Source organism: Rudaea sp. 3F27F6 (genome assembly GCF_005503555.1).
GTDB lineage: Bacteria > Pseudomonadota > Gammaproteobacteria > Xanthomonadales > Rhodanobacteraceae > Rudaea.
On sequence record NZ_SCNG01000001.1, the window covers coordinates 286780 to 343296 of the forward strand.

The following is a 56517-nucleotide window of genomic DNA, read 5'->3' on the forward strand; positions in this document are numbered from 1 at the left end:
ATCGTCTCGCGCGCACGCGGCGTACTGACCGAGATCGAACAGATCAAGGCGATCGCGCGACGCACGATCGATCCCGAGTCGGGCACGCTGCGCCTCGGCATCTTTCCCACCCTCGGCCCTTACCTGCTGCCGCACGTCGTGCCGCAGGCGCGTACGCGCTTCCCGCGCCTGGAAATGCTGCTCGTCGAAGAGAAGACCGAAACCCTGCTCAAGCAACTGCGCGAAGGCCGTCTCGACGCGGTGATCCTCGCCCTGCCGGTTCACGACGACCAGTTGCATGCCGAGTTCCTGTTCGAGGAACCGTTCCTGCTCGCCGTGCCCGAAAATCACGAACTGGCCAAGCGCAAATCGCTGCGTCTCGACGATCTCTCCGACCAGAGCCTGCTTCTGCTCGAAGACGGCCACTGCCTGCGCGATCAGGCGCTCGAAGTCTGCGAACTGTCCGGCGCCAGCGAGAAAGCCGGCTTCCGCGCGACCAGCCTGGAGACGCTGCGCCAGATGGTCGCCGCCAATGTCGGCGTCACCCTGCTGCCGACGCTCGCGGTGAAGCCGCCGGTCGCACGCTCGGAAAATATCCATCTCGTCCAATTCCGCGGCGACGCGCCGAGCCGGCGTATCGCCATGTTCTGGCGCAAGAGTTCGGCGCTTGCACCGTTTCTGAAAAAATTCGCCGAGGTGTTCCGCGAGCTGCCGCGCGCGCTGCTCGATCCGCACATGTTGCCGACGGCGACCCAGGCCGCGGCCGCACCGACGAGCCGTGCACGCACGCGCTCTGCCGCGAATCATTAGTTGCGAACGCGCGCCCCCGCCGCTCAGTTCCTCACGCACTCGCCTTTCACCGCGTCGTCGACGCTGGAATAGTCGAGCGCGCTCGCCTTCGGCAACTGCGCGAGATTGGCGCGAACCAGCGCGTCGCGCGCGAGGTCTTTGAGGCGCGCGATGCGCAGCACGACGTTCCGCGTATCCAGCCACGCGCAAAATTCCTGCAGCGATTCGATCGCCGTGCTGTCGAGATCGGGCGATTCTTCGAGGCTCAGCACGACGAGCTTGATGTCGGCGCGGCGCGCGACGATCAGGCGCGCCTGCGCGAACAGCGGGCCGGCGTTGGCGAAGAACAGTGGCTCTTCCGGGCGCAACACGAGCATGCCGGGCACGATCGCCGCCTTGGGAAAACGCTCGAGGCTGACGTAGTCGTGCTCGCCGACGCGGCCCAGTTCGGCAAGGCGCGGGCTGGCGAGCGTGCGCAGCAGCATGATCACGCTGAAGGCGATCGCGGCGAGCAGGCCGTCGAGCACGCCGAACACCATCACCGCGAGCACGGCGGCGACCGCGACGAGGCGGTCGCGCTGCCAGAGAAAATAATTGTGGAATACGCCGATGCGCAGCGAATGGCTGACCGCGTGGATGACGATCGCCGCGAGCACCGGCTCGGGGATGCGCTCGATGAACTGCAGGAACAACAGCACGAGGATCAACACGACCGCCGCCGCGGTCAGTCCGGCAAGCCGCGACTGCGCGCCCGCAGCCTCGTTGGCCGACGTCGCCGAATAGCCCGCACCGACCGGCGCGCCGTGGAACAGGCCGGACACCGCGTTGGCGATGCCGAGCGCGACGAGATCGCGGTTCGGCTGCACGTCCTCGTCGTGTTTGAGCGCGTAGGTGCGGATCGAGCTGTACGACTCGGCGTAGAGGATGAACATCAGCGCGAGCGAGAACTCGACCAGCGACAGCCACTGCGCATCGGCCGGCATCGCGAAGCTCGGCCATTCGAGCGCGAGGTGGATCGGCCCGGTCAACACCACGCCGAGCGACGCAAGCCACGCCGAAGCGGCAATGCTCGCGACGATCACGAACAGCGCGCCGGGCAGCTTCTTCGCGCGCTCCAGTGCGAACAGGGCGAGCAGCGCGATCAGTCCGCAGGCGAGACTCGGTGTTTTCCATTCGCCGATTCGCCGCAGCATTTCGAGCAGCAGCGGGAAGAAGCTCGACGCCTGCGCCTTCAGATCGACCAGATGCGGCCATTGCTTGACCGCGATCACCAGGGCGAGACCGAAGGCGTAGCCGCGCAGCACGGGCCGCGCGATCAGGTTCGACATCGCGCCGAGACGCAGCGAGCCGGCGAGCAGAAACGCCACGCCCGTGCCGACGACGAGCAGCGACGCCAGCGCAACGCGCGCCGCGGCGTCGGCGCCGACCAGCGCGAGCGACGAAGCCGCAAGCACCGCGGCCGAAGACGAAGTCGCGCTGACGATCGCGTAGCGGCTGCGCCCGATCAGGCCGTAGCAGACGAGTCCCACGATCAAGGCGATCACGCCGGCCTGCGGCGGCAAGTTGGCGACGCCCGAATACGCCACCGCTTCGGGCAGCAGCAGACCGGCGATCGACAGGCCGGCGATCAAGTCGGCCGAGCGGAAGTTTTCCGTGATCGTCATCGCGCCGCCCCTTCCTTCGTCCGCGCGCAACCGCGCCGCTGCGCAGCTTACGCCGAAAAGCGTGAGAAGTTTCTGCGCCGGTTCCGATAGTGGCGATCTATCGAATCCATCGTCACAATCAATTTCATCGGGCCATGATTGTGCGCTAGGCTCCGGGCATCCACGGCGTGAGCCGTGGCTATCTGCATCCTCCAGCCAAACCATAGCAAGAGGTGTGTCATGAGCAATCTGAAAGGGTCGAAGACCGAAGACAGCCTGAAAGCCGCATTCGCCGGCGAATCCCAAGCCAACCGCCGCTATCTCTACTTCGCCGCCAAGGCCGACGTCGAAGGCTACAACGACGTGGCCGCGGTGTTCCGCTCCACTGCCGAAGGCGAAACCGGGCACGCGCACGGGCATCTGGAATATCTCGAAACGGTCGGCGATCCCGCGACCGGCCTGCCGTTCGGCGGCACCAAGGACAATCTCAAGTCGGCGATCGCCGGCGAGACGCACGAATACACCGACATGTATCCGGGCATGGCCAAGACCGCGCGCGACGAAGGCTTCGGCGAAATCGCCGACTGGTTCGAGACGCTGGCCAAGGCCGAGCGCTCGCATGCGAACCGGTTCACCAAGGCGCTCGGCGAGTTGGGCTGAATTTCTCCTTCTCCCCACCGGGAGAAGGTGCCCGCAGGACGGATGAGGGAAATACCTCTCGACTCGTGCGTCGGTCGGACGTGGCAGCGCCTCCCTCATCCGCTGCTGCCGCGTCACCTTCTCCCGCTGGGAGAAGGCAAGCATGCGCTTACCCGGAGTTCCGATGAGCAGTGCCCCCACTTCTGCGCGCGAAGGCAGTCTCGAAGCGCCCACGCGCCATGCGCTCGACTGGAAGAATCCCGAGTTCTACGAGCAGGCCGCGATCGACAAGGAACTCGAACGCGTCTTCGATATTTGCCACGGCTGCCGCCGCTGCGTGAGCCTGTGCCAAGCCTTTCCCACTCTGTTCGATCTGGTCGACGCGTCGACGACGATGGAAGTCGACGGCGTCGCCAAGTCCGACTACGCCAAGGTCGTCGAGCAGTGCTATCTCTGCGACCTCTGCTACCAGACCAAATGCCCGTACGTGCCGCCGCACGCGTGGAACGTCGACTTCCCGCATCTGATGCTGCGTGCCAAGGCCGCGGCGCATCGGCGCGGCGAAACCGAACTCGCGGCGAAGATCCTGTCTTCGACCGACACGGTCGGCAAGCTGTCGACGATCCCGATCGTCGTGCAAGCGGTCAACGCGCTCAATCGCGCGCCGGCCGCGCGCAAGCTGCTGGAAAAATCGCTCGGCGTCGATCGCAATGCGCGCGTACCCGAATACACCGCAAACACGGCGCGCAAGCGCCTGCGTCATCTCGACGGCGCCGGCGCCGCGCAGCCTGGGGGCCGCACGCGCGGCAAGGTCGCGATCTTCGCCACCTGCTACTGCAATTACTCGGCGCCGCAACCGGTCGAGGATCTCGCCGCCGTGCTGCGCCACAACGGCGTTGCGGTCAAGCTGATCGAGCGCGAAGTCTGCTGCGGCATGCCCAAGCTCGAACTCGGCGATCTCGCCGCGGTGGAAAAGTACAAAAAGGCAAACATCCCGGTGCTCGCCGCGGCGATCCGCGATGGCTGGGACATCAGCGCGACGATTCCGTCATGCGTTCTGATGTTCAAGCAGGAACTGCCGCTGATGTTTCCCGACGACGAAGACGTGCTGCTCGTGAAGCGGCACATTTTCGATCCGTTCGAGTATCTCTGGCAGCGCCATCAGGCCGGCCTGCTCGACACGGCGTTCAAGCAGGGACTCGGCAAGGTCGCCTACCACGCACCGTGCCATCAGCGCGTGCAGAACATCGGGCCGAAGACGCGCGAAGTGCTGAGCCTCGTGCCCGACACCGAGATTCAATCGATCGAGCGCTGTTCGGGCCACGACGGCACTTATGGTGTGAAAGCAAAGACCTACGCGTTTGCGCGCAAGATCGCGAAGCCGGTCGAAACGCGTGTCGCGCAGATCGCGCCGGCGCATTTCGCCAGCGACTGCCCGATGGCAGGCAGCCATATCGCACATGGACTCGGCGACAAGCCCGCGGCCGAAAGCCCGATCGGCCTGCTGCGTTTGGCTTATGGAATTTGAATTGGAAAAATCTTGAATTTATTTGACACGATCAACACGAAAGGACACGGAAAAGAGCGAATCGAAAAATTCCGTTGATGCCTTCAATCCGTGTATTTCCGTGTTGATCCGTGCCCAATTTCCCTGCACCGACAAATCATGCAAAAGCTCACTCACACCGATCTCTATAGCCTCGAAGCCTACGCGCGCGAACGCCCGGCGTTCCGCGCGCGCGTGCTCGAACACAAGAAGGCGCGCATCGTCCATGTCGGCGACCACGTGACCCTGGTCTTTGAGGATCGCCTGACCGTGCAGTACCAGATTCAGGAGATGCTGCGCGTCGAGCGCATCTTCGAAGCGGCCGGCATCGCCGAGGAACTCGAGGCCTACAACCCGCTGATTCCCGACGGCGCCAATCTCAAGGCGACGATGCTGATCGAATATCCCGACGCGGACCTGCGCGCGCGCAAGCTGCTCGAGCTTCACGATATCGAGAACCGCGTCACATTGCAGGTCGGCGATCTTGCGCCGATCGCGGCGATCGCCGACGAGGATCTGGAGCGCAGCACCGACACCAAGACCGCCGCCGTGCACTTTCTGCGCTTCGAACTCGACGCGGCCCAGCTTGCCGCATTCAGCCATGCCGAGGTCGCCATTGCGATCGACCACCCGGCTTATCGCGTGCGCAGCGCGCTCGCGACCGCCACGCGCGAGGCGCTCGCGCGCGATTTCGCCTGATCCGCTCTCGCCGGAATCATCGGCCGCCGCTACACTTCGCGGCCTGCGGGCGCGGTCGTTGCGAAATCCTGCGCACGCGACGTGCGATCGTTTTGGACTTCCTTCGCACGCGGCATGCGACAGTCGCGTTCCCACGATTCACCAACACGGCGGATTCATGATTCTTCCGAAATACCACGTCGCCCCGTCGCTGATTCCCGGTGCCGGCAAGGGTCTGTTCCTCGACGAACCCGTCGCGCGCGGCCGTCTGGTCACCGCGCCCGACGATATCCGCAAAGTATACAAATGGGACGAAGTCGAAGCCCTGCCGAACGCTCAGGAGTTGCTCGCCGCGACGGTACGCTGGTTCGAGGACCGCTACACGGTGACGCCGGAATGGCCCGACGAGTGCTACATCAATCACTCGTTCGCGCCGAACGGGCTCTGGCACCTCGGCTTCGTGTTCGCCCTGCGCGATCTCGTTCCGGGCGAGGAGATCACGGTCGACTATCGCCACCTGCTCGCGCCGGGACAGAAAGAAGACTTCGTCGACGCAACGACCGGCGGCGAGATCATCGGCCACAGCTGGGCGGAAAGCCTCGCCCTGTCGAGCGCGCAACTGCACGAGATCGTCGTCATGCCGCGCTTCGCGCAAAGTTCGGCCGATTGCGGCTGATATCGGAACGGCGATGAAAATCACCCATCTCCTTGGAACCGACTATCGGCGCATGCGCTGGAAAAACGGCGGCGGCTGGACGACGGAACTGTACGTCCATCCGCTGCGCGGCGGCGGCGAAGGCTTCGAGTGGCGCGTCAGCATCGCCGAGATCGAAAGCGACGGCGCGTTTTCGCTGTTCCCGCAGTGCGACCGCTGGATCGCCCTGCTCGACGGCGCCGGCATGTTTCTCGACTTCGACGGCGCGCCCGCCGCGCCGCTCGATCAGCGCCTCGACTTCGTGCAGTTTTCCGGCGATGAGCCCACGCACGGCAGTCTGATCGACGGCCCGGTGCGCGACTTCAATCTGATCGCGCGGCGCGATCTGTGGCAGTGCGAAGTGCGCCATCGGCCGCTGGTCGGCTCGATGCTGTTCGCCGCGAGCACGGCCGATCTCTGGTTCGTCCATCTCGCCGCGGGATCGGCGCGTGTCGAACGCCGCGACGATCTACCCGTCATCGCCGCAGGCGAATCCCTGCTGATCGCAACCGACGGCGAAAGCGGCAGTGTGGTGATCGACGGCGGCGGCGAACTCGTCGTCGCCAAGCTCAGCGCCGCGCAAGGCATCTCGGTCTAAACACACACGCGGCGTTGCCGCGGCCTTACTTCGCCGCCGGGGCCGGCTGCGCGTGTTCTCTCTGCGCGAGATATTTGCCGAATTGATAGCCCGAACCGGCTATGGCGCAAATGGTCAAAAATCCGACCATGCCGATAAAGATTTTCCGGAACATAGAACCCCCGAATAAGCAGCGCTGCCCCACGCAGCCGTGAGGCTACTGTTCCACGGCGATGAGCGTGGGCCGAAGTGCCGAAGGTAACGGCAGATTGGCTCACCGCACACGGTATAACTGCCTCAGATCACCGCCGCGCCGCCGATCAGCAGCAGCACGACGGTCGCCACGCCGACCACGCTGAACACCATCTGCTTGACGCTGCGTCCACGCCCCCAGAGCAGCAGGCCGCTGATGCCGAGAGCGATCATCGAGAAAGCGAAGGTGTCGCCGAGCAAGGTCCAGGCGATGCCGCCGCCGACGCTCTTGTGCAGGCGCAAGAGGGTCGCGAGCGGACTCTGCTCGGTCTGGCGCACGATCATCGACGCATTGCCTTCGCTGTATTCGGCCTGCGTGGTCACGCGCGCGTTGCCGCCCGAGAACATCCAGCGCGCGGGCGGCTTGACCGTCTGGCCGTTGAATTCGATCGGCGCACTCGGCATCACGCGCAGGTTGTCGATGTCGAGTTTCTGCGTGTCGCGCAGCCAGGTGCGCATCGCCTCGGGCGTCGTGCGCACGCCGCCGGGCACCGGCAGCTCGATCTTCGACAGGTCGGTCGAGCCGCCCTGCGGAATCTTCAGCACGGCGCGGTGATTCATGACGAAACCGCTGATGCCGTAGAGGATGGCCGCGATCGCGCCCCAGGCGCCGATCCACAGGTGCAGCTGACGCACGATGCGGTGCGTGCGCGCACTGCGCTGGCGCGCGTTGATGCCGGCCGTTGCTGCCGCGGAATTCATTGCTTCACCTCGTTCCGGTTGATTCGTTCAATGTCGCCGAGATCATCGCCGCGGCGTGTGCGCGCATGCGCGTGCCGATCGCGCGCAGCGGCGCGTCCTGCGCGCATTCGAGTTCGTCGCCGAGTTTTTCGAGGAAACTCGGCGTGCCCGCTTCGAGCGCGCGTTCCAGCCATTGCACCGCTTCGTCGATCCTGCCCTGCTGGGCGAGCACGCCTGCGTAGCTGGCCTGGCCGCGGAAATCGCCGCCGTGCGCGGCGCGGCGGTACCAGTCCAGCGCCGCGGTCGGGTCGCGTTCGACTTCCCAGCCTTCCTCGTAATAGCGTCCGAGCAGGTTCATCGATTTCGCGTGCCCCGCCTCGGCCGCGCGCCGATACCAGGCGACCGCGCCGGCGCGGTCGGGCTTCACCCCGCGTCCCGTCGCGAGCATGTTGGCGTAGTTGTACATGCCCCAGTCGAGACCGCCGAGCGCCGCCTTGCGGTACCACACCGCGGCCAACTCCGCGTTCTGCGGCGTGCCGCGTCCGAGCTCATGGCAGCGCCCGAGCATGTTCATTGCTTCGACGTGGCCGCTGTTCGCGGCGAGCGCATACCAGTGGCAGCCCTCGGCGTCGTCGCGCGCGACGCCGCGGCCCTCGCAGCACATGCGCGCATAGATCGCCTGCGCCGCGATGTCGCCCCAGTGCGCCGCGGCGCGAATCTTCGCCACCGCGTCGGCGACCTCGCCGCGCTCGATCGGCGCGGCGTCTTCGTTGGCTTGTGTGTCAAACATCGGACCATTCCCGCAGCAGGTTGTGATACACGCCGGTCAGCCGCACGAGTTCCTCGGCGGCCGGCAGCTTCCGCGTCAATTGCTGGATCGCGACGTCGAGTTCGAACAAGGTGCGGCGCTGCGCCGCCGAACGCACGAAGCTCTGCACCCAGAAGAACGAAGCGACGCGCGCGCCGCGCGTGACCGGTTCGACGCGATGCAGGCTCGATCCGGGATAGATCACCAGATCGCCGGCCGGCAGCTTTACCCGGTGCTCGCCGTAGGTGTCTTCGATGACGAGTTCGCCGCCGTCGTAGTCATCGGGATCGGAGAGGAACAACGTCACCGAAAGATCGGTGCGCACCGGTTCCGCCGGCACGCTGCTCCGGTCGTAGCGGACGGCGTTGTCGACATGGAAGCCGAACGCCTGCCCGTCCGCGTAGCGATTGAACAGCGGCGGATAGATGCGCCGCGGTAAGGCCCCGGCGAAAAAGGTCGGATGCCGGCCGACCGCGTCGAGCACGAGCGCAGCCAGTTCCTGCGCGAGCGGATCGGACTCGGGTAGCTGGCCGTTGTTCTTCGCGCGCGCGGACTGATGCCCGGCCGTGATGCGGCCGTCGCTCCACGCGGCGCCGTCGAGACGGCGCCGGCAGTGCTCGATCTGCGCCGCGTCGAGAACGTTTTCGATGTGCAGCAACAAAGCCCGGTCTCCGTACTTCTTCCGCCTGCCCGATCAGAACTTGTAGGTCGCCGACAGCACCGCGCTGCGCCCCGGCGCCATCACGGCGAAGTGCGCCGGATAGGCCTTGGTGTAGTAGGTCTTGTCGGTCAGGTTCTGCAGGTTGAGGCGCAGGCCGAGCTTTTCGTTGACGGTCCAGTTGGCCATCGCATCGAAGCGCACGTAGGAAGGCACGCCGTACTCCGTGATCAAGCCGTCTTTGGCGTTGACGCGGTAGCTGCCGGCAACCTCATCGACATAGAACGCGCCGCCGCCGATGCTGAACTGCGGCAGCATTTGCCAGGTGGTCCACAGGCTGAAGCTGTTCTCCGGCGTGTTCGCCAGCGGGGTGCCGTTGAGCGGGTTCGGTTTGCCGTTGGTGTAGCCGCCGTCGACCAGCTTCGACTTCATGTAGGCATAACCGCCGAACACGTACCACGTGTCGGTGATGTTGCCCGACACCGACACTTCGGCGCCGCGCACGCGCGTCTTGCCGATGTTGGCGTACCAGCCGTTCGCGTCGAGCTGGCGCGCGTTGCGCTTCTCGGTATCGAACACGTCGGCGCTGACCGCGAGCCGCTTGTCGAACAGGTCCCATTTCACGCCGAGTTCGAGATTGCGGCTCTTCTCCGGCTGCAGATCGAGCACGCTGATCGGATTGCCGTCGCTGCCTTCGGCGAGGAAGCTGCCGGGCGGCGTCACCGACGTCGCGTAGGAGAAGTACACGCTGCCCTGCTCGACCGGCTTGTAGACCAGGCCGGCCTGACCGGTCCAGTCGTTGTTGTCGCTCTTGTGCTGCTCGGTCACGCGCGGCCCGGTATAGCCGGTCGGGCAGGCCTGATTGACCTGGCCCGGGCAATAGGTCAGTGGCACCTTGGTCGTGAAGCTGTCGTAGCGCACGCCGAGATTGGCGAGCCATTGGTCGTTGAAGTGGATCGTGTCGAACGCGTAGAACGCCTGGGTCGTGCCGGTCGTCCGCGTCGGCGCGTTGCGGCGCGTGATCGCGCCCGGCACGAAGACGTTGGCCGAGTTCAAGGTTCCCGGCAGCCACGGATCATAGGGATTCGGATTGGCCAGGCTCGTGCAGTTGTAGTACGACGCCGCGCCCGGACCGAGCTTGCCGCAAGCGGTCGCCGCGTTGAGGTTCGGCACGTTGTAGCCGTCCACCGTCGTCTTCTCGTCGGCGAGTTCGATGCCGACGTTGAAGTCGTTCTTCAGCGAGCCGAGGGCGAAATGCCCGGAGAGATCGGTCTGGTTGATCGCGGTCTTGGTGTTGCCCGCACGTGTGTTCGCACGGCGCCAGACCATGCCGTTGGCGACGTTGCCCTGGCTGTCGTCCGGCTGACTCAGGATGTAGTCCTGGCGCGAACGGCCGTAGCGCGTGGTGTTGCGCAGCACGAGCGCGTCGGAGAATTCGTGGCGCAACTGCAAGGTGCCGATGTTGGTGCTGGTCTTGCGGAAATCGCGATCGACCAGGCCGTAGAAATTGTTGCGATCGCCGCCGTCGTCGGGCCGCACCACGCGCACGCCGGCCGGGGTGTAGTTGAAACCGTAGTGATACGGAATGCCCGGATCGGGCATCTCGGTCGTGTTCAGATGATAGAGACTGATCGTCGCCGTCGTCGGCGATCCGAGTCCGAACGCGAGCGACGGCGCGAAGCCGAAGCGGCGGCTGAATACCTGGTCTCGGCCGGCGACGTCGGCGTCGTGCCCCATCAGGTTGACGCGCAGCGCGGCGCTGTCGCTGAGCATGACGTTGCTGTCGATCGTCGCGCGCTTGTAGCCGGCGCTGCCGACTTCGCCCGTGGCGCGGGTGAAGTCGCCGATCGTCGCGTTCTTGCTGACCAGGTTGATGCTGCCGCCGCCGTTCGAGCGGCCGCTGTACACCGAGTCCGGACCTTTGACCACTTCGATCTGCTGGATGTCGAAGGTCTCGCGCGTCTGTGCGCCGACGTCGCGCACGCCGTCGACGAAGATCGAATTCTGCGAATCGTAGCCGCGCAGATAAGGCCGGTCGCCCTGCGGATTGCCGCCTTCGCCGGCGCCGAAAGTGATGCCGGGCACCACGCGCAACGCGTCGATCAGATCCACCGCGCCCATGTCGTTGAGCAGGGTTTCCGGCACCACCGTCACCGACCGCGGCGTGTCGAGCAGCGGCGCGGTGAATTTCGGCGAGGACGCCTGCGGCAGTGCATTGCCCTGCACGGTCACACCTTCGAGCTGCTCGGGCTTGCGCGTGGCCGCGCTCGCATCGCCCGCGCCCGGCGCGTCGTCCGCTTCCGCGACCGTCGGCGCCGCCATCGACACGAAAGCCGTGCCGAGCGCGGTGGCGATCAGCCTTTTAGGCCGCTTCGCAGTGGCGGTGACGTAGGAACGGCGGGCGTGCTTCACAGACATCTTCATGGATCCTTCTAGTGCGCAAGTCGAAAGGCCGGGGAATACCCGGCCCAAATCAAAAACAATCTAAATGAGAATGATTTGCATTATGTCACAAGCGACAGACAAGTAAAAGGATGTAAGACGCCTTCGGCGCCTTATCTACTCAGCAGAATGGAGGCAAAAACCGCAGACGGCAGCCGCATGCAGCGGCGGCGCGCTCAGTCGTAGCGATCGTCGCGCACATACACCTGCGCGCTCTCGACCTTCACCGGGAATTTCGCGACCGGCTCATAGGCCGGCGGGCATAGCGCCGCGCCGGTACGCATATCGAAGCGTGCCCCGTGGCGCGGGCACTCGACCTCGAAACCGTGGATATCGCCGCCGGCCAGCTCGCCGCCGTCGTGCGTGCAGATGTCTTCGATCGCGTAAAGCTCGCCGTCGACATTGAACACCGCGATCGCGGTGTCGCCGTCCCAGGCGATCTTGAACTCGCCCGGCAGAAGTTCGGACTGCGCGCAGACGCGAATCCAATCACTCATCGCGGCTGCGCCCGCCGCCGGCGCGAAGGCTCGACTCGTCCACTGCTCACAGCGTCTTCACCAGCAATTCGAACTTCAAGTCGTCGCGCTTCGGTATGCCGAAGCGTTCGTCGCCGTATGGAAACGGCTTGTACTTGCCGGTGCGCCGGTAGCCGCGACGTTCGTACCAGGCGATCAGCTCGTCACGCACCGAGATCACGGTCATCTCCATGCGCGTGCAGCCGAAATCGTCCTTGGCCACGCGTTCGGCCTCGGCCATGACGAGCTTGCCGACGCCGCCGCCCTGCAAGGTCGGATCGACCGCGAACATGCCGAAATAGCAGGCATCGCCCTGCTTCTCGATATGGCAGCAGGCGAGCAGCAACACACCGCGGGCGGCGAGGATCACGAGGCTGCCGGATTTTTCGATGACCTCGCCGATGCCGACCGGATCGACGCGTTGGCCGTCGAGCAGGTCCGCTTCGGTAGTCCAGCCCGCGCGGCTCGCGTCGCCGCGATAGGCCGAGGTCACGAGTTTTTCGATCGCAGGAATATCGGCCAGGGTAGCGAGACGAAACTCGACGGCGGCTTCGTTCGGCAGGTCGGTCACAGCAGTCATTCGGGTTTTCCTTCGGTCGTGGTGTTCGGCGTGCCGGCGAGCGCCGCACGCACGGCGGCGAACGGCAACAGCGCGCATTTGCGCCGCGCCGGATAGTTTGCCAGCGCGGCGAGCGCATTCAAGCCGCCGAGCGCGTCGACGGAACCGCTTTCGCCGCGGATCAAGCGCGAGAAATGCGCCTCCAGGCGCGCAATGCCGTCCGCATCGAAGCGTAGCGCGTGTCCGCTCAGCAGCGATGCGGTCGCCTTGGCGATCGCACAGGCTTCGCCGCGGAACGCGATCGCCTCGATGCGTCCGTCGACGACCTGCAGTTCGACATGCAGCGCATCGCCGCAAAGCGGATTCGCCCCATCGGCTGTGTGCGTCGGCGCGGCCAGCGCGCCGAAATGGCGCGGCGCACGGCTGTGTTCGAGGACGAGGCGCTGATAAAGCTCGCTGGCGGACATGCCCTCATTGTACGTCGCCGCGCGGTGTGGTCAGCGTACCGCACGGCGCGCGAACAGCGCTGCGGCAAGCACGAGTACGGCGAACAGGCCGAACAACCACGCCGCTGCATTCTGCGCGCCCGGCACGCCGCCCGGCGAAGTCAAACCCGCGCCGTTGGCGATCAGGCCCGAGAGCGCCGCGCCGAGCGACATCGCATATAACTGCACCGTCGAAATCGCGGTCGAGGCATGCGAGCTGTCCGCGGCCGGCGCCACGATGAGGACGCGCGCGAGCAGATGCGGCCACGCCATGCCGACGCCGATGCCGACCGCGAGCAATGCCGCCAGAAGAACGACAAACCCCGCCCCGGCCTGGAAGCCCTGTACGTGCGGCAGTATCCACGCCAGGGCGAACAATCCCGCCGCCATCAGCAGCGGCCCGTTGCGGATCGCCTGCGCGGCGAACTTTGCGCGGCCGGCACTCGTCATCGAACCGAAACTCCAGCCCGCCGCCATCACTGCGGTCAGGTAGCCTGCGGCCAAAGGCTCGTGCCCGTGAATCACCTGAAGAAAGTACGGCAGGAAGATTTCCACGGTGAAGCTCATCGCGAGCAGGCCGATCGTCGCGTACAGCGCGATCAGCCGTGCATCGACAAAAGCACTGCGCGGAAGCAGGCGCACGACGGCGTCGCGGTCGATGCGCAGGATCCATGCGGCGAGCAGCAAGCCGGCAACGACGCCGGCGATCTGCAGACCGCGCTGCGCGGCGAGGCTCGCAAACGAAATCGCGAGCACCGACAAGGCGAGCAACGCGAGTTTGGCGAACGGCACGCGCGCCGACGCGCTGCCGCGTCCGCTCGCCGGCAGCCATACGGCGACGATAACGGCAAGAACCGCCGCCACCGGCAACAGCATCCAGAACGCGAGGCGCCAGTGGCCGCCCTGAGCGAAGATGCCGCCGATCGCCGGGCCGGCCAATGTCGCGATGCCCCACATCGCCGAAACCAGGCCCATCGCGCGCGTCCACAGGCGCTCGGCGAGCACGCGCGGAATCAGCACGTAGGCGAGCGAGACCAGCACGCCTCCGCCGAGACCCTGCACGCTGCGTCCGAGCAGCAGCCACGGCATCGCCGTGGCGAGCGCACACAGCGTCGCACCGACGGAAAACGTAGCAAGGCCGGCGAGATATGCACGTTTGCCGCCCCAGGCGTCCGCCAATGCCGCCGCGAGCGCCGCACCGACGATCGAGGCGACGACGAACAACGTGGTGTTCCACGAGTAGTAGTCGAGGCCGCCGATATCGGCGACGACCGACGGCATCACCGTCGTCACCATGTAGACATTGATCGCATGCAACGCCGTGCCGCCGGCGAGTGCGAGCACACGCATGCCGTTGCCGGTGCCGAGCAGATCGGCCCAGCTTGCGCTGCCTGCGGCAGGCGCAAGCTGGGCCGCTTCGGCAGCGGCGGTTTCGGGTTCGACTGCCGTGCAGTCGCTGTTCGTATTCATCATGTTGCGGGCAACCGCTTGAGCCTGGATAATAAACAAGTAATTTCTTGTATATTATCGACCGCAGATGAATAGTACAAGACAGAACTTTGATAATTCTCCGGGTGCGGCGGGCGAGCGCGTCCTCGTCCTGCTCAAGACTCACGGCCCGATGGGCACGGCTGCGCTTGCCGGCAGGCTCGGCATCTCGAGCGAAGCCGTGCGCCAGCTTGTGGCCAAGCTGCAGCAGGCCGAATTGCTCGAAGGCCGACTCGAACCGTCGACGCAGGCCGGACGGCCGCGCCAGCTCTGGACGCTGACCGCGCACGGCCATGCGCGCTTTCCCGACGCGCACGGGCAGTTGACCGCCGAGTTGCTCGACGGCGTGCGCGCGCTGTTTGGCGAAGAAGGCCTCGACCGCCTTATCGCCCGGCGCGAAGCGAACAGCCGCACGGCCTATGCGCGAGCATGCGCCGACGCGCGCACGCTCGGCGAGCGCGCGGTCGCGCTCGCTGCGGCGCGCGACGCGGAAGGCTACATGGCGCGCGTCGAGCGCGACGGCCGCGACTGGCTGCTGATCGAGGACCACTGCCCGATCTGCGTCGCCGCGCAGAACTGCCAGGGCTTCTGCCGCTCGGAATTGAAGCTGTTCCGCGAAACGCTCGGCGCCGAAGCCGAAGTGCAGCGCGAGCAGCATCTGCTTGCCGGCGCACGCCGCTGCGTGTATCGCATTGGCAAGCGCGCCGACCCCGCGGCGAAAGCGAAGCGCGCGCGCACGACCGCCGATCGTCAACGCTGAAGCCGCGTTCGCCGAAATGCCCGCCGCGTGCCACTGTTTTGCCATTCATCCGCGCGAGAGTCGGTCTCCCCCACGTCATCCCCACACGAGGTTTTCGGCATGAATCGTTTTCGCGCACGTCGCCTGCTGCTCGCCGCGGCGCTTATCTCATTGCCGCTGATGACCGCAGCCGCAACTCCCACCGCGAAAGCCACCGCGCCCGATCTGCAAGGCCGGCTCGAAGCGCTTGCCGAACGGGCGCGTCCCGGCGTGCTCGGCGTTGCCGTACTCGATCTGCAGAGCGGCCGCTCCTGGCGCGTCAACGCCGACCGCGGCTTTCCGATGATGAGCACGTTCAAGGCGGCGCTTGGCGCAACGGTGCTCGACCGCGTCGACCATGGCGCTCTCTCGCTCGATCGCAAAGTCACGCTGACCCGCGCCGACATGCGCAACGGCCCCGAAGCGATCCGCAAGGAATTCGATGCCGGGCGCACGCAATTCGACGTGCGTCGGCTGCTCGACGCGGCGGTCAGCGAAAGCGACAACGCCGCCGCCGACGCGCTGATCCGCCTCCTCGGCAGCCCGGCCGCGGTGACCGCGTTCCTGCGCGCGCACGGCGTCGACGGCATGCGCGTCGATCGCGACGAAGCCGGCCTCGCCCACGACATCGACGGCCTCGGCGCGAATGCCGGTGCGCCGCCCGGCGAATCGGCGGAAGCGAAACTCGCGCGCAAGCGACGCGGCTTCGCCGCCTACCTCGCCGATCCACGCGACACGAGCACGCCCGACGCCGCCGTGGTTTTCCTGCGCAAACTCTGGCGCGGCGAACTGCTCGCGCGCGAATCGACCGCGCTGATGCTCGAAATGATGACGCACTCGCCGACCGTGCCGAACCGCCTCAAGGGCGGCGTACCCGCGGGCGCGCGCCTCGCGCACAAGAGCGGCACCTCGGACACGTTCGAGGGCATCACCGCGGCGCACAACGACATCGGCATACTGAGCTGGCCCGACGGACGGACGGTCATCGTCGCCGGGTTCCTGACCGCATCGCCGGCAAGCGCGGACGAACGCGACGCGATTTTCGCCACGCTCACGCGCGAGGTCACGCAGACCCTGCATCCTTGATAGAGCGCACGGCGCGGCTACACTACCGCGCCTCAGGGGAACGATCGATCGATGGGACTGCTCAGCAGAATATTCCGCACAGGCGGCAACTCCGCCGACACCGATGCGGCGCCACGCCGCCGTCAGCCGATCGCCGGCGAATTGCCTTGGCGTGCCGACGCTTCCGTTCCCATCGTCGACTGGCCGGCCGCTCACCGGCAGATGCCGAGCGGCGCCGACGCCGACGACTATTGGTGGAGCGTCGCGCTCGGCTGGCTCGACGCGCTGCGCATCCGTCTCGGGCCTCAATACGCCATCGAGCAGTCGGATTCTTTCGCGATGCTGTCGAGCCTCCAAGGCAGGACGCTGCAGCTAGCGATGGCCTGCTGCGAGCGCTATCGCAGGCGCATCTTGCGCGACCTCGACGGCATCGCCACTGCCTGGGGACGCGGTCCGCACGTCGTGCTGATTTTCGATGCGCTCGACGAATACTACGACTACGTCGGCAACTACTACCCGCAGCAGGGCGAGTTCGCCATGTCCTCGGGTATGTTCATTCACCACGGCTACGGCCACTTCGTCTTCCAAGCTTCGGAGATGGCCGCGATGGAGCCGGTCATCGCCCACGAACTCACGCATTGCCTGCTCGCCATGCTGCCGATTCCGGCCTGGCTCAACGAAGGCACCGCGGTGAATATGGAGCAAGCGCTCGCGCCGAGAAGCGTGGACCCTCGCCGCGGCATTTTCAGCCACCGGGAAACCGCGCAAAAGCGCACCGCGTTCTGGAACGCGGAAACGATCCAGCAGTTCTGGTCGGGCAAATCGTTCAAGCGCCCCGACGAGGGCTGCTCGCTGTCCTACGAACTCGCGACCGAAATGACTCTGTTGATTGCCAAGGACCCGCAGCGATATCGCGCCTTCATGAATTCCGCGCATTGGAAAGACGCAGGCCAGGACGCGGCGACGCAGACGCTCGGCTACGCGCTCGAAGACGTCGCCGCGGCCGTGCTCGGCGACGGCCCGTGGCGGCCCGAGCCCGCGAAATGGATTGAAGGCACGGAACTCGGCCAGTTCTAAACAAAGCCCTCGCACGCCGCAAATCCAGCGCTCGAACGCGGTACAAATCGGCCGAATCGCCGCTACGGCCAAGCGCGAAAACCCGACCCTGGCGCGGCGCGAGTTACATGCGCACAATCGGGCGCATGACGACGACACACTACGACGCGATCGTGATCGGCAGCGGCATCAGCGGCGGCTGGGCGGCGAAGGAATTGTGCGAGCGCGGCCTGAAGACGCTCGTGCTCGAACGCGGCCGCGACGTGCAGCACATCAAGGACTACCCGACCATGTCGCTGCGCCGCTGGGACTTCGACCTGCGCGGCGAAAACCCGCGCGCGTGGAACGAGGTGAATCCACTGATCTCGCGCGCCGCCGGCTACGATGCGACGACCAAGCATTTCTTCGTCAAGGACGAAGACCATCCCTACGTGCAGGAAAAACCGTTTCTCTGGGTGCGCGGCTATCAGGTCGGCGGCAAGTCGCTGATCTGGGGCCGCGCCTGTGCGCGCTGGGCACCGATGGACTTCACCATGCCGCAGCGCCTCGGCTACGGCATCGCCTGGCCGATCGGCTACGACGACGTCGCACCGTGGTACGGCCACGTCGAAAACTTCATCGGCGTCTGCGGCAGCCAGGAAGGCATCGAGACCATGCCCGACGGCGATTACCTGCCGGCCTACGAACTCAACATGGTCGAGCAGCATCTGCGCCGCGTGCTTAAAGACAAATTCGGCCGCCACTACGTCTCCGGCCGCTGGGCCCACGTCACCGAAGCGCGCGACATCCATCTCAAGCAGGGCCGCGGCACCTGCCGCAACCGCAACCTGTGCATGCGCGGCTGTCCGTTCGGCGGCTATTTCAGCTCGAACGCCAGCACGCTGCCCTGGGCGGCGAAGACCGGCAACTTGACCGTGCGCCCGCACTCGGTCGTGCATTCGGTGCTCTACGACGAAACAACGAAGCAGGCGAGCGGCGTCAAGGTGATCGACGCGAACACGCACGAGGAACTCGTCTTCAATGCGAAGGTGATCTTCGTCAACGCGTCGGCGCTTAACTCAACCCTGATCCTGCTCAACTCCAAATCGCAGCGCTTCCCGAACGGCCTCGGCAACGACAACGGCCTGCTCGGCAAGTACGTCGGCTTCCACAACTACCGCGCCGGCATGGGCGCGGAAATCGAGGGCTTCAAGGATGCTTACTACGAAGTCTACAAGCCGGCCGAAAGCATCATCCCGAATTTCCGCAACGTGCATAAACAGGATGCCGATTTCGTCGGCGGCTACGTCATCTTCACCGGCGCGAGCCGGCGCCTGATCGACGACAACGACACGCACGGCGAGACGATCGGCGCGAAGTACAAAGAGGCGATCAGCAAGCCCGGCAAATGGACGGCCTACATGTACATGCAGGGCGAAACCGTGCCGAAGGCATCGAACCACGTGCGCCTGTCACCGGACAAAAAAGATCGCTGGGGCATTCCGCAGCTCGTCGTTTCGGTCGGCTACGACGACAACGACGACCGCATGGTCAACGACTTCCTCAACGAAGGACGCAAGATGTTCGAGGCCGCGGGCTTCAAGAACATCAAGACCAACGACAGCCACCAACCGCCGGGCCTCGACATCCACGAGATGGGCGGCGTGCGCATGGGCGCGGACGCGAAGACTTCGCTGCTCAATGCGCACAACCAGATGCACCTGTGCAAGAACGTCTTCGTCACCGACGGCGCCTGCATGACGAGCACCGGCAGTCAGAGCCCGTCGATCCTGTACATGGCGCTGACCGCGCGCGCGGCGAACTACGCGGCCGATCAACTCAAGCAGCACGGGGAGATCGTCTGATGGATCGGCGCGAACTCCTGCGCAGCATCGCCGCACTGACCGGTTGCGCTTTCATCGGCGCGGAGCGCGCATTCGCCGCCGCTGCCGATTCCGGCGCCTACACGCCGGCACAGATCGCGTTGCTCGACGAGATCGCCGAGACGATCCTGCCGCGCACCGACACGCCCGGTGCGAAAGACGCACAGGTCGGCGCCTATATCGCACGCTATTCGACCGCCTGCTACACGCCGGCGAATCTCAACGTTCTGCGCGCCGGTCTCGGCGATATCGATACACGCTCGCGCAAAGAGTACGGCGTCGATTTCGTCCGCTGCAGCGGCGAGCAGAAGCGCAAACTTCTGATCGATATCGACGCCGAGGCGAAACGCCGTGCGCAAATGCTCGGCGAAAACAGCGAGCAACCTCCGCACTGGTTCACCCTGTGCAAGCAACTTACCCTGCTCAGCTTCTTCACTTCCGAAGCGGGCACCACGCGTGTGTCGCGCTATAGCCCCGTGCCCGGTCCGTACAAAGGCGTCGTCGCGTACAAGGGCGAAACATTCTGGGCGTGGTAAACACGTTATCGTCGGCTTGTCATTCCTGCGAGGTTGTCCAATGAAATACGCCATCCTGTTTTGCGCAGCCGCGATGAGCTTCGCGGCGCACGCCGCGGAGAGCGCCGATGCGGCCCAACCGAACACGCTCAGCGCCGCGCAGCAGCGCGAGGGCTGGAAGCTGCTGTTCGACGGCAAGTCCACCACGGGCTGGCATCGCTACAATCGGAAGACGCTGAGCCCGGCTTGGTCGGCCGCCGACGGCAGTCTGCATCTCGATGCCGGCCGCAAGGATCAAGGATTCCAGTCCGAAGGCGGCGGCGACATCGTCTACGACGGCGTCTATGCGAATTTTCATCTCAAGATCGACTGGAAGATTGCGCCGGCCGGCAACAGCGGCGTGATGTTCTACGTGCAGGAAGGGCCGCAGCACGAGTTCCCGTGGCAGACCGGCATCGAATCGCAGGTACTCGACAACGTCGCCGCCTCGGACGCGCACAGCACCAAGCATATGGCCGGCGATCTCTACGACCTGATCGCCTGCAAAGTCGAAACCGTGCGCCCGGCCGGCGAATGGAACCACCTCGAAATCATCAGCGACCACGGCCGTTTCGTCGAAAAGCTCAACGGCACCGTCGTGATCGAAACGACGCTATGGGACGAGGCATGGAAGAAACTCATTGCCGGCAGCAAGTTCCGCGACATGGCCGGCTTCGGCATGTTCCGCTCAGGCAAGATCGCGCTGCAGGATCACGGCAGCGACGTGTGGTTCCGCAACATCATGATCCGCGAACTCAAATAAGCTCGGCGCGGAGAACTCCGCGCGTTTTCTCGACTTCTTGCTGAAAGCCGAGAACCGCGATCAGGAACGCCGGCACATAGACAAGCCGAAGCTATTTCGGCTTCTTCCGGGTTAGATCTGCGCTTTTGCCGCCTTCAGTGCAGGCGTGCCGAATACCCGGCGCCGTCACGCCAGCAGCTTGCGCACCTTGGCGATCGCCGCGACGAACGCGTCGATCTCTTCACGCGTGTTGTAGAACGACAGCGAAGCGCGCGCGGTTGCGGGCACGCCGTAGAACTGCATCAGCGGATGCGCGCAATGATGGCCGGAACGCACGGCGACGCCTTCGTGGTCGAGCAAGGTCGCGAGGTCGTGCGCGTGCACACCGTCGATCAGGAACGACAGCACCGCGGCCTTCTCCTTCGCTTCGCCGAACAGGCGCAGACCGGGCACACTCTTGAGCGCATCGGTCGCATAGGCGAGCAGCGCGCGCTCGCGTGCGCCGATTTCGTCGAGTCCGACCTGCGCGACGTAATCGAGCGCGGCGCCGAGGCCGACGAAACCGGCGATGTTCGGCGTGCCCGCCTCGAATTTGTGCGGCGCGTCGGCGAACGTCGTGCCGTCGAAGCTGACCGTGCGGATCATCTCGCCGCCGCCGAAGAACGGCGGCATCTCGGCGAGCAGTTCCTTGCGCGCCCAGAGCACGCCGGTGCCGGTCGGCGCGAACAGCTTGTGCCCGGTCAGCACGTAGAAATCGCAACCGAGCGTCTGCACGTCGATCGGCAGATGTGGCGCCGCCTGCGAGCCGTCGACGAGCAGCGGGATACCACGCGCGCGGCACGCCTTGGCGAGTTCGCGCACCGGATTGATCGTGCCGAGCACGTTGGATACGTGGGTGACGCCGGCCAGTTTCACCTTCGGCGTAAGCCGCGCGATGAACTCTTCGACGATCAGCTCGCCGCTCTGCGTGATCGGTGCCGCGACTACTTTCGCGCCGGTGCGCGCGGCGACGAGCTGCCAGGGCACGATGTTGGCGTGATGCTCCATCGTCGTGACGAGGATTTCGTCGCCGGGCTGTAGCCGCGGCAGCGCATAGCTGTAGGCGACGGTGTTGATCGCCTGGGTCGTGCCGCTGGTGAAGATCACTTCATCGCGCGTCGGCGCATTGATGAAGCGCGTCAGTTTGTCGCGCGCGCCCTCGTAGGCGGACGTCGCCGCTTCGCCGAGCGCATGCACGGCGCGCGCGACGTTCGCGTTGGTCTCGCGATAGAAGCGCTCGACCGCGTCGATCACGACCTGCGGCTTCTGCGAGGTGTTCGCGTTGTCGAGATAGATCAGCGGCTTGCCGTGAACCTGACGTGACAGGATCGGAAAGTCTTTGCGGTAGGGATTGGCTAGAAGATCGGTCATGGCTGTTTCTTGATTCCCTTCTCCCGCCGGGAGAAGGTGGCGCGAAGCACCGGATGAAAGAAAACCGTTGCAGTTCCGAAAGGCCGTCAGGGAGTGCAAGGTGTTTCCTCACGCGCCTGCCGACACCTTCTCCGTTCGAGGAAGGATTTTTTCGTCGCACTTCACTCCGCCGGCAACACCGCCTGCACGCGCTGCGCAAGCAGCTCGCGCAAGTCGGCGTCACCGATGCCAGCGAGCGCTTCGGCGCAGAACGCCGTCACCATCATGCGCCTCGCCACCGCAAGCGGGATTCCGCGCGAACGCAGATAGAACAGCGCGCGCTCGTCGATCTGGCCCACGGTCGCGCCGTGCGCGGCCTTCACTTCGTCGGCGTAGATTTCGAGCGCCGGCTGCGTGTCGATCTCGGCCGACGAAGACAACAACAGATTCTTGTTCGACAGTTTCGCGTCGCTGCCGTCGGCGCCTTGAGCGACCGTGATCGCGCCACGGAAGATGCCGCGCGCACGCGCATCCGCGACGCCACGCCAGACGACATCGCAGGCCGTATCGCGCGCCAGATGGCGCACGTCGAGCTGGGTATCGGCATGGTCGCGTCCGCGCAGCGCGAAAACGCCGCGCGATTCAAGCCTCGCCTCGCTGCCGGCGAGATCGACCTGGAAGTCGAGGCGCTGCAGGCGTCCGCCGAGCAGCACATGCGTCGTATGCAGGCGCGCCTTCGCGCCGACGCGCGCTTCGACGAGACGGTACATGGCGACCGATTCCGGCAGCTCGCACAGGCTGACCAGGTCGAGCTGCGTAGCGTCGGCGAGGTCGTAGCGCCGGCGCAGAGAACCGAGCACGCTTTCGCCTTGCGCACCGATAAACTGCTCGATCACGCGCGCGCGTCCGCTGACCACGGTCACTTCGACGTTCGCCTGCCAACGACTCGACTGCGCCGAAGGCACGTTTGCATAGACCACATGCATGGGTCGCTCGATATCGCCGTCGATGCGGATCGAATAGGCGTTGCCCGCGGATTCGCCGACGGTCACCGACGCGCCGACGCCGCTGATGTCGGAATGCGCTTCCGAGAAAACGCCGTTGACCACAACGACGCGGCGGCCGCGCGTGGCGGCCCAGTCGAACTGCTCCAGCAGTGTGTCGGGTAGAGCGGCCCGTGCGTCGGCCACGGCGTAGTCTTGCTGCGCCAGCGCGCGCAGCGCGGTCTTGCTGTAGCGCCACGACTCCTCGCGCTCGCGCGCGTCGCCGCGACCGAATTCTTCGAGCAGGGGTGCGCTCACTTCAGACGCCTCCGGCCACGGCCTCGGCGGGCGCCTGACGCCCGGCGACCCAGGCATAGCCATGCTCTTCGAGCTTGTGTGCAAGACCCGCATCACCCGACTCGACGATGCGTCCGTCGGCGAGCACATGCACGACGTCGGGCACGATGTAGTCGAGCAGGCGCTGGTAATGGGTGACGACGAGGAAGGCGCGCTCGGGCGAACGCATTGCATTGACACCGTCGGCGACCATTTTGAGCGCGTCGATGTCGAGGCCCGAATCGGTCTCGTCGAGAATCGCGAGCTTGGGTTCGAGCAGCGCCATCTGGAAAATCTCGTTGCGCTTCTTCTCGCCGCCGGAGAAGCCTTCGTTGACAGCGCGATGCAGCAGTTCGTCCTTCAGATGCAGCACAGCGAGTTTCTCGCGCACGCGCTTGAGGAACTGCATCGAGTCGAGTTCGGCTTCGCCGCGATGCTTGCGCTGCGCGTTCAACGCGGCACGCAGAAAATAAGTGTTGTTCACGCCCGGAATCTCGACCGGATACTGGAACGCGAGGAACACGCCTTCGGCCGCGCGCTCCTCGGGTTCGAGTTCGAGCAGGTTCTTGTCGCCATAGACGACCGAACCCTGCGTGACTTCGTAGCCCTCGCGTCCGGCGAGCACATTGCCGAGCGTGGATTTGCCCGCGCCATTCGGCCCCATGATCGCATGCACCTCGCCCGCTTTCACTTCGAGCGAGAGACCCTTGAGGATTTCCTTACCCGCGACGCGGACGTGGAGGTTTTCGATTTTCAGCATGTTCTCATTCTCTTTGCCTGTCATTCCCGCGCGCTTCCGGCGGGAATCCAGCGACTCTTCTTTTCATCCCATGCCTTGAAAGCAAAGACACTGGATTCCCGCCAGAAGCATGCGGGAATGACGAGCGCGCGTTACCCGCCCGCTAACTTTTTGATAGCCTCATCTTCCACACGACACCCCAACCACTCCGGCGTCATCTTCGCGCCGAGCGATTTGTAGAACTCGATCGACGGCGTGTTCCAGTCGAGCACCGACCACTGGAAGCGCGCCAGATCTTCGGCCACGCAGCGCTGCGCGAGGCTGATGATCAGTGCCTTGCCGATGCCGTGGCCACGGAAAGCCGGACGCTCGTAAAGATCTTCCAGATAGAGACCGTGCCGGCCGCGGAAGGTCGAATAGTTGTAGAACCACAGCGAAAATCCGGCGACCTCGCCTTTCCACTCCGCGACCTCGGCAAACACGCGCGGATTCGCGCCGAACAACGCGTCGGCGATATCCGTCTCGGTCGCATCGACTTCGTGGCGCAGCTTTTCGTAGTCGGCGAGTTCGCCGATCAGCGCGTAGATCGCTGCAGCGTCTTCGCGCCGTGCGGGGCGTATCTCCAGCGATTTGTTCGGACCGTCCATTCTCGTATGCCTATTCCTGAGTTATTCCAGTCATTGCGCACTGTCGACATCGCGCGACCTGATCACATAGACGAAGGGCGGATTGCCGCCGCGCAGCAATTCATTGCCCTCGCGATGCAGCTTCAGCGTTTCGGCAAGCCGCTCGGCTGCGGGCCGCGAACGCCAGTAACGAGCGGGCTTGGGTTTCGTCTCTCCCGGCGCAACGACGCGGATGGTGCGCTCGATGCGCATGCTCAGCCCACCGCGCCTTCGAGCGACACTTCGAGCAGTTTCTTTGCCTCGACGGCGAACTCCATCGGCAATTCCTTGAACACCTGCTTGCAGAAGCCGTCGACGATCATCGACACGGCGTCTTCCTCGCCGATGCCGCGCGAGCGGCAGTAGAACATCTGGTCGTCGGAAATCTTCGAGGTCGTCGCCTCGTGCTCGACGATCGCGCCGGGATTCTTCACTTCGATGTAGGGGAAGGTGTGCGCACCGCACTTCTTGCCGATCAGCAGGCTGTCGCACTGCGTGTAGTTGCGCGCGCCCTCGGCGCCTTTCTCGACCTTGACCAGACCGCGATAGGTGTTCTGCCCACGCCCGGCGCTGATGCCCTTGGAGACGATCTTCGACTTGGTGTTGCGGCCGATATGGATCATCTTCGTGCCGGTGTCGGCCTGCTGGCGATGATGAGTCAGCGCGACCGAATTGAACTCGCCGACCGAATCGTCGCCGCGCAGTACGCAACTCGGATATTTCCAGGTGATCGCCGAACCGGTTTCGACCTGTGTCCAGGAAATCTTCGAGCGCGCGCCGCGGCAGTCGCCGCGCTTGGTGACGAAGTTGTAGATGCCGCCGACACCGTTCTCGTCGCCGGGATACCAGTTCTGCACGGTCGAGTACTTGATGTTCGCATCGTCGAGCGCGACGAGTTCGACGACCGCGGCATGCAACTGGTTCTCGTCACGCATCGGCGCGGTGCAGCCTTCGAGATAGGACACGCTCGCGCGCTCCTCGGCGATCAGTAGGGTGCGCTCGAACTGGCCGGTATCGCGCGCGTTGATGCGGAAATAGGTGCTCAGTTCCATCGGGCAGCGCACGCCCTTCGGCACGAACACGAACGAGCCGTCGGAGAACACAGCCGAGTTCAGCGCCGCGAAATAGTTGTCGCCCGGCGGCACGACGCTGCCGAGGTACTTCTGCACCAGTTCGGGATGTTCGCGCACCGCCTCGCTGATCGAGCAGAAGATCACGCCGGCCTCTGCGAGTTCCTTGCGGAACGTCGTGCCGACCGATACCGAATCGAACACCGCGTCGACCGCGACGCCGGCGAGGCGCGCGCGCTCGTGCAGCGGCACGCCGAGCTTGTCGTAGGTTTCGAGCAGCTTGGGATCGACCTCGTCGAGCGACTTCGGCCGGTTCTTCGGCTGCGAGTAGTAGCTGATCGCCTGGAAGTCGATCGGCTCGATGTCGAGCTTGGCCCAATGCGGCGGCGTCATCGTCAGCCAATGACGATACGCCTTGAGCCGCCATTCGGTCAGCCATTCGGGTTCGTCCTTGCGCGCCGAAATCGCGCGCACGACGCCCTCGTTCAAGCCGGGCGGCAGGCTCTCGCTTTCGATGTCGGTGACGAAGCCCGCGCTGTAGCGCCGATTGAGCGCCTCGGTAACGACGTCGGTCGAGACCGATTCGTCGGGCACGTCGATTTCAATGGGTTGGGTGGCCATTTCAGGCTGCCTGCGTAGTCATTCGAGAACGGTTGTCAGGGTGTACATGTTGCTTCTCACGCGGTCGCCAGCTTCAGCGGAACCGCAATCCGCCGCGATGGCGGGCGGCGCATGTCGGCGAGGCTCATCTGCCGCAGCGTCGTTTCGATCACCTCGCTGACGCGCCGCCAATTGCCGCGCACGCCGCAGTGGGACTCGTGGCCGCAGGCGCCCTGATGGGCGCTGCACTCGGTCATGCCGAACGGCCCTTCCATCGCGACGAGGATATCGGCGAGGCTGATCCGCTCGGGCGCGCGCGCGAGGCGATAGCCGCCGTTGACGCCGCGGAACGACTCGACGAGTTCGGCCTGGGCGAGCTGCTTGAGCAGCTTCGATACGGTCGGCAATTCCAGATGCGCGCGCTCGGCCAGCGCCTGCGCGCTGAACACCTCGTCCGGCGCTTCGGCGAGCACGGTCATGACGACGGTGGCGTAATCAGTCAGCTTGCTGACACGGAGCATGGCGGAATGGGGCGGTCTCGGCCGCGCGGGCAAATACAGTACGGAAATGGTACTGTTTTAGCGAATCCGCGTCAAACCGGCGCTTGCCGGCGAAACAGGTTCGCGGTTGTTTCGACTGGGCCAGCTCGACGTTCGGCGCACGAGCGGTCGCGCGCGCGCGGGGAAATCAGGTGGCGATGCGTGGCTTGCCTTTGCAGGCGAACGCTTTGCCCAACGGCGGCATCCATCCACGCTTCCAGTGCTTCACGCAGATGGATTTCCGCACTCTCTCCGCTCAAGATTCGCTGCGTGCGGACAACGCGGAACGGCCCACGCGCGCCACGGCGATCAGCAGCAATACCATGATCGCCGGCGCGATATTGCCGATCGCCGGGGCCGCCACGGTCAAGGCGCTGCCGCCGGCCAGCTCGACTCCTTTGCGGATCGCGTTGACGTGCCCCGCGTCGAATCCGCTTTCGGGGAAGACGTCGAAAATCACGTCCGGGTGAATGCCGACCACTTCGTAGCTGTTGCCTCGTGCATCGCGCGTGATGTGATTGGCAATGCCCATATGCCAGCCGTTCGGCAAGCCGCGAACGAAACTGCCGGCAAGCGCGCCCTGCGTCGTCTGGCCGATCTGGGTGGCCTGCGGCAGCACACGCATGTAGAGAATGAGGTATTCCGCGGCGCTGACAGTCACATCGCTCGTCAATACGTAGACGGGTTGCGCGTAGCGCACCGTGCCGGCCGGCTCGATGTAGAACGGCTGCGGTGCGGCCGTCGGGTCCTTCGGCATTTCGCGCGTGTATACGAGACGGCGGCGGTCGGCGAAGCGTGCGGCGGCCGCGGCGATGATGTCGGTCGATCCGCCCGTGTTCATGCTGATGTCGAGCACGAGAGCACGCGTGCCCTGCATCTCGCCGAGCGCACGGTCGAGCGTCTGCGCAACCGCGGTGCGGTCGTCGACGCCGCCGCCGGAATCCAGTTTGTCGACGCGGTTGATCGCGAGGTAGCCGACATTGCCCGCAAGGGTTCCCCACATGAACGCGTCGCCATAGACGCGGCCGCGGCCTTGAGGCGACAGCAGCGCGTAGATCGCGTCGTTCTGCGTTTGATTCCAGACCTCGAACCAAGTGGAAAAATCGACGATCTCGCTCTGCTGCGCAAACGCTTCGCGCAACAGCCGATGTGTCCGCACCGTGGAGGTCGACAAATCCATCTCGATTTTCAGATTGTCTTTGGCGATGGATGTGTGCACATCCTGCAGGCCTTCGAGCAGTTCGGAAAAAACGCCGGCGAGTTCCACGTCGTTGCGTGCCGCCGCCGCGACCGGACGCAGATTGTTCCCACGCTCGGCCCAATCGACGTGGCGCGCCGCGCTGAACGAGTAATAGTCGTGCAGCGACGCCACCGCCGCGTCGAACGTGTCGAGCGGCGTGCTGCGATCGATCGCGTCGCCGCAGGCGGCCGGCAGCGCGGCGATCGTGCGTGCATGGAACTGCACGTCGCCCGGCACGTCGGTGAACACCGTGTCGGTTTTCTCGGGCGACTGCGCGTAGTACGCGAGCGGCGACTCATCGGGGTCGAGCGACGTCAGCGCCTGATCGAGCCAGCAGAGCTTGCCGCCGTCCGCGTAGGTGTAGAACCGCGGCCCGTCTGCACGCACGTCGACGAAGTAGCCGCCGCCCGGCAGGCTCCAAAGACCGCGCAGTCCCTGCTGGTATTGATCGTTCTGCCGCGAGGGCTGCAGGGCCTCCACGGGAAACGCGGGAAACAATTGCGGTGAACCGGGTTGTGCGGCCTGCGCCGGCATGCAAAGGGAGAGGAACGACGTGAGCAGAGCCGCAACCAAATAGCGCATAAACGCGAGGATTTCCCGGAAGGAGACGATGTCGTCCTCATAGTAGTCTTGGGCTCCGCAATGCCTTCCGAACTTTCCGGTCCACCACGCAGCTTTATGCGAAATTCACTGCATCCGACGCAACGACTCGACCACTTCGACATCGCCATACTCGAGACTCTGCAGAACGATGCAGCCGTTTCCTTCGCGCAGCTCGGCGAGCGCGTGAATCTGTCGCCCTCCGCCGTGCAGCGCCGCGTTCAGGCCCTGAAGGCCGACGGCGTCATCACCGGCACGCGCGCGATCCTCGATCCGCGCAAGATCGGACAGGCGCTGACGATCATTCTCGAAATCACGCTCGAAAGCGATCGCACCGACCTGCTCGCGCAGATCCGCCGGCGTCTGATCGCGGCGGCGGAAGTGCAGCACTGCTACTACGTTACCGGCGAATACGATCTCGTCGTCGTGCTGACTCTTGCGGACATTCAGGCCCTGAAACATTTCGTCGCACGCATGCTCGCCGTGGACGACAACGTGCGGCGCTACAAGACTTCCGTGGTGATGGAATCGATCAAGTCGACGACGGCCTATCCGCTCGACGTTGCCGTCTGACCAGCCGAGAGCGTCGCGCTAGGGCGCGCTCGCCGAAGGCGTCGAGCGCGCCGCGAAAACGGCGCCGGCGACAGCAATAACGATGGCGACCACGATCAGGACCGCGGCGACGGCGAAGGTGATGCGCATGCCCGTCGCAATGGCTTCGGGCGGCGCGGTCGTGATGTCATTCGTCATCGACGCGAACGCGAACACCGCCCCCATCGCCGACGCGCCGGTGATCAGTCCGAGATTGCGCGACAGACTGAGCAGACCGGACGTGACGCCGCGCTGGCTCGTGGGGACGTCCTTCATGACGGCCGTGTTGTTGGCAGCCTGGAACAACTGATATCCCGGCGTGAGTATGACGATGCCAGCGATATAGCCCGCAAGCCCGAATAGGCCCGGAAGCACGCACAGAGCCAGCGAACCGAGTGCCATTTCCGCGAGCCCGGCGATGACGGTCGGATTTGCACCGAGGCGATCGACGGCGCGGCCGGCCAGTATGCCGCTCAGTGCCGAGACTATCGGACCGATCGACATCACCATGCCGACCGCCGCACCGCTGAGGCCGAGCGAGCGCGAAAGATAGAACGGCCCGACGACGAAGGTCGTCATTATCACGCTGGAAACCAGCGCATTCATGCCGAGGCTGGCGCTCAACGCGGCATCGCGAAACGCGGCCAGCCGGATCAGCGGCGACGCCACTTTTCTTTCCGCGAATACGAAGGCGCCGGCGCCGATTATCGCCGCCGCCAATAGGATCAGGTTGAGCCGATCGAAGCGACCGTGCCCCGTCGTCATCGCCAGAGCGTAGGCGGCAAGCGTACCGGCGAGCAGCAACGTGCCAGGGATATCGAAGCGGGGGCGATCCGCGCTCCGTACCACGCGATCGAGCGGGAGGAAACGATAGACGAGAAAAACCGCAGCCAGACCGAGGGGTACGTTGATCAGGAAGATCGCGCGCCAGCCGAACCCGGCGATCAACACCCCACCGAGCGACGGGCCGAGCGCGGTGCCGAGCGCCGACATGGTTCCGAGCAGTCCCATCGCCCTGCCGATTTTCTCTTTGGCGACCGTTTCGCCGATCAGGGCCATGGTCAGCGCCATCATCACGGCGGCGCCGAGACCCTGCTCAAATCTGGCGACGATGAGCAACCACAGCGAGGACGCAGCCGCGCACAGCGCCGAGGCACTCGTGAACAAGACCAGTCCGGCCAGCAGCAACAGTCTGCGTCCGGCGATATCGCCGAGCCGCCCGACGCTGACGATCAGCGTCGTGACCGCGAGCAGATAGGCAAGCACAACCCATTGCACCTGCTGGAACGAAGCGCCGAACGCCTCGGCCAAGGTCGGCAAGGCGACGTTGGCGATACTGGTACCGAGCGAGGACAACAACATGGACAAGGCGAGGCCCGCGAGCGCGCCCGCGGACGCGGGCCTCGTTGCGGCGCGCTCGCCGTTTTCTGTATTCACACGATGGGACATGGTCGATTTCGATCCGGCTGATTGGGGTTCGAGCGTTGCGCTTGGTCGGCAGCAACGCCCGGCCGTGGAAAAGTAGCGGCCGACCGGCAGTGGCGGAAGACGCAGCATTTGCACTTATTACATGCACCCGACGCCATGTCTGGTCCGGGTGCTCGTGCTATGGTCGAGGCATGTCGCGGCCCGACCTCAATCTGCTCGTCACCCTCGACGTGCTGCTCGCCGAGGGCAACGTCGCGCGCGCCGCGCGCCGGCTGCACCTGAGCCCGTCGGCGATGAGCCGCGCACTCGCACGCCTGCGCGAAACCACCGGCGATCCCCTGCTCGTGCGCGCCGGACGCGGGCTCGTGCCGACGCCGCGCGCCGTCGAACTCGCCCAGCGCGTCGGCCAACTGGTGCAGGACGCCGAAGCCATGCTGCGCCCCGTCGCGGCACTCGACCTGACAAAGCTCGTGCGCACGTTCACCCTGCGCAATCGTGAAGGTTTCGTCGAGAATTTCGGCGCCGCCCTGATTGCGCGCGTCAGCGAACAGGCCCCGGGCGTGCAGCTTCGCTTCGCACCGAAGCCGGACAAGGAAAGTACCTCGCTGCGCGACGGCAGCGTCGATCTGGAAACCGGCGTCGTCGGCGGAACCGCCGGCCCCGAAGTGCGTACCCAAGGCTTGTTTCGCGACCGCTTTGTCGGCGTGGCGCGGATCGGCCATCCGATCGGCGAAGCCGCGATCACACCCGCGCGCTATGCCTCGGCACGACACATTCTCGTCGCGCGCCGCAACCACGCCGCGAGCCCGATCGACGACGCGCTTGAAGCGCTCGGGTTGAAGCGCGAAATCGCAACCATCGTCGCGAGCTTCTCCGAGGCTCTGGCGCTCGCACGCGCATCCGACTTGATCGCCTGCGTTCCCGAGCGCTCCACGGCCAACCTTCGCGACGGAATGTTTTCCTTCCCGCTGCCGGTCGCGCTCCCGGAAATCGTCGTCTCGCTGCTTTGGCACCCACGCATGGATGCCGACCCCGCGCATCGCTGGCTGCGGGCGTGCGTTCGCGAAGTCTGTGCCGAGCGGTTGCCCGCCTAGCACGCCGCACACAACGAAGAGTTGATGCCACCTCGAATCAGCCGGCGATATGCGCTGCGGCACGTCTCGTTACGCGCAACTCAGCCCAGAAGAACGAGCACGATGAATCGTCCCCCGACAACGTGAAGAGTCCGCTTCTTGCCCTGGCTTCGGCGCGCACGACGCGCGCTCCTTCTCCGGGTCCCCATTACATTGCGGCGGCAGCGGACGATCAGGCCCGCAGGGGGCGCGCGAGGATCGCGCGCATTCCGCTATTGCACATGGATGTGCAATTAGCGGAACCCGGCCGCTGACGCGGACCCTTCGGGCAGGAGCCCGAAGGGCGCAATGTTCTGGGGCGGCGTTTCTTTGGTTACTTTCTTGTCGCTGTAGACAAGAAAGTAACCCGCTCGCCCAAAGGGCGAGTGGAAGCGTTGCTCTTAAAGAAAACAAAAAAAGCAAAGTCGCTGGATCCCCGCTAAGAGCACGCGGGGATGACGAGCAAAAAAGCGGGAATGACGAGCGAAGGCATAAGCCCAATGACCACGCCTCCGATCGCGAAAATCACAGAAACAACAAGAAGAAAAACCCAGAACGCCCGCCCCATCAGCGATCCAGAAAAACTCATTGACGAAACACCCCTCGGGGAATATCTTGTGCCCATCAACGGCGCCCGACACAACATCTGGTTGGTTCGGGCTTAAACGGGAACCCGGTGCGAATCCGGGACTGCCCCGCAGCGGTGACCGGGAACGAACGCTACCAAGGCACTGGATCGCGAGATCTGGGAAGCGGTATCGAAGTAGGCGAGGTGCGGCTCAGGATTGTAGCCAGCCTCACGCCCGGGAGTCCGAATACCGGCCCGCGATCGTCGCGCGCAAGCGCGGCGTCTGGCTTGCAGACCTTCGCGGGAAGGGTGGCCGGGCAGTGCCGCGTCGAGGATTTTTCCTGCGATCGCGCCTTCCCTGACCTATTCCTACCCACCAGTTCTGCATTCGCTCGCGGGAGCGAAGGCCGGCGATCGCGGTTGTCCCCTGCATCCGCGCCGCCTGCCTCGCTTCCTTTCGTCATGCCAAGAAGGAGAGGCACGCATGTCCCATACCGAAACCCTCGCACCCGCCGCGCAGCAAGCGCCGGCGACCACACCCACCTCGACCGCAGCGCCCAGCCAGACCGGCTTCGCGCTGACCCCGCCGCACAACGCGCCCGCCGCGATGCGCGTGGCCAAGCGTTCCGGCGCGAGCGAGCCGGTCGACCTCAACAAGATCGTGCGCGCGGTGACGCGCAGCTGCGACGGCCTGCGCGACGTCGATCCGATGCGCGTCGCGGTGAAAACGATCACCGGGCTCTACGACGGCGCCTCGACGCGCGAACTCGACGAGCTGTCGATCCGCACGGCCGCGTCGCTGATCGCCGAGGAACCCGAATACTCCCTGCTCGCCGCACGCCTGCTCGCCGGCTATATCGACAAGGAAGTGCAGACGCTCGGCGTCTATTCGTTCTCGCAGTCGATCCGCCTCGGTTTCGATACCGGCCTGATCAACGAACGCGTGCTCGACTTCGTCGAAACGCATGCGCGCAAGCTCAACGACGCGATCGACGCGACTCACAATACGCGCTTCGAATACTTCGGCCTGCGCACCCTCTACGACCGCTACCTGCTCAAGCACCCGTCGAAGCGCCAGGTGATCGAGACGCCGCAGCATTTCTGGATGCGCATCGCCTGCGCGCTGACCCAGACCACCGGCGACGCAATCGAGCTGTACCGCCTGTTCGCCACGCTCGACTACGTGCCGAGCTCGCCGACCCTGTTCAACGCCGGCACGCGCCACGAGCAGTTGTCGAGCTGCTTCCTGCTCGACTCGCCGGCCGATTCGCTCGATGCCATCTACGAGAAGTACAAGGACATCGCCCAGCTGTCGAAATTCTCCGGCGGCATCGGCGTGGCCTGGCATCGCGTGCGCGCGGAAGGCTCGCTGATCCGCTCGACCAACGGCCTCAGCAACGGCATCGTGCCATGGCTGAAGACGCTCGACTCCTCGGTCGCCGCGGTCAACCAGGGCGGCAAGCGCAAGGGCGCGGCCTGCATCTATCTCGAACCCTGGCACGCCGACGTCGAGTCCTTCCTCGAACTGCGCGACAACACCGGCGACGAAGCGCGCCGCACGCATCATCTCAATCTCGCCAACTGGGTGCCAGACCTGTTCATGCGCCGCGTCGACGAAGACGCCACGTGGTCGCTGTTCGATCCGGCCGACGTGCCCGAATTCCCCGACCTCTGGGGCGCGGCGTTCGAGCAGGCCTACGTGCAGGCCGAGGCGCAGGGCCTGGCGAAGAAGACGCTCAAGGCGCGCGACCTCTACGCGAAGATGATGCGCACGCTCGCGCAGACCGGCAACGGCTGGATGACGTTCAAGGACGCCTGCAACCGCGCCTGCAACCAGACCGCGAGCAACGACAACCGCGTGCACCTGTCGAATCTCTGCACCGAGATCATCGAAGTCACCAACGGCGGCGAAACCGCTGTGTGCAATCTCGGTTCGATCAACCTCGCGCGCTGCGTCGTCGACGGCGGTGCCGGCAACAAGAGCTTTGATTTCGACAAGCTCGCGCACACCGTGCAGGTTGCCGTACGCCAGCTCGATCGCGTGATCGATCTGAACTTCTACCCGATCGCCACCGCGCGCGCATCGAACCTGCGCTGGCGCCCTGTCGGCCTCGGCCTGATGGGGCTGCAGGACGTCTGCTTCCAACTGCGCCTGCCGTTCGATTCGGCCAGCGCGCGCACGCTGTCGGCGCGCATCTCCGAAGAAATCTACTACCACGCCCTGCACACGTCGCTCGAACTCGCACGCGAGCACGGCGCGCATGCCGCGTTCGCCGATACGCGCGCGGCGCGCGGCGAGCTGCAGTTCGACGCCTGGGGCGTGACGCCGTCCGACCCGGCGCGCTGGAACGCGCTGCGCGACGAAATCAAAGCGCACGGCTTGCGCAACTCGCTACTGATCGCGATCGCGCCGACCGCGACAATCGCCTCGATCGCGGGCTGCTACGAGTGCATCGAACCGCAGCTGTCGAATCTGTTCAAGCGCGAAACCTTGTCCGGAGATTTCCTCCAGGTCAACCGCTATCTCGTCGAAGAACTCAAGCGCCTCGGCCTGTGGACCGCGGAGATCCGCGATGCGATCAAGCTCGCCGAAGGTTCGGTGCAGTCGGTCGCCGCGCTGCCCGAAGAACTCAAGGTCATCTACCGCACGGTGTGGGAACTGCCGATGCGCGCGCTGATCGACATGGCCGCCGAGCGCGGCGCGTACATCGACCAGAGCCAGTCGCTCAACCTGTTCATCGAGAACCCGAACATCGGCCAGCTTTCGAGCATGTACATGTACGCCTGGAAGAAGGGCCTGAAGACGACCTACTACCTGCGTTCGCGCCCGGCGACGAAGATCGCCAAGGCGACGGTCGCGGCGTCCGAGGCGGCACCGAAGACTTACACCGACGTCGAAGCCGTGGTCTGCTCGCTCGAAAATCCCGAGATGTGCGAGGCCTGTCAGTAATTTTTCTTCCCTTCTCCCGCCGGGAGAAGGTGCCCCGAAGGGGCGGATGAGGGAACAGCGCCGCTATCGCGCAATACATTGCGGACATGCGGGGCCTCTCCCTCATCCGCCTGCCGGCACCTTCTCCCGATGGGAGAAGGATTTCTTCGCTTCAACTCGATCGCCAATGCTGGCGATCAGGAAATCACCATGACTTCGTCAACCAACGCAACCAATCATCTGCTCGACCCCGGCTTCGCCCTCACCCTGCGGCCGATGCGCTACCCGCAGTTCTACGAAATGTACCGCGCGGCGATCAAAAACACCTGGACCGTCGAGGAGATCGATTTCCAGATCGACCTGACCCATCTCAACCAGCGCATGACCGCGGCCGAGCGCCACCTGATCGAGCGCCTCGTCGCGTTCTTCGCGACCGGCGATTCGATCGTCGCCAACAACCTCGTGCTCAATCTGTACAAGCACATCAACGCGCCCGAAGCGCGCATGTACTTGTCGCGCCAGCTCTACGAAGAAGCGCTGCACGTGCAGTTCTACCTGACCCTGCTCGACAACTACATCCCGCAGGCGGAACGCCGCGCGCAGGCGTTCGCCGCGATCGAGAACATTGCGTCGATCCGGCACAAGGCCGAGTTCTGCCAGCGCTGGATCGACTCGATCCAGCGCCTCGACCGCGTCGACAGCGACGCCGACAAGCGCCAGTTCCTGCTCAACCTCACCTGCTTCGCCGCGTGCATCGAAGGCCTGTTCTTCTTCGCCGCGTTCGCCTACGTCTACTTCCTGCGCTCGCGCGGCCTGCTGCCGGGCCTCGCCGCGGGCACCAACTGGGTGTTCCGCGACGAGTCGGCGCATATGGCCTTCGCCTTCGAGGTGATCCGCACCGTGCGCCGCGAACAGCCCGAACTGTTCGACGCGCAATGGGCCGACGACGTGCGCACGATGCTCGCCGATGCGGTCGCGTGCGAAACGCTGTTCGCCGACGACGTGCTCTCGGGCGGCGTGGTCGGCCTGTCCGCGGCCGAGATGCGCCAGTACCTCGAATACGTTGCCGACCAGCGCCTGTCGATGCTCGGCCTCGCCCCGCTCTACGGCGTGAAGAATCCGTTCCCGTTCATGGAACTGCAGGACGTGCAGGAACTGACCAACTTCTTCGAGCGCCGCGTGTCCGCATATCAGGTCGGCGTGCAGGGCGAAGTCAGCTTCGACCACGCGTTCTGAAGCAAGGGCGACCGGCGCGCGCGATAGGCGCGCGCCGGTCGCCGCAGCAACTTCATCGCACCGCTCGGCGAGGCGTATCGGCGATCACCGCCGATTTATCCATCCTCCTCGAGCCGTTATCGCCTGACCTGGCATCCGGAACGATTCCGCTTGCGTTGCCGATTGAACCGCCTCGGTGGAATCACGTCCGACGCGGCCCGCACAACCGGTCGCCTCTCTACCCGCACCGAATCACGCCCGATCGATTCGGGCACGACCGAACGCCTGCTCGGTTCTCTGAAGCTCCGTTTCCTCCTCGCCCGAACGTGAGCAAATCCCGGAACACGCGGCGCCGGCAGGCGCAAAACCGCGCCGCGCCTTGATTTCTGGGCCTCTGCTCCTCTCGCGAACGCGAGTACAAAAATCGAGCTTTTGCTCATAACTTATCCGCAACCGGAATCGCACTCGCGATTCCATCCGAAACCACTCATCAGCCCTCTCTGCGCGCCGCGCGGGCAGGCAACTTGCGGACCACGATATGAGCTTTTACTCGCTTTATGTTTTTCAGCGCCGCGCCGGCAACCCGCGCAGCCGGCTGCTCGTCGCGCTCGCGGCAACCGCCCTGCTCGCCGGCTGCGCCGCGGGCCGCGACGACATCCGTCCGTCCGTATCGCCGCTCGATGCGGAACGGCTCGATGCGGAACGGCTCGATGCGGGAACGGCAGTCGCTGCCGCAGCGACCGACGCAGGAGTTCCCGCACCGCACGAGTGGTGGAAGGATTACGCTGACGCCCAGCTCGACCGCCTCGTCGCGATCGCGCTGGAGCAAAGCCCCGACCTGCAGATCGCCGCAGCACGCATACGCCGCGCACAAGGCGACGTCGATATCGTGCATGCGGCCGATCTGCCGGCACTCGACGCTTCGGCAAGCATCGCCAGTGAACGCTTCTCGAACAACTACGGCTGGGGTCCTTACGGCGGCAGTTGGAACACCAACAACCAGATCCTCGCGGAAGCCAACTACCGTTTCGACTTCTGGGGCAAACGCCGCGCGCAGACTCTCGCCGCCGCAGCGCGCATGCTCGCCGGCCGTGCCGAGGCGCGCGACGCGGCGCTGCTCCTGCAGACCAGCCTCGTCGACGCTTACCTCAGACTCGATGCGGCCTATCGCTTGCGCGAACTCGCCGGCCGCGGGCTCGACAGCCGCGAACAGTGGCAGCGCCTGCTCGAAGCCAAGCGCGGCGCCGGCCTCAGCAACGATCTCGACGCCGCGCAACTGCGCATCGCCGTCAACGAGACGCGCGAGGCGATCGCGCAACTCGACGGCGAAATCGACCGCCTGCGCCGCGTCCTCGCCGCGCTCGCCGGCAAAGACCCCGCGTGGGCGCAATCGCTTGCGCCGCCGCAGCCCGCGCTCGCGCCGAATCCCGCGCCGGCCAGCCGCCTACCCGCACGGCTGCTCGGCGAACGGCCCGACGTCGCGGCGGCGCGGGCGCGCGTCGAAGCCGCCGCACGCGGCATCGACGCGGCGAAGGCCGCGTTCTATCCCGACGTCGACTTGTCCGTGTTCGCCGGTCTGCAGCGGCTCGGCCTGCGCGACTTCGCCAGCGCCGGCAGTTTCGCCGCCGGCATCGTGCCGGCGATCTCGCTGCCGATCTTCGACGGCGGCCGCCGGCGCGGCGAACTGACTACACGCACGGCCGAATACGAAGCCGCCGCCGGCGAATACAACGCCGTGCTGCTGCACGCCCTGCAGGACGTCGCCGACGCCGTCAGCGGACTCGCCGTCGCCGATCGCCAGCGCACGCTCGCGCAGGAACGCGCGGCCGAGGAGCGCCGTCGTCTCGCTCTGCAGGAAATGCGTGCCCGCGCCCAGCTCGCCAGCCGCATCGACCTGCTCGGCGCGCGCATCGCGACGCTGCTTGCCGAGCGCGATGCGACTACCGCCGAACTCCGCGTCGCCACGAGCCAAGTCGCGCTGATCCGCGCCCTCGGCGGCGCCCATTCATCCCATCCCCTTTGAGGAACCGATCATGAGTGAAAACAAAAGCCCGCCGCTTGCAGGCCCTTCTCCCGTGCGCCGATCCCGCCGCCTGCTGGCCGTCGCCGTCGCCTCGGCTATCGTCGGCGGCGCCTACGCCGTCTACGCCTGGACCACGGGCGACCTCGCGCGCAGCACCGACGACGCCTATGTCGGCGGACATAGCGTCGTGCTCACGCCGCAGGTCGCCGGCGTGGTCACCGCCGTGCGCGCCGACGATACCGACCGCGTCGCCGCTGGCGACGTTCTCGTCGAACTCGACGCCGGCGACGCGCGCATCGAATTCGATGCGGCCCAGGCGCATTTCGCCGACGCGGTGCGCCAGGTGCGCGGTCTGTCCGCGGCGGTCGATCATGCCGACGCCGAGGTGCAGGTCGCACGCACGGCGCTCGACCGCGCCCGCGCCGATCTGCGTGAACGCCTCGCCATCGCCGACAGCGGTGCGCTGACCGGCGAGGATGTACGCCATGCGCGCGACGGCGTAAAGCAGGGCGAAGCCCTACTCGCCGCGGCCGAACGCGCCAGGGCGCTCGCCGCGACGCGCACGCAGGGTGCGGCCGCCTTGACCGACCATCCCGAGGTGCGCGCGGCGATCCAGCGCCTGCGCGCGGCCGCGCTCGCGCTGGAACGCACGCGCATCGTCGCGCCGGCGGCCGGCATGGTGCATCAGCGCCGCGTACAGGTCGGGCGCCGCGTCGCGCCGGGCGAGGCGCTGCTGACCGTGGTGCCGCTCGATCGCCTCTGGGTCGACGCGAACTTCAAGGAAGTGCAGCTCGACCGCATCTGCGCGGGCCAGCCGGCGACCTTGACCGCGGATGTCTACGGCGCGTCGGTGCGCTATCGCGGCAAGGTCGAAGGCATCGAGGCCGGATCGGGCGCCGCGTTCGCGCTGCTGCCGGCGCAGAACGCGACCGGCAACTGGATCAAGGTCGTGCAGCGCGTGCCCGTGCGCATCGCGATCGAACGCGAGGACCTCGCCGCGCATCCGCTGCGCGTCGGCGTTTCGATGCGCGCCGACATCGACGTGCGCGACTGCCCGAAGGCCGCCGCGTCCTCCGCCGCATGGCGCGACGAAACCGACGTCTATGTCGCGCAGGTCAAGGCCGCCGAGGCGCGCGTGGCCGGTATCGTCGCCGCGCTCGACGGCGGCGCATCGGCGGCCGGAGGCGCACCGTGAGTCGCGCACCGGCGCGGCCGATCGAGACGATGCACGGCGGCCGCCTTGGGTTCGCCGCCGTCGCGATCGGACTCGCCTCGTTCATGGCGGTAGTCGACATCACGATCGCGAACGTGTCGATTCCGACGATCGCGGGCAACGTCGGCGTAAGCTCCGAAGAAGGCGAATGGATCATCACCCTGTTCGCGATCGCCAACGCGATCTTCATCCCGCTGACCGGCTGGCTCGCGCAGCGCTTCGGCCAAGTGCAGTTGTTCGTCGGCTCGGTCGCGCTGTTCACGCTCGCCTCGGTACTCTGCGGGCTGGCGTGGTCGTTCGAGTCCCTGCTCCTGTTCCGCGTTCTCCAGGGCGCCGTCGCCGGCCCGATCGTGCCGTTGTCGCAAGCCTTGCTCGTCGCGATCTTTCCACCGCAGAAACGCGCGCTCGCGGTTTCCGTCTGGGCGATGGTCAACATGGCCGGCCCGGTCGCCGGGCCGCTGCTCGGCGGCTGGATCACCGACCAGGCGAGCTGGCCGTGGATATTTCTCGTCAACGCGCCGGTCGGCGCCGTCGTGGTCTTCGCCGTGACGGCCCTGCTGCGCGGCCAGGACACGCCGACGCAGCGGCGGCCGGTGGACGTGGTCGGCCTCGCCCTGCTCGCGCTCTCGATGAGCGCGCTGCAGATCGCGCTCGACCGCGGGCGCATCCTCGACTGGTTCTCCTCGCCGGTGATCGTCGGCTGCACGATCGTGGCCGTGCTCGGCCTCGTCTGTCTGGTCGTCTGGGAACTCGACGAGGCGCATCCGGCGATCGACCTGAGACTGTTCGCGCATCGCAACTTCGCCGCCGGCACCGCCGCGGTGTCGATCGGCTTCGGCGTCTACTTCGGCGCGATCGTGCTGCTGCCGCTGTGGCTGCAGACGAACATGGGCTACACCGCGACCTGGGCCGGTCTCGTGACCGCGCCGATCGGACTCTTCGGCATCGTGCTCGCACCGCTCATGGGCCGCTGGGTGCAACGGCATGACGCACGCCGGCTCGCGAGCGTGGCCTTCGTGGTCTGGGCGCTGGTCGGGTTCTGGCGTTCGACGATGACGACCGACGTGGACGCGGGCACGATCGCGCTCGGCTGCCTCGTCCAGGGTCTCGGCATCGCCTTCTTTCTGAGCCCGCTGGTCAATCTCTCGCTGGCCGGCCTGCCTGCGGAGAAGCTCGCCGCGGCGAGCGGCTTGCAGACTGCGGTGCGCATGATGTCCGGCGCGCTGTTCAGCTCGATCGCGCAGACCCTTTGGGACCGGCGCGCGCGCCTCCACCAAAGCCACCTCGTCGACCGCCTAAGCGCGCTCGACGACACGACCGCGCAAACGCTCGCCGCGCTGCACGGCGCCGGGCTTTCACTGCAGCAGGCCTGGGCGGCGCTCGAACGCCAATTGGGCCTGCAGGCGAACCTGCTTTCGCTCAACGATTTCTTCCGCCTCTCGGCCGTGTTGTTCGCGCTCGCGCTCGGCCTGGTCTGGCTCGCGCGCACGCCGCAGGCGGCGAAGCGCTGAAACACCGACGAACTACAAGGACTCTCAAATGACGACGACCCATTCCGCTCAACGCCCTTCGGGCCAGCGCCGCAAGGCCAGCGTACTCGCCACCTGCGCAATCACGCCGCATATGCGCCGGATCACCCTGTGCGGCCCCGATGTCGACAGCTTTCTCGACGAAGACCGCGTCGATGCGCCGGCGGCGTGGATCAAGATCTTCGTGCCGGCCGCGGCCGGCGGCAGCATCGGCCGCGCCTACACGATCCGCCGCATCGACCGCACGGCGCGCAGCTTCGACGTCGACTTCGTCGTGCACGGCGACGGCCCCGCAGGGCGCTGGGCGGCGCACGCCGCGCCCGGTGCGCAGATCGAATTCGCCGGGCCGCGCGGCGGCGGCTTCGCCCTGTTGCCCTCGACGCGCTGGCTGCTCCTCGTCGGCGACGCCTCGGCGCTGCCGGCGATCCATTCGCTGCTCACCCGTGTGCCCGCCGCGCTGCGCGTCTTCGCGGTGATTGCAATCGACGATGTGCATGAACAACAGGTCCTGCATTCGGCAGCCGAGCTGTCGGCAACCTGGCTCGTGCGCGCGCAGCACGACCGGATACTGTCTGCGCTCGACACGATCGCAGCCGCGCAAGCGACCGAATCCGGCCAGGCATGGATCGCGGGCGAGGCGGCGATGGTGCGCGACGTGCGAAACTACTGTCTCGAGCACATCGGCATGGAGCGGGCGAAAGTGAGCGGCAAGGGCTATTGGAAACACGGCGAAAGCGACTACCGCTCGCCCGACGACTGAATGCCCGCGCGCGTTTGCCTACGCACCGCAGCGACGAACCATCATGACCAAGCCCAAGCCCGTCAGCCCGCGCAGACTACCGCGCCAAGCACGCTCGCAAGACACGCTCAAAGTCCTCCTCGAGGCGGCCGCGAGCGTGCTCGAGAAGGACGGCCTGGAAGGCTACAACACCAACGCCGTCGCCGCGCGTGCCGGTGTCAGCATCGGCTCGCTCTATCAGTATTTTCCGCACAAGGACGCATTGACCGCGGCGCTGATCGAGCGCGAGCGCACGTTGCTCGTCGACGAGATCGAGCACGCGCGCGCCACGCCCGACCGCAAGGCGGCACTGACCGGGATCATCGCCGCCTGCGTGGCGCACCAGATGCGCCGACCCGCGCTCGCGCGCCTGCTCGATCTCGAAGAAGCGCGCCTGCCGATCCACCAGGACAACCGGCGCGTGCACGACCGCGTGCGCCGTGCGATCGCGGCCTGCGTGCGCGGCCATGCGGCGACCGCCGCGCTCGGCACGGCCGCGGTCACCGACGACATCTTCGCCATCGTGCGCGGCATCGTCGACGCGGCCGGCGAGCGCGGCGAGGTGCGCGCCGCCGCGCTACGCTCGCGCGTCGAGCGGGCGATCTTCGGCTATCTCGATTTCGTCGCCGATCCCGCGGCGCGCAAGACGAATGGCCGGCGCGAACCCTGAGGCGCGCACGCTGGCCGTGCATCATGATCGTCAGCGCGGCGGCGCGGACGCACCCATCACGTAGTTCTCCGGCGCCTGCGTGCCGAGCAGATGCTCGACGAAATGGTCCCAGACGCGGCGCATGTAGTAGTCATCGTTGCGGAAGAATTCGTGAGTGCGGTTCGGCAGATAGACGAGATCGAAGCGCTTGTTCGCTTTGATCAGCGCATCGGCGAGCTGCAGAGTCACCGACGGCAGCGCGTTCTCGTCCATGTCGCCGTAAGCGAGCAGCAGATGCCCGCGCAGATTTTTCGCCAGCGTGGCGTTGTCCATCCTGGCGAAATTCTGCGGCACGCTCTGCGGCGTCGGCCGCACGCGCCGGCCGTCGCCGTAATCGGGCACGCCGAGCAGGTCGGCGAGTCCGTCGTAGAAGCCCTGGTAGTTGTGCGGGCCGGCCGATGACGCGGCGACCTTGTAGAACTCCGGATGCGACAGGATCGCGCGCGCCGAGGTGTAGCCGCCGAACGAATGTCCGTAGACGCCGACGCGGTCGAGATCGATGCCGCCGTAGCGCTCGGCCAGTTGGTGGATCACGGCGATGTGGTCTTCGATCTGCGGATCGGCGAAGTTGCCGTAGCCGACGTCGGCGAATCCCTTCGAGCGCCCGCGCGTGCCGCGCGCATCAATCGTGACGACGACGAAGCCGAGCTGGGCCAGACTCGCACGCGACACCGGATTGGATGTCTTCACCGCCTCGGCGTAGCTGCGCGGTGCGTTCATCATCTGCGGGCCGCCGTAGAACGCGTCGATCAGCGGAAACTTGCCGTCGCGGCGGAAACCGGGCGGCCGATAGATCACCGCAAAGAGGTCGGTCTTGCCGTCGGCCGATTTCGCGGCGACGCGTTCGGGTGGCTGCCAGCCCGTGGCGAGTACCTTGGAGACATCGGCGTCTTCGAGCTTCATTACGACGCGGCCGTCTTCGCTCGAACGCAGCACGGTCGTCGGCGCCGTTGCGACGGTCGAATAGGTGTCGATGAAATAGCGGCCGTCCGGCGAGAACGCCGCGCCTTCGGCCGCGCCGTCGAACGGCCCCGGCAACGACGATTCGATTTCGTGTTCTGCGTTTTCCGGTGTCAGCAGGATCGGCTTGCCGCCGTCGAGCGAGACGCAATAGAGATGGCGGTAGTACGGATCGCGCCCCGGTTCGCGCCCGCTCGCGGTGAACCAGAGCCGGCGCCGCTTCGCATCGACGTGGACGACGTCGCGGACGAGCCAGTCGCCCGCAGTCAGCGCGCGCTTGAGCCGGCCGCTGCGCAGGTCGTACAGGTACAAGTGGCCCCAGCCGGTCTTCTCGGAGAACCAGACCGCCTCGCCGGTCTCGGGCAACACGCGCACATTCGGCGCGCTGTAGAGCAGATTGTTCGGCCACACGTAGGTCGGGCCGGTTTCGTCGACGATGCGGCGCAGCTTGCCGCTGCCGAAATCGAGCGCGTCGAGGCTTAACCTGCGACCATCCTTGCCCTTGACCAAAACGTAAGCCTCATCGCCGCGCTCCGACCAGGCCAGCACGGCGGAAGGATCGAATGCGGCACCTTCGCCGAGATCGAAGACACGCTTGCTGCCGTCCGCCGTATCGATCGCGAACGCTTCGCTGCGCGGCTGCGCAGCGTCGCCGAGCAGGGCCATGCGCAGGCGATAAATCTTCGGACGGAAACTGCCGTCCTGCGGCACGGATTCGACATAGGGATATTCAGCAAGCGCGCGCTCGTCGAGACGTTCGCCGAACACGTACTTGCCGTTCTTCGACCAGGCGACGTTGAGCGGCGGCAGCGGCGCCTTGTTGCGCAATTGCGGCAGGCTTACGAGCGAGGAATCGGGCAGCTTGCCGTAGGCAAAGTACGCCTCGCCGTCTCGGCTCAACGCGCGTTCACCGGCCTTGCCGCGCAGCCATAGATTGTCGTCGCGCATAAATACCTGCGCGCTGCCATCGGGCGAAGACAGCGAATCGGCCGGCGCGCTCGCAGCGTTTTCGGCCACGCACGAATAGGTCGCCACGTCGCAATGCACGACGCGCCCGTCGATCGGTTTCAACGTCACGCGCAGACGGCCGTCCGCACGTTCGACGCGATCGATGTCGAGGCCGCCCTCGGGCAAGCCCGGCGCGTTCTTGGCGGATGCAATCGCCTTGTCCAGGCGTTCGCGGTCGAACAGCGGTGCGCGCGTGGCGCGCTCGGCGTCGACAAGAATGTATTCCGCGCCGTCCGCGCCGTCGCGTCGATACCAGAAGCGCGGCTCCTCGCCGATCCACTGCGCGGCGACGCGCGCATTGAGGATGGCGTTGCCGAGGCGCGCGTCGAGAACTTTCTCCGCGCGCGCGTAGTCGGCCGTCGTCAATGCAGGTGCCGCCGTTACCGCACCCGCGGCAGCGACGGCAGCGACGGCAGCGAAACCGAAGAAAACGCTGTGCCGGGCAATGCTTTGAAACATCGATGGAATCCTCAGGAACGGGAAATGCGCCGCCGCGCCGACGGCGTCTGCAACGGATGGCGGCGCATGACCTCGGCGCCGAGCAGGCCTTCGTAGTAGAGCGGTTTCAGCCGCCGCCGCTGCGCCGGCGTTTCGATGATGCGCATGGCGTAGTAGCCGACCTGATGGAAATACGTGATGCGCGCGCGCACGAAGGCCTGCGGCTTCGCGTAGCCAAAACCGCGGAAGATTCCGGCGAGCAGTTCGATACGCCGTGCATCGACCTCGCGCACCGCGGCCTCGACCTCGGGCGAGATGCGCGCCCAGTCGCGCACGGCCGAGTCGTAGGCCGGGCTGAAGGCGATCTCGTCGATCCACATTTCGACGACCGCCTCGAACTGCGCGAGCGGATCGTCAGCGGCGCGCGCGACGGCGGCGAACCACGGCGACGTGTTCGCCTCGCGCCAATGCTCGACTAGCGCACCGAGCAGCTCCGCGCGGTCGCGGAAATGCCAGTAGAAGCTGCCGCCGGTGACGCCGAGCTTCTTCGCCAGCGCATCGACCTTGACCCGCTCGACGCCGCCCTCGATCAACGCCGCGCGTGCCGCGTCGAGCCAGCCCTCGCGATCGAGACTGCCGCTGCTGGCCGCCTTCCGGCGCCCTCGTCGCACTTGCTTCGCTGCCATGACGTCCTCCTTGCCAACCTCCGTAGACTACTCTATGGTAATTCCATAGACCTGTCTATGGTGAAGTGCGATGCGCAGAATCGGATTACTGGGACTCGGTATGCTGGCCGCTCTGGGAACCGCCGCTGCGGCGGAAACGCCGCACGAAGCCGGCGCTTCCTCCGCGAAGCTGGCGCGCGTGGCGGACGCATTCTGGCGCCGCACGCAGGAAGAGAATCTCGACGTCGCGCGGCTCGTCGATCGCCCGCCCGCGCATCTGCCGACGGTCTCCGCCGCGCGCTGCGAAGCCGACGCGCGCAACGCCCGCCGCGGGCTCGCCGATCTCGCCGCCCTCGATGCGAAGACGCTGAGCGCCGCCGAGCGCATCAGCCTCGAAATGCTGCGTTGGGAATTCGGCGACCGCATCGAAGGCGCGCGTTACTACTGGCTGCAGCCGGTGCTGACGCCCTACTCGACTCCGTTGAATTCGGCGCAAGCCTTGTTCGCCGGTTACGCGCTCGCCAAGCCGGCCGATCTCGACGGCTATCGCAGGCTGCTCGGCGAATTGCCCAGCATGATCGGCGCGCTCGAAACCTTCACGCGCGGGCAGGCCGCGCGCGGGATCGTGTTGCCGCGCGACGAGCTGAGCGCGGTCGTCGCCCTGCTCGACTCGTATATCGCCGAGGCGCGCAAGAGCCCGTTCTTCGTCGCCGACGAACGCGTGCAGCGACTCGATTCGCAAACCGCGCACAGTTTCCAGGACGAGGTCACGCAAGTTATCGACAAGCGCGTAAATCCGGCGATCCGATCGCTGCGCGAATACCTCGCCGGCGCTTACCGGGACAAGGCACCGACCGCTGTCGGTCTCTTCCAGTATCCGCAAGGCAAGGAGTATTACCGCTACCTCGTGCGCCATCACACCACGCTCGATCTGAGCCCGGAACAGGTGCACGAGCGCGGGCTCAAGGCCGTCGCCGAACTCGAAGCGCAGATGGACCGCGTGCGCGGCGAAGCCGGCTTCGGCGGCAGCGCTACGGAGTTCCGCCGCTTTCTGCGCGAAGACCGCCGCTTCTACGCCGCGACGCCGGCCGAGGTGGAAACGCGGCTCGCACAGCCGGTCGCCGAGGCGCGCGCGGCGCTCGACCGCTTCTTTCCGGCGATTCCGAAAGCGCCTTACGGACTGCGCCGACTCGATCCCTCGCTCGAAGGCGCGCAGACATTCGGCTACTACGATCCGCCGTCGGCGAGCGATCCCAAGGGCTATTACAACTACAACGCCGCACACCCGGAACAGCGCTCGCTGCTCGAAGCGCGTTCGATCATCCTGCACGAACTGCTGCCTGGGCATCACCTGCAGATGTCGCTGCAGTTGGAGAACTCTGCGCTGCCGGAATTCCGCCGGCTCGGCTTTCCGACCGCTTATCTGGAAGGCTGGGGCACTTATGCCAGCCGCCTCGGCATCGAGATGGGTCTCTACGGCGATCCCTACGACCGCTACGGCCAGCTCACCGCCGAGCTGTTTATGGCCGTGCGTCTGGTCGTCGATACGGGCATGAACTACTACGCCTGGCCGCGCGAACGTGCGGCGGCCTATATGCGCGAACACCTGATCCTGTCGGATGCGCAGATCGCTTCGGAAACGCTGCGCTATGCGGTGGACATGCCGGGTCAAGCGCTCGCCTACCGCATCGGCGAAGAAGCACTGATCGCGATGCGCGAACGCGCCGCAAAGCAGGCAGGCACGACCTTCGATGTGCGCCGCTTTCACGGCTGCGTACTCGGTCAGGGAGCGATGCCGCTCAGCGTGCTCGAGCATCATCTTGCCGCCTGTCTCGCCGCGGACGAGCAGTAGGCGGAAAATCGCGTCGACCCAGCGCGCATCGGTCCCGCGCCGATTCCGGCGGAGCCATGTCCGCGGAAGCGAAGTCGCGTGCCGATTTTTCTATCCCGCTTTCGGCATCGTTCCAAGCACGGCGTGTGGTGAACGAGCCGGATCGGTCGCCTCTAGCAACCGGAACACGACCGCTCGCAGCGCTTCGCGATGGTTCGCCCCGCCGCTCCGCGCCACGTCATAGACCTGCAGTTGTTCGTGCGCACTCGTGCCGCGCACGAGGATCGTGCGCAGAGTGCGCATCGCGTCGTACGGATCGAGAATCCGCGCATCGGGCGCGGTCAGATCGAGCGCCCTGTCGACGAGTTCGGCGACCGCAATCGTTCGATCGCCGGCCTCGTCGATAAACTGCGCCTCGATGCCGTGGCGCTCGGCCCGCCAGCGATTCTCCTCGATCAACCGGCGCGTCGCGGAACTGCGGCTTGCGCCGAGCTGCGGCAGGCGCAGATGCGCGCTGACGAGGCAGCGGAACAGGATCGCCAGCGCGATCGTATCCTCCACGCGCGTGCAACTGTCGGCGATGCGCAGCTCGATCGTCGGATAGCGCGGCGACGGCCGCAGCGCCCACCACAACTCGCTGCCGTCTTCGATGCTGCCGGCGCGCTGCAGGATCGCGATGAAACGCTCGTAGTCGGCGTCGTCTTCAAAAAAATCCGGGATGCCCGCGCGCGGCCATTCGGCGTAGACCGATTGACGGTAGGCATAGAGCCCGGTGCGGCGCAGATTCCAGAACGGCGACGAGGTCGACAAGGCGAGAAACAGCGGCAGCCACGGCATCAGTCGGTTCATCAGCCGCACGCGGTCGCCCTCGGGCACCGCGACATGCACGTGCAAACCGCAGAGCAGATCGCGCGCGCCGACGATCTGGTACTCCTCGGCGATGCGCCGGTAGCGCGGCTTCTCGGTATGCGCCTGCTGATACCAATGCGCGAGCGGATGCGAACCGCAGGCGATGATGCCGAACTGCATCGCCTCGGCGATCTCGGCGAGCTGTGCACGCAATGAGGTCATCGTCTGCAACGCGGTCTGCGAATCGGTGAAGACCGGCGAGACCAGTTCGACTTGCGACTGCAGCATCTCGAACTTCACTGCCTCGCCGAGCCGCCGCTGGCAGGTTTTGACGAACGCCTTCGGCACGCGCGTCGGCGCACGGCCGGTGCGCAGGTCGACGAGAAAGAATTCTTCCTCGATGCCGAAAGTCAGCGCTTCGGCGGGAAGCAAATCCGCGACCGGGCGGACGGTCTGCACCGTCATCGGCTATGCACCTTGACCGCGAGATCGGGCCGCAGCGTCTGCGCGATGCGCGCCAGGGCTCCGTCCGTTCCGCACACCAGAATCAGGCCCTCGTCGAGAAATTCGAGACGCGTGGCAAGATGACCGTGGCCCTCGTCGAAAGCAGCCTGAAACGCGGCGTGCAGGGACGGATCGGATTCGATGCGCCGGCCAAGTTCGGGATGATCGTGGCTGTGCAGCCAGTCGATGAATTCGACGAGATCGACCTTCGTTTGACCGTCGCGCAGCACGAGAAAATCGGCGAGCAGGCCGATCGCCGTTGCCACGATACCGGCCGGAATGCGATTGTGCACGATGGCTTCAGGGCTTTCTTTCCCGGCGGATACGCGCATCACGATCTCCTGAGCCATTGGCCTACTCCCGACAATTGCGGTTGAAGAATCGAAGCTTAGAACCGAGCGGTTACTCACAGCTTCGAACTCAGTCATCGACGCACGATGCGGCGCAGTGGAATGCGACCGCATCGTCTTCGACGCGTGGACGCGTAAATCGCGGCGCCTACACGATCGACTGCCTTATTCCTTCGAACGCAATCCGGTCGAGTTCACTTCGTGAACGCCTCTGACCGACTTGGCCGCGGCGACCGCTTTGCGCACCTGATCCTTGTTGTCGAGCAGGCCGGTCAGGCTGACCGTGCCGTCCTGCGTGTTGACTTCGATCTGGTTCGACGGAATGCCCTCCGTCGAGGTGAGTTCGGCCTTCACCTTGCCGGTGATGATCGCGTCGGTGCCGGGCTGCTTGGACTCGACGTCGGCCGATGCCGCCGGTGGACTCGCAGTCTGCGCCACGGCCATGCCGCCGACGCACAGGGACAAGCCGAGCGCCGTGCACGCCAGCGCAGTATGGAATCGGTTTGTCGATGGCTTGTTCATAAAGTCCTCCTCGTTGGTCGTCGATGGGCGCTTCGATCAAGCGGCCCGCAGACATAGCCAAACAATTCCCGTGCCAAGAGGGCGCAGCGCGCCGTTTCTGCGGGTCACGGCGCGACGGCGCGACCGATCCGTGCGAATTGCACGTCGACATCGGTGTGACCGTGCAGATTGCGAGAGCGGCTATCGACAAAGCGCCGTTTATCGCTGCGTTCGCGCCGATCGCAAAACTGGCACGAATCTGGAATTGCTTTATCTGCCTGCCTGTCGCGACAGGTGTTATTGCAAATATTGACGAGGAGCGAACATGGACATCGTAACGTTGAATGAAATGATCGAAGCACTGGAAGACGGCCGCAAGTTCTACGCCGAGGCCGCCGACAAAGTGAGCCGTGCCGATCTCAAGGCGCTGTTCGGAGATTTGGCCAAGACGAAAGAAACCATAGCGAACGATCTCAAGACCGAAGCGGTTCACGAGCAGCAGAAACCTGCGCAGCACGGCAGCTTCTCCGGCAGGCTGCGCATTCTCTATGCCGAGACGCGCGCGGCGCTGAGTTCGGACAAGGACTACACCTTTATCGCCGCGCTCGAAGAAAGCGAAGACCGCATCCTGCATGTGTTCGGCAGCGCCATCGTCAATTCCGATGATGCGAAGGTACGCGCGATTGCGCAGAAGCATCTTGCCGCCGTGACCCGCGGCCATGCGCAGATGAGCAATCTGAAGCGCGCCAAGGCCGCATAACTCCGGCGCGAGCGCGATTTCCATCCCGCCGAAAATGCGGGATGCACGTCATCCAAGGCAACGCGCGCGAAGCCCTCGCACACCGAAGCGAAGGAGCGGAACTGCGCATCGCGGCGCACCGATCGCTCGTTGCCCTTCACGAGGAGACCGACATGATCATCGATCAAGCCAAGGAAAAGTGTTCCCACAAACCCTGCGCCTGCACGGTGGAACCCGGCAGGGCCTATTGCGGCGCATATTGCGAAGCCGCGGCCTCCATGCCGGCGCCCGTGGGAGAGGAAAGCTGCGGGTGCAGACATTCCTCCTGCGCGGACACGGCACAGCCGAAGCGACAGGAAGAGACGGCGCAGGCCGTTTAGATCGGCCATTCAATATCGAGGAGTACGCAGCATGAAATCCATCAGACCGATGCTCATCGTCTTTGCCGGCGCGCTGGCCCTGACGGCCTGCGCCAAACAGGGCGCGGACCCGGCCAAGGTCCAGGCCGACGTCACCAAGGCCCAGACCGAAGGGCAGGAAAAGATCGCCGTCGCGCAAGAGAAATTCGAACGCGCAAAAATGGAAGCGAATGCTACGCCGGTGAATGCGGATGCGGGCGGCACCGCGACGCCGGCGCCGCCGGTCAGCGTCGACGCACCGCCGAGCACGGCGCTGGTCACCACCGATCCCGCAGCACGCCTCGCCGACGCCCAGTTCGATTTGGACAAGGCCAAAGCCGAACAGGCCTACAACGTCGCGCTCGCGCGTTGCGAGGATCGCGTGGGCGATGCGAACAAGGCCTGCCGCGATCTGGCGAAGTCGACTTACGATTCTGCGGTCGATTCAGCCAAGGCGAAAACGCGGATGGTTCATCCGTAGACCAGCAAGGATTCTGAATAAGATCGAGCCGCTCGAACGCAAACGTCACGGCCGGGCAAGCGTCTCGGTTGTATCCGGATCGAGTTGGACGCGCCGACAGAGGGACCGAGTCGGCGCTCAGCTTTTCGCGAGGCGTGCGGAAGCACGTCCCGCATAGTCGACCAGCCTGTCGCGCTGTTTCTTGGTGAACACGCGCGGCACCGTGTCGAGCACGCACAGCGTGCCGATCGGCTGGCCGTCGGGTGCGTGCAGCGGCGCACCGGCGTAAAAACGCAGGCCGCCCTCGCGCAATAGCGGATTGCCGGCGAAGCGCCGGTCGCGCATCAAGTCCTCGACCACTTCGATGCCGTTCTTGGCGACGACGTGGCTGCAGATCGACTTGCCGCGCGCCACGCTCTTCGCTTTCGCCAGTTCGGGCGGCAGGCCGAAACCGGACTTGATCGTCTGCCGATCGCGATGGATCAGCGAGACGAAGGCGGTCGGCACGGCGAAGTACTTTGCGACCTCCGTGGTCAAGCCGTCGAGTTCGGACAGGGTGTCGCGATCGGCGATGCCGAACCGGTCGAGCGCGGCCAGGCGTTCGTCTTCCTGCTCCGGTATCGCGGCCTCGGCGACGAACGCTTCGTTGTTCATCATGTAGCCTTCGCACATCGCCACGGCTTCGCCGATGGTCGCGACGACCGCATCGACGCCGGCTATTTCCTCGCGCGCCGGCGTATCCTGCGCGTCGCCCGACTCTTCCCACAGGCCCAGGGCCATGCGCTGTTCGGGCGCGGCCAATTTCACCCGCCCGCACATCTTCGCCGCCTGATCAGGCGTCGTCGGCGGCGTCGCCGAGACGAAGACGATGTCCACGCGTTGCTCGCCGAGTTCTTCGAGCAGGCGGCGCACGTCGGCGCGGCTGGTCACGGCGTGCGCGTCGAAGCGCTCCAGGCGCAGCGCCTTGACCAGCATAAGCCCGGCGAGCAGGTCGCGTTCCGCACGCGCGGGCAGCACGATCACGCGACACGGCTGCGCGGGCAACTCGACCGCGCCGTCGTACTCGCTCTCGGACTCGACCTCGTCGATCATGTCGCGCACCGACTTCGCCACCGCGTCGCGCTGCTCCGCCTGCAGGCGCGCGTCGGCGTAGTCGCGCTCGTAGGTGCGCACGACCGGCAGCAACACTTGATCGTAAAACTGCACGAGCGAATTGGCGCCGACGAAATTCCCCGCGGCCTCGTATCCGCTCGATACGGCGCGCTGGCGCAACAGGCGCCGGTACATCTGTTCGGGCGGCGACAGCGCGTCGTCCTCACCGAGCATCACGCTGAGGAAGGCAAGGCTCGGTATATGCCGCCCAAGCACAACGAGACAGACCGTCAGCGGCGTCGACAGCAGCAGCCCGATCGGCCCCCACAGCGTGGTCCAGAACACCGCGGCGATGATCAGAGCGAACGACGACACGCCCGTGCTCGCTCCGTACAGCCACGGTTCGAGCACGTTGCTCGTCACCAATTCCAAGGCGAGGAACAGGCCGAGGGTCAGCAGCGGGCCCATCCACGACGGCGACACCGCGAGCGACAGCAGCAACGGCGGCACCGCGGCGATCCACGGACCGACATAGGGCACGAAGCGCAGCACCGTGGCGAGACCGCCCCAGAGCAGCGCGTTCGGCACGCCGATGAAATGCAGCCCCGCGGCAAGCGCCGCGCCGTAAAGCAGGTTCGTCACCAGCTGCATGCTCAGATAGCGGCGGATGCGCGACGAACCGTCGTCGATCGCGCGCGCGGTCACGCCGATGCGGCCGTGGCCGACAAGGCGGATAAAGCGTTCCTGCAGATCGTCGGCCTTGATCGCCATGAACACGACGAGAAGGATGACGAGAAAGCTCGTGCCGAGCGACCCCATAAGCGGTTCGGCATAGGCTTCTAGCGCGTCGAACGGGGTCTTCTTCACCGTGTCGACGACGCGCACGTCGAGCGGCCCGCGCGCAGCTGCGGCGCCCTTGTCGGGCGCCGCCTGTTCGGCGGTTTTCTGCAGGTCTTCGGAAAGATGGGTGAGCTTGGCGAGCACGCCGTTGTTCGTCGGCACGACATCGCGGATCTTCGCGGCGAGATTGCCGCGATAGGCCGGCAATTGATTCGCCAGATCCTGCAACTGCCGCGAGAGAACGACGCCGAGTTCGACCAGCGCAGCGAGCACGACGATCAGCACCAGCACCGCCGCGACCGTGCGCCCGATCCAGCGCGCAAGCCAAGCAATCAAAGGTTCGAGCATGAACGCGAACAGCGCCGACAGCGCGAGCGGCACGAACACTTCGCGGCCGAAATAGAGCATGGCGAAGATCGCCACGACGAGGGCGAGCGCCCAGATGCGCGTCAGCGCTTCGGCGACGGCCTGCGGATTGTCCGCAACGGCAGCGTCGCGCGCCCTGCGCACGTCCACTCGACTGGGTTCGGCGGGCGCCATGCCCTGCCCTCAGCCTCCCGACTCGTCGGCCGCGGCGGGCGGCGCAGCGTCGGCCACGTCGCGCGGCGCGGCAGGTGCGGCGACGAATTGTTCGTACAGCCTGATTGCCACCGAAGCGAGCATGGTCGCGCCGGCCGTGCGCCACCACAATCCGGCCGCGGAAAGAATCCAGCGCCGCCGCGCCGACACGACCCAGATCGCGACGGCGCCGCACAGCGCGGCGACGGTCACCGCGGTCCACGGCTGCCGCCGCACGGCGTCCTCGACCGCGGGCCGCGCAAGCTCCAATCCCGAATGCAGCGAACTGCGCTCCCAGCCGTTCTTCGCCGCCGCCGCGGCGTCGTCCCACAACATGCCGCCCCACAGACTGTCGGCCGCCGCACCGCGGCGCTTGCCCTTGCGCGAGCCGCTTGCCAGCGCGCCGGCCAGCGCCGCGCGGCTGTTTTCCAGCGAGCGCACCGCGGCGGCGACTTCATCGTTCATCGGCGGCCTCCGCAGGCTCGCGCGCCGGCGGACCGGCCTGGCGCAGCAGATCGAGATCGCGCTGCAGTTGTTCGGTCAGCGCCTCCGACATCGGCGGCGGCCGCAGGCGCAGCGCGGCGACGAGGCTGCCGGCGGCGACGAGCAGACATACCAGCGGCACGATCCACGCGCGCCAGCTCGCGACATCGATGCCGTTCGACCACATGGTCAGCACGACCGCGCTGCTCAGCAGTCCGGTCAGCACGAACAGCGCCGCAAGCGCGAAGGCGACGGCACGCCAGACCCAGGAGCGCAGCGATACGGACAGTTCGGCGCGGATCAGCTCCGCGTAGCCGAGCGCGTGCTCGCCGATCAGATCGACGTGCCGCGCCAGGGTGAGCAGGAAGCGGATCATGGCGCGCGGCTCCGCTTACGCCAACATGGCGCACGCTCGATGAGGAATCGTGGCGCGAGCATGCGCACTTCAGCGCCTGCCCGCTCCGAGCAGCAGGGCGACGAACGCCCCGGCCGCTGCGGCAACGAGCACCGCCTGCAGCGGTTTTTCCACGATGCGCTCGCGCGTCGCGGCGAGCACGTCGGCCGCATGTTCGCGGAAGCCTTCGCCCGCGTCGTCCTCGGGCGGCGGTTCGCTGCGCGCGCTGGTGCTCTTGTGCGCAGATTTCGCACGGGTCGGCTTGCGGCTGCGGCGAGTAGTCGTTTTGCGCACGGTTTCGTCCGCGTTGACGTCGTCGCCCGTCTGAGCGGTACGTTCTTCTAGAGTCTCGTCGGATGGGTCTGATGACATGAGCGGCACTCCTTTGGACGGCGGGCGCTCGACGTGCGAGCAAACCGGCCTGGTTCGCCTGGCTGCGGCGACGACTGGCGCGGGACGGACCCGCCTCGCCGCCGATTACCGAGCATTTGCTACAACCCTGCGCCGATAATGGCAAAAAGCGGTGCGCAAAGTACAGTTTTTGCCCGCCTGCGGACGGCGCCCATTCATGCGACCGGAGTGCGGTTTTTTCCGGCCGCCGCGCTCACGCCGGCGAGACAAGCACGTTGACGCTGGATATTTGGACGTCTAGACTTCCATACGTTAGAGGTGCCGGAGTAACGCCCCGGCTGAAAAGGGAATCCGGTGCGAATCCGGAGCTGCCCCGCAGCGGTATGTGGAAACGAAATCGCCATAGGCACTGGATCGATCGATCCGGGAAGCGGCGAAAGTAGGAGGGTCCGTCACCGGCCCCGCGTCCACGAGCCCGAAGACCTGCCTTTGCCGGAAGGATCAAACCTTTCGAACCGACTCGGAGCTTTCGCGGGAAAGTCACGGGCGAACGCGCACCCGCCCTTTGCGGCGGTCGCCGCATCGCCTTGACTCCTCGTTATCGGTCCGGTTCGCCCGCGGGGGCGAGGGTCGACGCTGCGCACCATTCTCCGTGAGGCTCCCGCCGCGCGGCGGTTTGCTCTGTCGCAACGCCTGCTTTCGTTCCTCAGTGTCCATTACGCACGAGGAATTTACATGTCACTTGTCACCAACCTAGGTTTTCCGCGCATCGGCCGCAAGCGCGAATTGAAGACCGCACTGGAAAACTACTGGAAAGGCGCGATCGACGCCGACGCGCTGCGCGAGACCGCACGCGAACTGCGCCAGCGCCACTGGCAGTTGCAGCGCGATGCCGGCGCCGACGTCGTTCCGGTCAACGACTTCACGCTCTACGATCACGTCCTCGACACTGCCTGGCTGTTCGGCGCGGTGCCGCAGGAATATCTCGAACTCGCGCAGAACGATCCGCTCGCGGGCTACTTCGCCACGGCGCGCGGCTACAAGGCCGGCGGCCGCGATCTGCGTGCGCTTGAAATGACCAAATGGTTCGACACCAACTATCACTATCTCGTGCCCGAGCTGACGCGCGACCAGGTTTTCACCCTGCGCGGCGACAAGCCGATCGCCGAATTCCTCGAAGCGCGCGCGCTCGGCCATACCGCGCGGCCGGTGCTGCTCGGTCCGGTTTCGTTCCTCCTGCTGTCGAAGACGGTCGACGGCAGCGACCGTCTCGCCCTGCTCGACAAGCTCGTGCCGGTCTACGCGGAACTGCTCGGCAAGCTCGCCGACGCGGGCGCCGACTGGGTGCAG

General features: G+C 65.8%; 53 protein-coding genes and 2 riboswitches (2 of these 55 cut by a window edge). Of the genes, 26 read left to right on the forward strand and 27 right to left on the reverse strand.

The window, feature by feature from the left end:
* Positions 1-789: the 3' portion of a DNA-binding transcriptional regulator OxyR gene (gene oxyR, locus FFS30_RS01220; protein WP_137911291.1), read on the forward strand. The gene continues 189 nt to the left of window position 1, outside the view; only the last 789 of its 978 coding nucleotides appear in the window; its start codon lies off the left edge, out of view; it ends in the stop codon at positions 787-789.
* Between the two features lie 23 nt (positions 790-812).
* Here the strand turns inward: oxyR and FFS30_RS01225 are convergent, their stop codons facing one another.
* Entirely contained in the window at positions 813-2432 is a 1620-nt protein-coding gene (locus FFS30_RS01225) for a SulP family inorganic anion transporter (RefSeq protein ID WP_137911292.1), read from the reverse strand.
* Positions 2433-2651: 219 nt separating this feature from the next.
* On the opposite strand from FFS30_RS01225, the gene FFS30_RS01230 reads away from it, so the two are divergent.
* The 5 genes from FFS30_RS01230 to FFS30_RS01250 all read left to right on the forward strand — a co-directional run bounded on the left by FFS30_RS01230 (position 2652) and on the right by FFS30_RS01250 (position 6566).
* Positions 2652-3071 carry a rubrerythrin family protein gene (locus FFS30_RS01230; protein ID WP_137911293.1) on the forward strand — a complete coding sequence of 140 codons (420 nt, stop codon included), beginning with the start codon at positions 2652-2654 and terminating at the stop codon, positions 3069-3071.
* Positions 3072-3234: 163 nt separating this feature from the next.
* Entirely contained in the window at positions 3235-4578 is a 1344-nt protein-coding gene (locus FFS30_RS01235) for a heterodisulfide reductase-related iron-sulfur binding cluster (RefSeq protein WP_137911294.1), read from the forward strand.
* A 138-nt stretch (positions 4579-4716) separates the two neighbouring features.
* Positions 4717-5295, forward strand: coding sequence for a DUF3501 family protein (locus FFS30_RS01240; RefSeq protein ID WP_137911295.1), 579 nt, complete (start codon positions 4717-4719; stop codon positions 5293-5295).
* 157 nt (positions 5296-5452) lie between these two features.
* Positions 5453-5950 carry an SET domain-containing protein gene (locus FFS30_RS01245; RefSeq protein ID WP_137911296.1) on the forward strand — a complete coding sequence of 166 codons (498 nt, stop codon included), beginning with the start codon at positions 5453-5455 and terminating at the stop codon, positions 5948-5950.
* Between the two features lie 13 nt (positions 5951-5963).
* Positions 5964-6566 carry a HutD family protein gene (locus FFS30_RS01250; protein ID WP_137911297.1) on the forward strand — a complete coding sequence of 201 codons (603 nt, stop codon included), beginning with the start codon at positions 5964-5966 and terminating at the stop codon, positions 6564-6566.
* 276 nt (positions 6567-6842) lie between these two features.
* On the opposite strand, the gene FFS30_RS01255 is transcribed toward FFS30_RS01250, so the two are convergent.
* The 8 genes from FFS30_RS01255 to FFS30_RS01290 form a co-directional block, all read right to left on the reverse strand.
* The gene (locus FFS30_RS01255) at positions 6843-7499 is read right to left on the reverse strand and encodes a PepSY-associated TM helix domain-containing protein (protein ID WP_137911298.1); all 657 of its coding nucleotides are present in this window, start codon (positions 7497-7499) and stop codon (positions 6843-6845) included.
* Between the two features lie 4 nt (positions 7500-7503).
* Entirely contained in the window at positions 7504-8268 is a 765-nt protein-coding gene (locus FFS30_RS01260) for a tetratricopeptide repeat protein (RefSeq protein ID WP_137911299.1), read from the reverse strand.
* Positions 8261-8947 carry a Fe2+-dependent dioxygenase gene (locus tag FFS30_RS01265; RefSeq protein WP_137911300.1) on the reverse strand — a complete coding sequence of 229 codons (687 nt, stop codon included), beginning with the start codon at positions 8945-8947 and terminating at the stop codon, positions 8261-8263. The genes FFS30_RS01260 and FFS30_RS01265 overlap by 8 nt, the downstream gene beginning before the upstream one ends.
* A gap of 33 nt (positions 8948-8980) precedes the next feature.
* Positions 8981-11362: a TonB-dependent receptor gene (locus FFS30_RS01270; RefSeq protein ID WP_137911301.1), complete on the reverse strand. Its 2382-nt coding sequence runs from the start codon at positions 11360-11362 to the stop codon at positions 8981-8983.
* 200 nt (positions 11363-11562) lie between these two features.
* Positions 11563-11883 (reverse strand): non-heme iron oxygenase ferredoxin subunit, encoded by a 321-nt coding sequence (locus tag FFS30_RS01275; RefSeq protein ID WP_137911302.1) that lies wholly within the window; start codon positions 11881-11883, stop codon positions 11563-11565.
* A gap of 46 nt (positions 11884-11929) precedes the next feature.
* Positions 11930-12481 carry a GNAT family N-acetyltransferase gene (locus FFS30_RS01280; protein WP_137911303.1) on the reverse strand — a complete coding sequence of 184 codons (552 nt, stop codon included), beginning with the start codon at positions 12479-12481 and terminating at the stop codon, positions 11930-11932.
* A complete protein-coding gene (sufU, locus tag FFS30_RS01285) occupies positions 12478-12927 on the reverse strand; it encodes a Fe-S cluster assembly sulfur transfer protein SufU (RefSeq protein WP_137911304.1) in 450 nt (149 codons plus the stop codon). The genes FFS30_RS01280 and sufU overlap by 4 nt, the downstream gene beginning before the upstream one ends.
* A gap of 30 nt (positions 12928-12957) precedes the next feature.
* Positions 12958-14418 (reverse strand): MFS transporter, encoded by a 1461-nt coding sequence (locus tag FFS30_RS01290; RefSeq protein ID WP_212742382.1) that lies wholly within the window; start codon positions 14416-14418, stop codon positions 12958-12960.
* Between the two features lie 64 nt (positions 14419-14482).
* Between FFS30_RS01290 and FFS30_RS01295 the strand changes: the two genes are divergently transcribed.
* From FFS30_RS01295 to FFS30_RS01320, 6 genes are all read left to right on the forward strand, one after another.
* Positions 14483-15193, forward strand: coding sequence for a transcriptional regulator (locus FFS30_RS01295; RefSeq protein ID WP_137911305.1), 711 nt, complete (start codon positions 14483-14485; stop codon positions 15191-15193).
* Between the two features lie 99 nt (positions 15194-15292).
* Positions 15293-16297: a class A beta-lactamase gene (gene bla / locus FFS30_RS01300; RefSeq protein WP_137911306.1), complete on the forward strand. Its 1005-nt coding sequence runs from the start codon at positions 15293-15295 to the stop codon at positions 16295-16297.
* A gap of 51 nt (positions 16298-16348) precedes the next feature.
* A complete protein-coding gene (locus FFS30_RS01305) occupies positions 16349-17353 on the forward strand; it encodes a hypothetical protein (protein ID WP_137911307.1) in 1005 nt (334 codons plus the stop codon).
* Between the two features lie 125 nt (positions 17354-17478).
* Positions 17479-19176 (forward strand): GMC family oxidoreductase, encoded by a 1698-nt coding sequence (locus FFS30_RS01310; RefSeq protein ID WP_137911308.1) that lies wholly within the window; start codon positions 17479-17481, stop codon positions 19174-19176.
* Positions 19176-19730 carry a gluconate 2-dehydrogenase subunit 3 family protein gene (locus tag FFS30_RS01315; RefSeq protein ID WP_137911309.1) on the forward strand — a complete coding sequence of 185 codons (555 nt, stop codon included), beginning with the start codon at positions 19176-19178 and terminating at the stop codon, positions 19728-19730. The genes FFS30_RS01310 and FFS30_RS01315 overlap by 1 nt, the downstream gene beginning before the upstream one ends.
* Before the next feature lie 40 nt (positions 19731-19770).
* Complete coding sequence (locus FFS30_RS01320; RefSeq protein WP_137911310.1) at positions 19771-20511, forward strand: DUF1080 domain-containing protein; 741 nt, start codon at positions 19771-19773, stop codon at positions 20509-20511.
* Between the two features lie 165 nt (positions 20512-20676).
* Here the strand turns inward: FFS30_RS01320 and FFS30_RS01325 are convergent, their stop codons facing one another.
* The 8 genes from FFS30_RS01325 to FFS30_RS01360 form a co-directional block, all read right to left on the reverse strand.
* Positions 20677-21900, reverse strand: a complete 1224-nt coding sequence (locus FFS30_RS01325) for a cysteine desulfurase (RefSeq protein ID WP_137911311.1) — start codon at positions 21898-21900, stop codon at positions 20677-20679.
* 161 nt (positions 21901-22061) lie between these two features.
* The gene (sufD, locus tag FFS30_RS01330) at positions 22062-23180 is read right to left on the reverse strand and encodes a Fe-S cluster assembly protein SufD (RefSeq protein ID WP_171014332.1); all 1119 of its coding nucleotides are present in this window, start codon (positions 23178-23180) and stop codon (positions 22062-22064) included.
* 1 nt (position 23181) lies between these two features.
* Positions 23182-23958, reverse strand: coding sequence for a Fe-S cluster assembly ATPase SufC (sufC, locus tag FFS30_RS01335; RefSeq protein WP_137911313.1), 777 nt, complete (start codon positions 23956-23958; stop codon positions 23182-23184).
* 131 nt (positions 23959-24089) lie between these two features.
* Positions 24090-24584, reverse strand: a complete 495-nt coding sequence (locus tag FFS30_RS01340) for a GNAT family N-acetyltransferase (protein WP_137911314.1) — start codon at positions 24582-24584, stop codon at positions 24090-24092.
* Between the two features lie 30 nt (positions 24585-24614).
* Entirely contained in the window at positions 24615-24815 is a 201-nt protein-coding gene (locus FFS30_RS01345) for a hypothetical protein (protein WP_137911315.1), read from the reverse strand.
* A 2-nt stretch (positions 24816-24817) separates the two neighbouring features.
* Positions 24818-26293, reverse strand: coding sequence for a Fe-S cluster assembly protein SufB (sufB, locus tag FFS30_RS01350; RefSeq protein ID WP_137911316.1), 1476 nt, complete (start codon positions 26291-26293; stop codon positions 24818-24820).
* A gap of 56 nt (positions 26294-26349) precedes the next feature.
* Positions 26350-26793, reverse strand: coding sequence for an SUF system Fe-S cluster assembly regulator (locus tag FFS30_RS01355; RefSeq protein ID WP_137911317.1), 444 nt, complete (start codon positions 26791-26793; stop codon positions 26350-26352).
* 274 nt (positions 26794-27067) lie between these two features.
* Positions 27068-28633: a S41 family peptidase gene (locus FFS30_RS01360; RefSeq protein WP_137911318.1), complete on the reverse strand. Its 1566-nt coding sequence runs from the start codon at positions 28631-28633 to the stop codon at positions 27068-27070.
* A gap of 96 nt (positions 28634-28729) precedes the next feature.
* On the opposite strand from FFS30_RS01360, the gene FFS30_RS01365 reads away from it, so the two are divergent.
* Complete coding sequence (locus tag FFS30_RS01365) at positions 28730-29224, forward strand: Lrp/AsnC family transcriptional regulator (RefSeq protein WP_171014356.1); 495 nt, start codon at positions 28730-28732, stop codon at positions 29222-29224.
* 18 nt (positions 29225-29242) lie between these two features.
* On the opposite strand, the gene FFS30_RS01370 is transcribed toward FFS30_RS01365, so the two are convergent.
* Entirely contained in the window at positions 29243-30691 is a 1449-nt protein-coding gene (locus tag FFS30_RS01370) for an MFS transporter (protein ID WP_137911320.1), read from the reverse strand.
* A 170-nt stretch (positions 30692-30861) separates the two neighbouring features.
* Between FFS30_RS01370 and FFS30_RS01375 the strand changes: the two genes are divergently transcribed.
* The 8 genes from FFS30_RS01375 (at position 30862) to FFS30_RS01410 (ending at position 42707) form a co-directional block, all read left to right on the forward strand.
* A complete protein-coding gene (locus FFS30_RS01375; protein WP_137911321.1) occupies positions 30862-31764 on the forward strand; it encodes a LysR family transcriptional regulator in 903 nt (300 codons plus the stop codon).
* Positions 31765-32393: 629 nt separating this feature from the next.
* Positions 32394-32624, forward strand: a riboswitch (cobalamin riboswitch).
* Between the two features lie 210 nt (positions 32625-32834).
* A complete protein-coding gene (locus FFS30_RS01380; protein ID WP_137911322.1) occupies positions 32835-35300 on the forward strand; it encodes a ribonucleoside-diphosphate reductase subunit alpha in 2466 nt (821 codons plus the stop codon).
* 189 nt (positions 35301-35489) lie between these two features.
* Complete coding sequence (locus FFS30_RS01385) at positions 35490-36515, forward strand: ribonucleotide-diphosphate reductase subunit beta (protein WP_137911323.1); 1026 nt, start codon at positions 35490-35492, stop codon at positions 36513-36515.
* Positions 36516-37032: 517 nt separating this feature from the next.
* Entirely contained in the window at positions 37033-38517 is a 1485-nt protein-coding gene (locus FFS30_RS01390) for an efflux transporter outer membrane subunit (protein WP_137911324.1), read from the forward strand.
* A gap of 10 nt (positions 38518-38527) precedes the next feature.
* Positions 38528-39712, forward strand: coding sequence for an efflux RND transporter periplasmic adaptor subunit (locus FFS30_RS01395; protein WP_137911325.1), 1185 nt, complete (start codon positions 38528-38530; stop codon positions 39710-39712).
* Complete coding sequence (locus FFS30_RS01400) at positions 39709-41241, forward strand: DHA2 family efflux MFS transporter permease subunit (protein WP_171014357.1); 1533 nt, start codon at positions 39709-39711, stop codon at positions 41239-41241. The genes FFS30_RS01395 and FFS30_RS01400 overlap by 4 nt, the downstream gene beginning before the upstream one ends.
* Positions 41242-41269: 28 nt before the next feature.
* The gene (locus FFS30_RS01405) at positions 41270-42019 is read left to right on the forward strand and encodes a siderophore-interacting protein (RefSeq protein WP_137911326.1); all 750 of its coding nucleotides are present in this window, start codon (positions 41270-41272) and stop codon (positions 42017-42019) included.
* A 43-nt stretch (positions 42020-42062) separates the two neighbouring features.
* Positions 42063-42707: a TetR/AcrR family transcriptional regulator gene (locus FFS30_RS01410; RefSeq protein ID WP_137911327.1), complete on the forward strand. Its 645-nt coding sequence runs from the start codon at positions 42063-42065 to the stop codon at positions 42705-42707.
* Positions 42708-42737: 30 nt separating this feature from the next.
* On the opposite strand, the gene FFS30_RS01415 is transcribed toward FFS30_RS01410, so the two are convergent.
* On the reverse strand, positions 42738-45173 hold the full coding sequence (locus tag FFS30_RS01415) for a DPP IV N-terminal domain-containing protein (RefSeq protein WP_137911328.1): 2436 nt from the start codon (positions 45171-45173) through the stop codon (positions 42738-42740).
* An 11-nt stretch (positions 45174-45184) separates the two neighbouring features.
* Positions 45185-45838, reverse strand: coding sequence for a TetR/AcrR family transcriptional regulator (locus FFS30_RS01420; protein WP_137911329.1), 654 nt, complete (start codon positions 45836-45838; stop codon positions 45185-45187).
* Between the two features lie 100 nt (positions 45839-45938).
* Here FFS30_RS01420 and FFS30_RS01425 point away from each other — a divergent pair, with 100 nt between their 5' ends.
* Complete coding sequence (locus tag FFS30_RS01425) at positions 45939-47669, forward strand: DUF885 domain-containing protein (protein WP_171014358.1); 1731 nt, start codon at positions 45939-45941, stop codon at positions 47667-47669.
* A 90-nt stretch (positions 47670-47759) separates the two neighbouring features.
* Here FFS30_RS01425 and FFS30_RS01430 read toward each other — a convergent pair whose 3' ends face one another.
* The 3 genes from FFS30_RS01430 to FFS30_RS01440 all read right to left on the reverse strand — a co-directional run bounded on the left by FFS30_RS01430 (position 47760) and on the right by FFS30_RS01440 (position 49873).
* The gene (locus FFS30_RS01430; RefSeq protein ID WP_137911331.1) at positions 47760-48962 is read right to left on the reverse strand and encodes a carboxylate-amine ligase; all 1203 of its coding nucleotides are present in this window, start codon (positions 48960-48962) and stop codon (positions 47760-47762) included.
* Positions 48959-49351 (reverse strand): hypothetical protein, encoded by a 393-nt coding sequence (locus tag FFS30_RS01435; RefSeq protein WP_137911332.1) that lies wholly within the window; start codon positions 49349-49351, stop codon positions 48959-48961. The genes FFS30_RS01430 and FFS30_RS01435 overlap by 4 nt, the downstream gene beginning before the upstream one ends.
* Positions 49352-49516: 165 nt before the next feature.
* Entirely contained in the window at positions 49517-49873 is a 357-nt protein-coding gene (locus FFS30_RS01440; protein ID WP_137911333.1) for a BON domain-containing protein, read from the reverse strand.
* Between the two features lie 23 nt (positions 49874-49896).
* Here FFS30_RS01440 and FFS30_RS01445 point away from each other — a divergent pair, with 23 nt between their 5' ends.
* The 3 genes from FFS30_RS01445 to FFS30_RS01455 all read left to right on the forward strand — a co-directional run bounded on the left by FFS30_RS01445 (position 49897) and on the right by FFS30_RS01455 (position 51470).
* A complete protein-coding gene (locus tag FFS30_RS01445; protein ID WP_137911334.1) occupies positions 49897-50190 on the forward strand; it encodes a hypothetical protein in 294 nt (97 codons plus the stop codon).
* The gene (locus FFS30_RS01450; protein WP_137911335.1) at positions 50178-50612 is read left to right on the forward strand and encodes a PA2169 family four-helix-bundle protein; all 435 of its coding nucleotides are present in this window, start codon (positions 50178-50180) and stop codon (positions 50610-50612) included. Before FFS30_RS01445 ends, FFS30_RS01450 begins: the two co-directional genes overlap by 13 nt.
* Positions 50613-51002: 390 nt before the next feature.
* Entirely contained in the window at positions 51003-51470 is a 468-nt protein-coding gene (locus FFS30_RS01455; RefSeq protein ID WP_137911336.1) for a hypothetical protein, read from the forward strand.
* A 117-nt stretch (positions 51471-51587) separates the two neighbouring features.
* Here FFS30_RS01455 and FFS30_RS01460 read toward each other — a convergent pair whose 3' ends face one another.
* The 4 genes from FFS30_RS01460 to FFS30_RS01475 form a co-directional block, all read right to left on the reverse strand.
* The gene (locus tag FFS30_RS01460) at positions 51588-53921 is read right to left on the reverse strand and encodes an AI-2E family transporter (protein ID WP_137911337.1); all 2334 of its coding nucleotides are present in this window, start codon (positions 53919-53921) and stop codon (positions 51588-51590) included.
* A 9-nt stretch (positions 53922-53930) separates the two neighbouring features.
* Positions 53931-54404: a hypothetical protein gene (locus tag FFS30_RS01465; protein ID WP_137911338.1), complete on the reverse strand. Its 474-nt coding sequence runs from the start codon at positions 54402-54404 to the stop codon at positions 53931-53933.
* Positions 54394-54798, reverse strand: a complete 405-nt coding sequence (locus FFS30_RS01470; RefSeq protein WP_137911339.1) for a phage holin family protein — start codon at positions 54796-54798, stop codon at positions 54394-54396. The genes FFS30_RS01465 and FFS30_RS01470 overlap by 11 nt, the downstream gene beginning before the upstream one ends.
* Positions 54799-54867: 69 nt before the next feature.
* Positions 54868-55188: a hypothetical protein gene (locus FFS30_RS01475; protein ID WP_137911340.1), complete on the reverse strand. Its 321-nt coding sequence runs from the start codon at positions 55186-55188 to the stop codon at positions 54868-54870.
* Positions 55189-55466: 278 nt separating this feature from the next.
* A riboswitch (cobalamin riboswitch) is annotated at positions 55467-55673 on the forward strand.
* Positions 55674-55902: 229 nt separating this feature from the next.
* Here FFS30_RS01475 and metE point away from each other — a divergent pair.
* A protein-coding gene (gene metE / locus FFS30_RS01480; protein WP_137911341.1) for a 5-methyltetrahydropteroyltriglutamate--homocysteine S-methyltransferase crosses the window boundary here: on the forward strand, positions 55903-56517 show its 5' portion. It continues 1659 nt past the right edge of the window; 615 of the gene's 2274 nt are visible here — the first part of the coding sequence; it begins with the start codon at positions 55903-55905; its stop codon lies beyond the right edge, outside the window.

Coding starts and splice junctions, on each gene's coding strand:
- FFS30_RS01225 (WP_137911292.1), bottom strand. CDS start 2,432: ATGACGATCACGGAAAACTTCCGCTCGGCCGACTTGATCGCCGGCCTG.
- FFS30_RS01230 (WP_137911293.1), top strand. CDS start 2,652: ATGAGCAATCTGAAAGGGTCGAAGACCGAAGACAGCCTGAAAGCCGCA.
- FFS30_RS01235 (WP_137911294.1), top strand. CDS start 3,235: ATGAGCAGTGCCCCCACTTCTGCGCGCGAAGGCAGTCTCGAAGCGCCC.
- FFS30_RS01240 (WP_137911295.1), top strand. CDS start 4,717: ATGCAAAAGCTCACTCACACCGATCTCTATAGCCTCGAAGCCTACGCG.
- FFS30_RS01245 (WP_137911296.1), top strand. CDS start 5,453: ATGATTCTTCCGAAATACCACGTCGCCCCGTCGCTGATTCCCGGTGCC.
- FFS30_RS01250 (WP_137911297.1), top strand. CDS start 5,964: ATGAAAATCACCCATCTCCTTGGAACCGACTATCGGCGCATGCGCTGG.
- FFS30_RS01255 (WP_137911298.1), bottom strand. CDS start 7,499: ATGAATTCCGCGGCAGCAACGGCCGGCATCAACGCGCGCCAGCGCAGT.
- FFS30_RS01260 (WP_137911299.1), bottom strand. CDS start 8,268: ATGTTTGACACACAAGCCAACGAAGACGCCGCGCCGATCGAGCGCGGC.
- FFS30_RS01270 (WP_137911301.1), bottom strand. CDS start 11,362: ATGTCTGTGAAGCACGCCCGCCGTTCCTACGTCACCGCCACTGCGAAG.
- FFS30_RS01275 (WP_137911302.1), bottom strand. CDS start 11,883: ATGAGTGATTGGATTCGCGTCTGCGCGCAGTCCGAACTTCTGCCGGGC.
- FFS30_RS01280 (WP_137911303.1), bottom strand. CDS start 12,481: ATGACTGCTGTGACCGACCTGCCGAACGAAGCCGCCGTCGAGTTTCGT.
- sufU (WP_137911304.1), bottom strand. CDS start 12,927: ATGTCCGCCAGCGAGCTTTATCAGCGCCTCGTCCTCGAACACAGCCGT.
- FFS30_RS01290 (WP_212742382.1), bottom strand. CDS start 14,418: ATGATGAATACGAACAGCGACTGCACGGCAGTCGAACCCGAAACCGCC.
- FFS30_RS01295 (WP_137911305.1), top strand. CDS start 14,483: ATGAATAGTACAAGACAGAACTTTGATAATTCTCCGGGTGCGGCGGGC.
- bla (WP_137911306.1), top strand. CDS start 15,293: ATGAATCGTTTTCGCGCACGTCGCCTGCTGCTCGCCGCGGCGCTTATC.
- FFS30_RS01305 (WP_137911307.1), top strand. CDS start 16,349: ATGGGACTGCTCAGCAGAATATTCCGCACAGGCGGCAACTCCGCCGAC.
- FFS30_RS01310 (WP_137911308.1), top strand. CDS start 17,479: ATGACGACGACACACTACGACGCGATCGTGATCGGCAGCGGCATCAGC.
- FFS30_RS01315 (WP_137911309.1), top strand. CDS start 19,176: ATGGATCGGCGCGAACTCCTGCGCAGCATCGCCGCACTGACCGGTTGC.
- FFS30_RS01320 (WP_137911310.1), top strand. CDS start 19,771: ATGAAATACGCCATCCTGTTTTGCGCAGCCGCGATGAGCTTCGCGGCG.
- FFS30_RS01325 (WP_137911311.1), bottom strand. CDS start 21,900: ATGACCGATCTTCTAGCCAATCCCTACCGCAAAGACTTTCCGATCCTG.
- sufC (WP_137911313.1), bottom strand. CDS start 23,958: ATGCTGAAAATCGAAAACCTCCACGTCCGCGTCGCGGGTAAGGAAATC.
- FFS30_RS01340 (WP_137911314.1), bottom strand. CDS start 24,584: ATGGACGGTCCGAACAAATCGCTGGAGATACGCCCCGCACGGCGCGAA.
- FFS30_RS01345 (WP_137911315.1), bottom strand. CDS start 24,815: ATGCGCATCGAGCGCACCATCCGCGTCGTTGCGCCGGGAGAGACGAAA.
- sufB (WP_137911316.1), bottom strand. CDS start 26,293: ATGGCCACCCAACCCATTGAAATCGACGTGCCCGACGAATCGGTCTCG.
- FFS30_RS01355 (WP_137911317.1), bottom strand. CDS start 26,793: ATGCTCCGTGTCAGCAAGCTGACTGATTACGCCACCGTCGTCATGACC.
- FFS30_RS01360 (WP_137911318.1), bottom strand. CDS start 28,633: ATGCGCTATTTGGTTGCGGCTCTGCTCACGTCGTTCCTCTCCCTTTGC.
- FFS30_RS01365 (WP_171014356.1), top strand. CDS start 28,730: ATGCGAAATTCACTGCATCCGACGCAACGACTCGACCACTTCGACATC.
- FFS30_RS01370 (WP_137911320.1), bottom strand. CDS start 30,691: ATGTCCCATCGTGTGAATACAGAAAACGGCGAGCGCGCCGCAACGAGG.
- FFS30_RS01375 (WP_137911321.1), top strand. CDS start 30,862: ATGTCGCGGCCCGACCTCAATCTGCTCGTCACCCTCGACGTGCTGCTC.
- FFS30_RS01380 (WP_137911322.1), top strand. CDS start 32,835: ATGTCCCATACCGAAACCCTCGCACCCGCCGCGCAGCAAGCGCCGGCG.
- FFS30_RS01385 (WP_137911323.1), top strand. CDS start 35,490: ATGACTTCGTCAACCAACGCAACCAATCATCTGCTCGACCCCGGCTTC.
- FFS30_RS01390 (WP_137911324.1), top strand. CDS start 37,033: ATGAGCTTTTACTCGCTTTATGTTTTTCAGCGCCGCGCCGGCAACCCG.
- FFS30_RS01395 (WP_137911325.1), top strand. CDS start 38,528: ATGAGTGAAAACAAAAGCCCGCCGCTTGCAGGCCCTTCTCCCGTGCGC.
- FFS30_RS01405 (WP_137911326.1), top strand. CDS start 41,270: ATGACGACGACCCATTCCGCTCAACGCCCTTCGGGCCAGCGCCGCAAG.
- FFS30_RS01410 (WP_137911327.1), top strand. CDS start 42,063: ATGACCAAGCCCAAGCCCGTCAGCCCGCGCAGACTACCGCGCCAAGCA.
- FFS30_RS01415 (WP_137911328.1), bottom strand. CDS start 45,173: ATGTTTCAAAGCATTGCCCGGCACAGCGTTTTCTTCGGTTTCGCTGCC.
- FFS30_RS01420 (WP_137911329.1), bottom strand. CDS start 45,838: ATGGCAGCGAAGCAAGTGCGACGAGGGCGCCGGAAGGCGGCCAGCAGC.
- FFS30_RS01425 (WP_171014358.1), top strand. CDS start 45,939: ATGCTGGCCGCTCTGGGAACCGCCGCTGCGGCGGAAACGCCGCACGAA.
- FFS30_RS01430 (WP_137911331.1), bottom strand. CDS start 48,962: ATGACGGTGCAGACCGTCCGCCCGGTCGCGGATTTGCTTCCCGCCGAA.
- FFS30_RS01435 (WP_137911332.1), bottom strand. CDS start 49,351: ATGGCTCAGGAGATCGTGATGCGCGTATCCGCCGGGAAAGAAAGCCCT.
- FFS30_RS01440 (WP_137911333.1), bottom strand. CDS start 49,873: ATGAACAAGCCATCGACAAACCGATTCCATACTGCGCTGGCGTGCACG.
- FFS30_RS01445 (WP_137911334.1), top strand. CDS start 49,897: ATGGGCGCTTCGATCAAGCGGCCCGCAGACATAGCCAAACAATTCCCG.
- FFS30_RS01450 (WP_137911335.1), top strand. CDS start 50,178: ATGGACATCGTAACGTTGAATGAAATGATCGAAGCACTGGAAGACGGC.
- FFS30_RS01455 (WP_137911336.1), top strand. CDS start 51,003: ATGAAATCCATCAGACCGATGCTCATCGTCTTTGCCGGCGCGCTGGCC.
- FFS30_RS01460 (WP_137911337.1), bottom strand. CDS start 53,921: ATGGCGCCCGCCGAACCCAGTCGAGTGGACGTGCGCAGGGCGCGCGAC.
- FFS30_RS01465 (WP_137911338.1), bottom strand. CDS start 54,404: ATGAACGATGAAGTCGCCGCCGCGGTGCGCTCGCTGGAAAACAGCCGC.
- FFS30_RS01470 (WP_137911339.1), bottom strand. CDS start 54,798: ATGATCCGCTTCCTGCTCACCCTGGCGCGGCACGTCGATCTGATCGGC.
- FFS30_RS01475 (WP_137911340.1), bottom strand. CDS start 55,188: ATGTCATCAGACCCATCCGACGAGACTCTAGAAGAACGTACCGCTCAG.